Raw genomic sequence first — 57,671 nt, forward strand, 5'->3', positions numbered from 1 at the left:
GCGTGCCGTTGTTCCGTGTCAGTGGAGGCGCATTATAGGGAGTTATTTCAGGCTGACAAGCGGAAATTTAAAATAATCTTCCAAGTGCTTATTTTTTATTCTTTGCGACTACTTTGACGACGGATTGCTGGTTAATTGCGCGATTTCACGGGCAAAAATCGCCACTTGTTCCCAGTCGGTATATACCACTTCTTTACTCGTGTCCGTTTCACCGCCTGACATCTTCATAATGAGCTTAATCATGATGCGGTCGTACCAGCGATAACGAGGGTAACGAAGCGCCCCTGCAATCACTGCGCAACGATCGGGACGCCACGACGAGTTCATCAGAAACTTGCGTGCATAGCTATTTGTCTGCGGCGTCCGCTTTTCCGGCTTACGCGCAACAAGATTCACCGAATAGAACGCACTCGGCATTGCGTTCAATCTTGCAGAATGTGTCTTCACGAACTCCTGAAAAGCAGCATGATAATGACCGTAGCGAATAGACGCCCCAATCACGACGCGATCATAACTTTGCCAGTCCGGCTCCTCAGTACGATGAAGATTAACGACATCCGCCCAGATCCCCAGCTCTTTTAATTCAGAGGCCAGATACGAGGCAATCTCGCGCGTTTGTCCATCCCGGGTAGAGAAGAGAATGAGTGTTTTCACGTGTTACTCCATTATTCACGCCAGAAAGTGGGGGTAAACAGCACCAGCAAAGTGAAGACTTCCAGACGACCAAACAACATATTGGCGATCAGGATCCATTTCGCAACCGGGTTCATGCTGGCAAAGTTGTCTGCAACGACGCCCAGTCCTGGTCCCAGGTTGTTGAGCGTTGCGACAACAGAAGCAAACGCAGAGAAGTCATCCACACCGGTGGCAATAATAGCCAGCATGCTGACGATAAAGACCAACGCATAAGCAGAGAAGAAACCCCAGACGGCTTCCAGGATACGTTCCGGCAGCGCACGGTTCCCCAACTTTATGCTGTACACCGCGTTCGGGTGAACCAGTCGCTTCAGTTCGCGATTCCCCTGCTTAAACAGCAACAGAATGCGGATCACCTTCAGGCCACCACCGGTTGATCCCGCACAACCGCCGATAAAGGCAGAACACAACAGGAGAACAGGCAGAAAGAGCGGCCAGCGCGCAATGCTGTCCGTTGTAAACCCAGCAGTTGTCGCCATCGACACCACCTGGAAAAAAGCCTGATTCAGGGTCGTTAGCGCCGAGGCGTAAGTATTGTGGATCCATAAAACCAGGGTGCAGATGACCACCAGCGTCAACTGTACGCCAATAAACATCCGGAACTCTGGGTCACGCCAGTAAACCTTCAGGCTGCGCCCGCTTAATAAAGAGAAGTGCAGGCCGTAGTTACAACCGGAGATCAGTAAGAAGATAGCAATAATGGTATTGATAGCAGGGCTGTCAAAATACCCCACGCTGGCATCATGCGTTGAAAAACCGCCAATGGCGATGGTGGCAAAGCTGTGCCCAATGGCATCAAAGGCGGGCATACCCGCAAACCACAGCGCCAGCGCGCACGCCACAGTCAGTAACACATAAATCAGCCACAGAGTTTTTGCTGTTTCGGCAATGCGCGGGCGCATTTTGTTATCTTTCAACGGCCCTGGCATTTCTGCCCGATAAAGCTGCATCCCCCCAACGCCGAGGATAGGAAGAATGGCCACCGCCAGGACGATGATCCCCATACCGCCAAACCATTGCAGCATCTGACGATAAAAAAGAATGGCATGTGGCAGCGAATCAAGCCCCACCAGCGTGGTCGCGCCGGTTGTCGTCAACCCGGAAAAGGATTCAAAAAACGCATCAGTAATTGTGAGGTTCGGTTGCTCAGAGAAGATAAACGGTAGCGCACCCACGCTACCCAGTACGGTCCAGAACAGAACCACGATGAGAAACCCTTCGCGGGATTTCAGCTCGCCTTTCTCCCGGCGGTTTGGCCACCACAGTAAAGAACCAATTGCCAACGCAACAAAGAAAGTTTGGGTAAATGCCCGACCCGCCCCATCACGGTAGATCAACGCAACCAACCCTGGGAGAATCATTGTCCCCGAAAATAAGATGACCAGTAGTCCAACGATTCGGGTAATGGCGCGAAAATGCATCTCTGCCGCTTCCTTTGTTCTAAAAATGAGGTGGGGATTATTCTTCAATCGCTAATAATTGCAATGAACCACGGCTAAAATCTGCCAGTTTTGCTGTAAATTCATCCACTTTTGCATAAGGAAGCGCCACCCGTAACAGAACATATGCCTGATAATCGCTGGTAACGATCTTACCGGAAAACTGTCCCAGCAATGCTTCAATCCCGGTCAACTGACCATATTCACACTGCAAAGTATATTCGGTTAATGGCGTCTTGCGTTGCGTGGTTAACTGTCGCAGCGCCTGATTCACTCCGCCGCCGTAAGCCTTCACCAGCCCACCAGTGCCCAGCAGAATACCGCCATAGTAGCGAACCACCACGGCGGTTATCTCACCTATACCACTGCCCATTAATTGGGCGAGCATCGGTTTCCCTGCCGTGCCCGCCGGTTCGCCGTCATCCGAGAAACCCAGTTGCTGCGAGTCGTCCGGCGCACCCGCCACCCACGCCACACAGTGGTGGCGAGCAGCCGGGTGCTCCGCTCTGACGGATTCCACAAACGCTTTCGCCGCTTCTACGCCGTCCGTATGGGCCAGCAGCGTAATAAAGCGGCTCTTTTTGATCTCTTCAACAACAGTGACCGGCGATGCAGGGATTAACCAACTGTCCATTACGCTAGTTTCAAATCACGCGTCATGTTTTCAACGTTGTTTTCGTGGATCACCACGTTATCTTCAATACGAATACCGCCAAAAGGTTTCAGCGCTTCGATTTTCTGCCAGTTGAAGTGTTTGCTGAATTGACCTTCGCGCCACGGAGCCAATAGTGACTCGATGAAATAAATCCCCGGCTCAATGGTTAATACCATTCCCGGTTCGAGCACACGGGTGCAACGCAAATAAGGGTATTTCGACGGCGCAGCGAGATGCGTTCCAGTATCATCCTGCATAAAACCGGCCACATCATGTACCTGCAGACCCAGCGGATGACCAATACCGTGTGGCATAAACGGCCCGGTAAGATTGTTTTCCACCATCGCCTCTTCGCTCATATCGGTCACAAGCTGATGTTTACGCAGCAACTTCGCGATGCGCTGATGGAACTGAATGTGATAATCCACATAGCTGACGCCTGCTTTCATCGTAGCAATCAGCGCCAGCTGTTCGTCATTCACATCTTTAACCAGCTGAGCGTAGTCATTATCGCTGTTGGCAGACCAGGTACGGGTCAGATCAGCCGCATAACCGTTGTACTCCGCGCCGGCATCTAACAGGAAGCTGCGAATTTCAGACGGTGCCTGATGATCCAGCTTTGTGTAATGCAGGACTGAGGCATGTTCGTTGAGCGCGACAATGTTGCTGTACGGTACATCTATGTCACGATGCCCGGTCGCCGTCAGATAAGCCAGGTTGATGTCAAACTCGCTCATGCCGGATCGGAAGGCTTCTTCTGCAGCACGGTGACCACTCACCGCCATTTTCTGCGCTTCACGCATGCAGGCCAGTTCATAATCCGTTTTATAGGAACGGTAATAATGCAGGTAGTCGATCACCCCTTTCGGGTTGATGTTGCTGGCAGCAATATCCAGCTGCAGCGCGCGCTCCGGAACCGGACCGATATAGCCAATATTGCCGCGTGCGGCTGGCAACTGGCTACCAATGCCGTCGGCTTTTGGCAGCGCAATGATTTCAACGTCTTCAGTCCAGAAGGAGGTCGGTAACGGTTCAACGTTGTGCCAGTAATCAACCGGCAGATAGAACCACAGTTTTGGCTTGTTTACGCCATCGACCAGCAACCAGCAATTGGGCACCTGAGTCACCGGCACCCAGGCTTTAAACTGCGGATTGACCTTGAAGGGATACGGATGATCGTCGAGGAAGACGTTGACCAGCTCACCGGAGTGAATAAGTAACGCATCCAGCTTAAAACGCGCCAGTGCATCACGAGTCCGTTCTTGCAAGGTAACAATATGATTTTTATAGAGTGCGGCCAGTGATTCCATTTTTTTCCCTTCTGTTTTTGACCTCAAGTCTCCGCATCTTAGCACATCACATTGTGGCTGCGTGATTTCTGCCGAGCGTGATCGAATCGTCATTTTTTTAATCAGTCATTTGCATTTTATTAACACAAAATACACACTCGCTTAATCTGGTATGACCAGATCACCTTGCGGATTCAGGAGACTGACATGCTTTACAAAGGCGACACCCTGTACCTTGACTGGCTGGAAAATGGCATTGCCGAACTGGTGTTCGATGCTCCAGGCTCGGTCAACAAACTCGACACGGCAACCGTCGCCAGCCTCGGCCAGGCGCTTGACGTGCTGGAAAAGCAAACAGATTTAAAAGGGCTGCTGCTACGTTCCAATAAAGCGGCCTTTATTGTCGGTGCAGATATCACCGAATTCCTTTCACTGTTTCTCGTTCCCGAAGAGCAGTTAAGCCAGTGGCTGCATTTTGCCAACAGCGTCTTTAATCGTCTGGAAGATTTACCCGTTCCCACCCTTTCCGCTGTCAACGGCTATGCGCTGGGCGGCGGCTGCGAATGCGTTCTGGCGACCGATTACCGCCTGGCGACGCCGGACCTGCGTATCGGCCTGCCGGAAACAAAGCTGGGGATCATGCCAGGCTTTGGCGGCTCCGTCCGTATGCCCCGTATGCTGGGCGCGGACAGCGCACTGGAGATCATCGCGGCAGGTAAAGATGTCGGTGCCGAGCAGGCGCTGAAAATCGGTCTGGTCGATGGCGTGGTGAAGCCAGAGAAATTGATTGATGGCGCACTGGCGGTGCTACATCAGGCGATCAACGGTGACCTTGACTGGAAAGCCAAACGTCAGCCGAAGCTCGAGCCGCTGAAACTCAGCAAAATTGAAGCTGCAATGAGTTTTACCATCGCCAAAGGGATGGTCGCGCAAACCGCAGGTAAACATTACCCGGCGCCGATCACGGCGGTGAAGACCATTGAAGCCGCTGCCCGTTTTGGTCGTGAAGAAGCGTTGAAACTGGAAAACCAAAGTTTTGTCCCGCTGGCACACACCAAAGAAGCCCGCGCACTGGTCGGCATATTCCTCAACGATCAGTTCGTTAAGGCCAAAGCGAAGACGCTCACCAAAGACGTTGAAACGCCGAAGCAGGCTGCCGTACTGGGTGCCGGAATCATGGGTGGGGGTATCGCTTATCAGTCCGCCTGGAAAGGCGTACCGGTGATCATGAAAGATATCAGCGACAAATCGCTCGCCCTCGGTATGACCGAAGCCGCCAAGTTGCTGAACAAACAGCTTGAGCGCAGTAAGATCGACGGTCTGAAAATGGCGGGCGTGATTTCCACCATTCATCCAACGCTGGATTATGTCGGTTTTGAGCGCGTCGACGTGGTGGTGGAAGCGGTCGTTGAGAACCCGAAAGTGAAAAAAGCCGTACTGGCGGAGACGGAAGATAAGGTTCGTCCGGACACCGTACTGGCGTCGAATACGTCCACTATTCCCATTAGCGAACTGGCAAGCGTCCTGAAGCGCCCGGAAAACTTCTGCGGCATGCACTTCTTTAACCCGGTTCACCGGATGCCGCTGGTTGAGATCATTCGCGGCGAGAAAAGTTCAGATGAAACCATCGCCAAAGTGGTGGCCTGGGCCAGCAAGATGGGCAAGACACCGATTGTGGTGAACGACTGCCCTGGCTTCTTTGTTAACCGCGTACTGTTCCCGTATTTCGCAGGCTTCAGCCAGCTACTGCGTGACGGCGCAGATTTCCGCAAAGTCGACAAAGTGATGGAGAAACAGTTTGGTTGGCCAATGGGCCCGGCCTATCTGCTGGATGTCGTGGGCATTGATACCGCACACCACGCGCAGGCAGTGATGGCAGCAGGCTTCCCACAGCGTATGCAGAAAGACTATCGCGACGCGATCGACGCGCTGTTTGAAACTAACCGTTTCGGTCAGAAGAATGGCCTGGGCTTCTGGCGCTATACAGAAGACAGCAAAGGCAAGCCGAAGAAAGAAGAAGACGCCACCGTGGACAACTTGCTGGCTGACGTCAGCAAAGCGAAGCGTGATTTCAGCGACGAAGAGATTATCGCCCGCATGATGATCCCGATGGTCAACGAAGTGGTGCGTTGCCTGGAAGAAGGCATCATTGCCAGTCCGGCAGAAGCCGATATGGCGCTGGTTTACGGTCTGGGCTTCCCTCCGTTCCACGGCGGCGCATTCCGCTGGCTGGACACGCTCGGCAGTGCAAAATATCTCGATATGGCGCAACAGTATCAGCATCTCGGTCCGATGTATGAAGTGCCGGAAGGTCTGCGTAACAAAGCGCGTCATAACGAACCGTACTATCCCCCGGTTGAGCCTGCCCGTCCGGTTGGCGACCTGAAAACGGCTTAAGGAGTCACAATGGAACAGGTTGTAATTGTTGATGCGATCCGTACCCCAATGGGCCGTTCGAAAGGTGGCGCGTTTCGTAACGTGCGGGCGGAAGATCTCTCCGCACACTTAATGCGTAGTCTGCTGGCGCGTAACCCCGCGCTGGAACCCGCTGCCCTTGACGATATTTATTGGGGTTGTGTACAGCAGACGCTGGAACAGGGCTTCAACATTGCCCGTAACGCAGCGCTGTTAGCGGAAGTCCCGCACTCTGTCCCTGCGGTCACCGTCAACCGTCTGTGTGGTTCATCAATGCAGGCGCTCCATGACGCCGCACGCATGATCATGACCGGCGATGCGCAGGCGTGTCTGATCGGCGGTGTGGAGCACATGGGCCATGTGCCAATGAGTCACGGCGTCGATTTCCACCCTGGCTTAAGCCGCAATGTGGCAAAAGCCGCGGGCATGATGGGATTAACGGCAGAAATGCTCTCCCGCATGCACGGTATCAGCCGTGAAATGCAGGATGCTTTCGCTGCGCGTTCACACGCCCGTGCCTGGGCGGCCACGCAGTTCGGCGCGTTTAAAAACGAAATCATCCCGACCAGCGGTCATGATGCCGACGGCGTGCTAAAGCAGTTTAACTACGATGAAGTGATCCGCCCGGAAACCACCGTCGAAGCGTTGTCCACGCTGCGACCGGCGTTTGATCCGGTTAGCGGTACGGTCACCGCAGGCACGTCTTCGGCCCTCTCCGATGGCGCTGCCGCCATGCTGGTGATGAGCGAAAGCCGTGCACGTGAACTGGGCCTGAAACCGCGCGTGCGCATTCGCTCAATGGCCGTCGTGGGTTGTGACCCTTCAATCATGGGCTATGGTCCTGTACCAGCCTCAAAACTGGCGCTGAAAAAAGCAGGGCTATCGACCAGTGATATCGGTTTGTTTGAGATGAACGAAGCGTTCGCCGCACAGATCCTGCCGTGCATTAAAGATCTGGGGCTGATGGAGCAGATCGACGAGAAGATCAACCTGAATGGCGGCGCGATCGCTCTGGGTCATCCGCTCGGTTGTTCTGGCGCGCGTATCAGCACCACCCTGATAAACCTGATGGAACGCAAAGACGTGCAGTTTGGTCTGGCGACGATGTGTATCGGATTGGGTCAGGGTATCGCGACGGTGTTTGAGCGGGTTTAATCGGGCAAAAAGCCGGGGGAGCTTCGCTTGCCCGGCCTACAACAGTGTTATCTCAACGCCATTGGTGCCAATGGCGAAGAAAGAAAGTTTAGTTGCCGTTCTTCCCGCCTGTCAGGGGCGGGTTTTTTATTGCGTTAAATAAAGGCGAAGGCATCACCAAACAGACGGTCTTCCCGCGCGCTGCGTTCGTTGCAGAACAGGTCGCGAGCGATTTTCGCCATCTCGAAACGTCCGGCGATGTAGATATCATGTCCGGCCAGCGTACCATGATCCTGTAAGACCGCAGTTAATACCGTTCCCGTACGGCCACGCCACCCCGCTTCTGGTTGCTCAACCACCGGTTCAATACGCAGATTGGGATGATTGATCGAAAGCGCTTCCAGCTCAGAGAGATCGTAAAGATGCTTTTCTTCCCGACCGCCCCAATAAATAGTGACATCGCGTTGTGGATTACGCGCCAGCGCAGTAAGCAGAATTGAACGCACGTAAGAGAATCCGGTTCCCCCGGCGATCAGGATCAGCGGACGCTCTTCATCATCACGTAGCCAGGCTTCGCCGTGCGGCATATCCACCACGATTTCGCTGTCTTTCAGGATGCGGTCCATCACTGCCATGGCATACAGATTGAGTTCCGAGGCACCAATGTGCAACTCAATAAACCCTTGCTCATCCGGCGTGGATGCCATAGAAAACGGACGTTTGTCCCGCTCGTCCATCACCACCATCAAATACTGACCAGCGCGAAATGAAAACGCCGCGTCTGGCACTAAACGTACGCGATATACGGTATCGGTGATAGCTTCTACCGAGGTCACTTTACAGCTTAAGGTTGTCATGCGCTCCCTCTGTCGGGTCTATAGGGCAAAACGATCGCGCCTCAGGCGCCTTTACCGTTGTTGAATATGGCCAGCTCATCCCAGATCGCATCGATACGCGCGGTAACGTCAGGATCTTTTTTAATGGGACGCCCCCACTCACGTTGGGTTTCACCAGGCCATTTGTTGGTGGCATCCAGCCCCATTTTTGAACCAAGCCCAGAGATTGGCGAGGCAAAATCCAGATAATCAATTGGCGTATTTTCTACCAGCACGGTGTCCCGGGCCGGGTCCATACGGGTAGTGATCGCCCAAATGACATCATTCCAGTCGCGTGCGTTGACATCATCATCGCAGACGATAACAAATTTGGTGTACATAAACTGGCGTAAAAATGACCACACCCCCATCATGACGCGCTTGGCATGACCGGCGTACTGTTTTTTAATTGTCACCACGGCCAGTCGATAAGAGCAGCCTTCCGGCGGCAGATAAAAATCGACGATTTCCGGAAACTGCTTTTGCAAAATGGGAACGAAGACTTCGTTTAGCGCCACACCCAGCACTGCGGGTTCGTCGGGTGGCCGGCCGGTGTATGTCGAATGATAGATAGCATCATCACGCTGCGTCACGTGCGTCACGGTAAAGACCGGGAAGCTATCCACTTCGTTGTAGTAGCCAGTATGGTCGCCATAAGGACCTTCCGGCGCCAGTTCACCCGGCTCGATATAGCCTTCCAGCACGATTTCCGCACTGGCAGGGACTTCAAGATCGTTGGAAATACATTTGACGACTTCTGTCTTTGTGCCACGTAACAGACCTGCAAACGCATATTCCGAAAGGGTATCAGGCACCGGCGTTACCGCACCGAGAATCGTCGCCGGATCGGCGCCCAGCGCCACCGCCACGGGGAAACGTTCGCCCGGATGCGCAGCGCACCACTCCTGAAAATCTAACGCGCCGCCGCGATGAGACAGCCAACGCATGATCAGTTTGTTCTTACCAATCAATTGCTGACGATAGATACCGAGATTCTGCCGCTCTTTGTGCGGACCACGCGTCACCGTAAGACCCCAGGTGATGAGCGGAGCAGCATCTTCCGGCCAACAGGTCATGATGGGAATGCGGTTTAAATCCACCTCTGAACCAGAGAACACTTTCTGCTGGCAGGGCGCGCCGCGCAGACGCTTTGTTGGCATATTGAGGACTTGTTTGAACTGCGGAAGTTTATCAAACAGATCGCGAAACCCTTTCGGCGGTTCCGGCTCTTTTAAAAACGCCAATAGCTTACCCACTTCCCGCAGAGCAGAAACATCCTCCTGCCCCATCCCCATAGCAACACGCTTCGGCGTACCAAAAAGGTTACACAGCACCGGCATTGAATAACCTTTGGGATTTTCAAACAACAGGGCAGGCCCACCGGCACGCAACGTGCGGTCAGCAATTTCGGTGATTTCCAGATGAGGATCGACCTCAAGCGAGATGCGTTTGAGCTCGCCCCGCTGTTCAAGCAGCGTCAGGAAGTCGCGTAAATCGTGATATTTCATGGCGTCCATTATGGCCTCTTCGTAAGCGCCTCATTATACGGCGTTCATCATCGTGATGCTGTATTTTTGTTAAATTAGCGTGAACTTCGGCGAAGCAAGCAAACCCGGGGATTATAATTAACTTAGCGCATAGCTTTTGCTATGCTTGCGCCCTGAATAAGGAAATAAGAGTCATTATGCAATCCTGGTATTTACTGTACTGCAAACGCGGGCAACTTCAGCGTGCCCAGGAACACCTCGAAAGACAGGCGGTGAATTGCCTGACGCCGATGATCACCCTGGAAAAAATAGTACGCGGTAAACGTACCACAGTCAGTGAACCTCTTTTCCCTAATTATCTGTTCGTCGAGTTTGATCCGGAAGTGATTCATACCACGACGGTCAACGCCACGCGCGGCGTCAGTCATTTCGTACGGTTTGGCGCACAGCCCGCAACAGTCCCCTCCAGCGTGATTCATCAGCTCTCTATCTGCAAACCTCACGATATTGTCGACCCAGAAACGCCTTATCCAGGCGACAGCGTGCTCATCACAGAAGGGGCATTTGAGGGACTGAGGGCTATCTTTACCGAACCCGATGGCGAAGCACGTTCAATGCTGCTGCTTAACCTGTTGAATAAAGAGGTAAAGCAGAGCGTGAAAAATACCGGATTTCGTAAGATTTAAAACGCGATCCCAAACAGCGCTCTGACGTTATCGTCTGTTATTGCTGCCAGGTGTTGCGGGTCGTCCCCACGCCACGTCGCGATACGCTCAAGAATATGCGGCAACCAGGCAGGTTCATTGCGTCTTGATGCAGGTTTGGGAGAGATGTCCCGGGGCAGAAGATACGGCGCATCCGTCTCAATCAGCAGTTTTTCTGCTGGAATAAAGGGTAACAACTCGCGCAGCTCAAGTCCTCTACGTTCATCGCAAACCCACCCCGTGATGCCGATATAAAGCCCTCTGTCCACACACTCCTGCATCTCCTGGCGAGAGCCGGTAAAACAATGCAGTACAGCGCCAGGTAGTTTATCCAGCCAGGGTTCCAGTAGCGTCAAAAAACGAGTATGCGCATCGCGGCAGTGCATGAAAACAGGTATCTGCAATTCTGCGGCAATATGCAACTGCGCCAGAAATGCCCGCTCCTGCTCTTGCGGCGTGGAGAAATTGCGATTGAAATCCAGACCGCATTCGCCAATTGCCACGACTTCTGGCAGACCTGCCAGCGCGACTATCGCCTCTTCGGTTGATGCTTGCCAGTGGCTACTATCATGCGGATGAACGCCAGCCGTCGACCAGCAACGCGTATATTGCCGCGCCAGCGCTTGCGCCTGCTGGCTTTCGTGCAGATTGGTCCCTGTCAGAAGCATGCCGTCCACACCTGCAGCAAAGCTACGCGACACGACCTCGTCTCTGTCTTTCGCAAACTGCGAGCTGGTTAAATTTACCCCGATGTCAAACATGCTGTCTCCAATACGACAACCGCCCTGACGGGCGGTTGTGTTTATTCTTCGGGTTTCTCTGCTTTCTCAGCGTTTTCAGCTTTCTCGTTCTCAGCCTCGTTATCTTCATCTCGCGTTTGTCGTTTACCCACATAGAAACGAGAGAAGAAGACGCCAACTTCAAACAAGCAATACATCGGTATCGCTAACAGTGTTTGCGAGAAGACATCAGGCGGGGTCAGCAACATCCCCACCACGAACGCGCCGACTAACACATAAGGGCGCTTCTTGCGTAAATCGTCGGGGGTCGTTACCCCCATCCAGCAAAGCAGCACAATGGCGACCGGAACCTCAAAGGAGATGCCAAATGCCATAAACAGCGCCATCACAAAGCTGAGATAACTGGCGATATCAGTAGAAACCTGTACGCCTTGCGGTGCGGTGTTAGCCAGAAAACCAAACGCCAGCGGGAAGACCACAAAGTAGGCGAACGCCATACCGATGTAGAACAGCAGTGAACTGGATACCAGCAGCGGCATGACAAGACGGCGTTCGTGCTTATACAGTGCAGGAGCAATAAACGCCCACACCTGATACAGGATCACTGGCGCTGACAAAATCAACGACACCATGAAGGTGAGTTTGATCGGGGTGAAAAACGGCGAGGCCACATCTGTGGCGATCATCGTCGCCCCCTGAGGCAACTGTTTGATCAGCGGCGCAGCAACCAGATGATAAATGTCGTTGGCAAAGTAAACCAACGCCAGAAAAATCAGGATAACCGCAATAATGCAGTTCAAAAGGCGCTTACGCAGCTCAATCAGATGCGTAATAAGGGGTTGAGTATCATCTACAGCCATGTTTACGGTTTATCACTCGGCGAAGGGGAGGATTCGAGAACAGGCGCGGCGGATTTCTTTTCTACGTCCGTCACATTTGCGGAAACGGTCTCCGTCGGCGCAGGCGTTGCAGCAGCCGTTTCCGGTTTCTGTTCCGGTGAACTGGCCTGTGTTTCAGCGGTGGCAGGGGTGACGCCCTCGTGCTGCGCTTCGTTTCCTTTCACCACCGGATTGTGGATGGTGTGTACTTCGTCACTCGACTTTTCAGGATCGTTAGCACTGTAGGAACGCTTCATTGACTCCGCAGCCTGACGAAGTTCATCCATTGATGCCTTCAGTTCAGGGGTCAAGGTATCCAGGCTCGCCTTTTCAACCTTCTTCAGGCTGTCCTGAAACTCCTGGAGCTTAAGCTCCTGGGTCAGTTCGTTCTGAACTGTGGTTGCAAGGGATCGCAATGCGCGAACCCAGCCCGCTACCGTTTTTACCGCTATAGGTAAGCGTTGAGGCCCCAGAACGATGAGGCCAATGACAAACACCAATAGCAGTTCGCTAAAACCGATATCAAACACGAATTATACCTGCTCTTTATCGTGGCTCTTGGCGTCTTCTTTTTTAGGCTCGCTTTGCTTATCAGCGATAGATTTAGCAGTAAAATCAGCGTCCTGACTGGTTTTATCCTGCTTCGTATCATCATCGCCCATGGCTTTTTTGAAACCCTTAATTGACGCGCCGAGATCGGAACCGATGGAGCCGAGCTTTTTGGTGCCAAATAGCAGTACAACGATGACGGCAATGATCAACAACTGCCAAATACTGATACCACCCATACATGTTCCTCTGTGATAGATGATGAATTATTAAGGTCGCATTATACGTTACACGACCTGCCTTGAGCGATGAAAAAATCAGCGCGTTTTACGCCAGCCGATAATCCAGGCAACCAGACCACCCGCCATTAACCAGCCTGGCATCAACCCCCATTCAGGACGGTTGATGAGCAGGAATGTCCCACTTAACAATAAGGTGGCACCAATCCCCAGTAAATAACGTGATTGTCCCTGGCGTACATGATTCGCCTGAAGCTCGCGCGCAATCTTATCAACACTGTGTTGTAAATATTTGCCCTGGCGCAAACTGTCATACACCAGTTCAGGTAATTCTGGCATTTTTTCGACCCAGAACGGGGCTTTTTCCTTAAATGCCTTCACCAGTGCAGGAATACCGACCTGATCTTTAATCCAGGATTCGAGGAATGGCTTGGCGGTTTTCCACAGATCGAGTTGCGGATAAAGCTGCCGCCCAACACCTTCAACATACAGCAAGGTCTTCTGCAGCAATACCAACTGGGGCTGAACTTCCATATTAAACCGGCGCGCAGTATTAAACAGATTCAGCAACACATGACCAAAGGAGATTTCCGCCAGCGGTTTTTCAAAGATTGGCTCACAGACAGTACGAATGGCAAACTCAAACTCTTCGACATTGGTGTCTGGTGGAACCCAACCGGAATCAACATGCAGTTCCGCGACTTTACGGTAATCACGATTAAAGAACGCGATGAAGTTCTCTGCCAGGTAGCGCTTATCTTCTTTATTTAGCGAGCCGACGATCCCACAATCAATACCAATGTATTTGGGATTTTCAGGATGCTCATAGCTAACAAAAATATTCCCCGGGTGCATATCTGCATGGAAAAAACTGTCGCGAAAGACCTGGGTAAAAAAGACCTGCACCCCACGTTCAGCCAGAAGCTTCATGTTGGTACCGTTCTTCTCCAGCGTCACCACATCCGAGACAGGAATGCCGTAAATCCGCTCCATAACCATCATATTTTGGCTACAGTAATCGGAATAGACTTCCGGGATGTAAAGCATCGGACTGCCTTCAAAATTACGACGCAGTTGGATGGCGTTGGCAGATTCACGCAACAAATTAAGTTCATCAATCAGCGTTTTTTCATACTCGCGCACCACTTCGGTCGGACGCAGACGGCGGCCATCCGGCAATAAGCGTGGCACCCAGCGAGCAAGTCGGTAGATCAACTTCATGTCCGCTTTGATAACCGGCAGAATGTCCGGGCGGATCACTTTAATCACCACCTCTTTGCCATTCGATTTCAGCCGAGCGGTATGCACCTGAGCAACCGACGCAGAGGCCAATGGCTGTATATCAAAATCATCAAACCAGGCATCGACAGGCAATCCTCCCATCGCTTCCTCAATTTGTGCTTTGGCAAGATTTCCATCAAACGGGGCAACCCGGTCCTGCAGTAACGCAAGCTGATCGGCGATATGAGGAGGGAAAAGATCACGGCGAGTGGAGAGCATTTGACCAAACTTGATCCACACTGGCCCTAATTCCTGCAAAGCCAGTCTTAGTCGCTCTCCCAGCGGTTTGTCTTCGTGCTTATTCGGCATCCAGAACAATGTGTAACGCCATAACCGAAGCGGCAGCGTAATACGCATTTTGGGGATGAGTTCATCAAGGCCGTAACTTAAAAAGGTGCGAACGATGAAATAAAGGCGCCGTACTTCACCTGGCGTCATTTGGCCTCCAGTTTTTCCAGCCGTTTAGCCAGCGCGTCGACTGCACGCTCCACGGCGGCAGTTTCTTCCGCAAACCAGGCAACTTCAAGCGCGCCAGGCGCCAGGCGCCACTCTTCAGTGATCGCTTCAGCGACATAGCGTTGCTGGCGTTGAACCCCGTGACACAGAAATTTCGCCCCACCGCGCAACGCTTTACTGATCCCTTCCGCAGCGATGTCGCCGGTGTAGGGAGCCAGCAGTTCCGCAGGGTCTAACTCAGCCAGATCGGCCAGCGCAACAAAATTCTGCACCACCTGAATATCGCCCTGGACTTCAAGTTCACCACTGCGAATAAGCGTAGCCAGTTGCTGCCGGTCGCGTAATTTTGGCAATACGCTGGCATGCGTTATCACCGTACAATCGGCCTCACCTTCCCATGCCCCCAGTACATCGACCTGGCGTTCACTGAACACCAATATTAATGGCGTCGAAAATCCGTTCAGCTCTACACGCAGTACCTTGCTTTGCAAGCGCGCTCGCGCCGACTTTAATGCAGTCGAACGGTACAGAAAGGTGTTGAGCAAACTTTCGATTCCTGCGGTCACTAAGGGTTTAAAAGGCATCCCCGATCTCCTGTCAGAACTTGTAACCACGATGCAGAGCAACAACACCGGCCGTCAGGTTGTAATAGTCGACGCTTTCAAATCCGGCGTCCTGCATCATCACTTTTAGGGTGTCCTGATCGGGATGCATACGGATGGACTCAGCAAGATAACGGTAACTTTCCGCATCACTCGCGACCATCGAACCAATTCGCGGCAGGATGTGGAATGAATACGCATCATAGGCTTTGCTCAGCGGTTCAATGATGGGTTTGGAGAACTCCAGCACCAACAAACGACCGCCCGGCTTCAATACGCGATACATCGAACGCAATGCTTTATCTTTATCCGTTACGTTACGTAGCCCGAACGAAATGGTAATGCAGTCAAAGGTATTGTCCGGGAATGGCAATGCTTCCGCATTCGCCTGTACGTACTCAACGTTACCAATGACGCCGATATTACGCAGCTTCTCACGCCCCATTTTGAGCATTGAGTCGTTAATATCCGCCAGGATGACTTTACCTGTCTCACCCACCATCCGTGAAAACTTCGCGGTCAGGTCGCCCGTACCGCCCGCCAGATCCAGAACGGTCTGCCCACGTCGAACGCCGCTACAATCAATGGTGAAGCGCTTCCACAAACGATGAATGCCAAATGACATTAAGTCATTCATGACGTCGTATTTTGACGCCACAGAATGAAAAACGTGGGCCACCATGTCAGCTTTCTGCTCTTTAGCGACGGTCTGAAAGCCAAAGTGCGTCGTTTCTTGTGAATCTTCCACCATCTCAGTGCCTGCTCATCAATAAAATGTTCGAGAAGTGTAACAGATTGGGGCAATTTGCCCTACCCTTCTACTGGGTTCAACTACCCCGAATGGGCTAGCGTGATTGCTGCTTTGCACCCTCATCATCAGGGTAAGCGGCGTCCTGTGCCTGCTCAGGAACAGAGCGTAAACGGTACTCTTCATCCTGCGTCGTGGCTTGCTCAACCAAATCCGGATTGATTTCGCGTTTAATTTCCACTCCCAACCCGCGAAAAGCCTCCGCCTGGGCCAGGACGTTTCCACGGCCCGAGGAGAGTTTTTTCATCGCCTGCCGATAGTTGTCCTGCGCCTTATCCAGACTCTGACCAATAGACGACATATCATCGACAAACAGCCGCATTTTGTCATAGAGCTTGCTGGCCCGATCGGCAATTTGCTGGGCATTACGGCTTTGATGTTCATAGCGCCACAAGTTGGCGATTGTGCGTAGCGCCACCAACAGGGTCGTTGGGCTTACCATCATAATATTATTTTTAAGCGCCTCGGTAATCAGTTCGGGCTGTTTGTCCAACGCCAGCAGAAAAGCAGGTTCGACAGGGATAAACATCAGGACATAGTCCAGCGAGCGCAGCCCTGGCAACTGTTGATAGTCTTTACGCCCCAGCAAACGGATATGGTTGCGTACCGAAGCAATGTGTTCCTGCATCGCACTTTCGCGGGTGTAATCATCCTGTGCGTTAAAATAGCGCTCGTAAGCAACCAGCGTCATTTTGGCGTCAATCACGACGTCTTTGCCCTGCGGCAGACGCACAATCACATCCGGTTGCATCCGGGAACGGGCATCGTTCTCAATGCTCACCTGCGTTTCGTATTCATAACCTTCACGCAGACCCGATGCCTCCAGCACGCGCGTCAACACCACTTCTCCCCAGTTACCCTGGGTTTTGTTGTCACCTTTGAGCGCACGCGTCAGGTTGACCGCTTCCTGCGCCATCTGTGCATTCAACTGTTGGAGATTGCGAATTTCGTGCGCCAGAGTGTGACGCTCCCGCGCTTCCTGACCAAAGCTGTCCTGCACCTGACGTCGAAAACCATCTAACTGTTCACGCAGTGGCGTCAGCAATCCATTGAGGCTCTGGCGATTTTGCTCATCGACTCGACGGTTACTTTGCTCAAATATCCGGTTTGCCAGGTTTTCAAACTGCTCGCTCAGACGCTGTTCGCTATTGATCATCTGGCGGATTTTGTCTTCTGCATGCTGCTGTGTTGCTTCCATGCGGGTGGTGACTTCACGCAGGTCAGCTTCCAGAGAGGTATTAATGCTACGCAGACTGCGTAACTCATTGTTGAGAAGCTCGCATTCATCGCGCCAGTGATCGCTCTGAGCAAGCTGCTGTTTTGTCGCGCTTAAATCCGCGACCAGCTCTTCGCGCTCGGCAAATTGTTCGGCTTTCTGTTGCGCATGCTGGTAGCTGGCCATCAACCAGCCAATCGCAATGCCCACCAATGCGATAACCGCATAAACAATGATTGAGATATCCACAACGCCTCCTGCATAAACGACGTAAGCCTGATGGTACAGACTTTACCCGCACAAAATAGAATTGTGCTGTATAAACGTCCAGTTTAAAAGGAATTTCCTGCGAGGGGCTACGCAAAATAAAAAGGCCGAACGCGTCGGCCTTTTACAAGAGAAGAGGGAATTACAGCAGACGACGCGCCGCTTCCACCACAATTTTCACTGCGTGGCTTTCCGTTTGCTTCATCGTTTCTGCATTGGGAATCTCTTGCTGGGTGCGGTTGACGATAACGCCCGCCACCATACCGGCACGCAGACCCTGGCTTGCACACATGGTCAGCAGCGTTGCGGATTCCATTTCATAGTTCATAACACCCATTGACTGCCACTCTTCCATGGAGCCTTTGAAGTTGCGGACTACGCGACCCGAGAAGGTATCGTAACGTTCCTGGCCTGGATAGAAGGTGTCAGAAGACGCCGTAACACCAATATGCGTCGTCGCACCAATGGATTTCGCCGCTTCAACCAGCGCGGTGGTACAGGCAAAATCTGCCACGGCCGGGAACTCCATCGGCGCAAAATGCAGGCTCGCACCATCCAGACGAACAGAAGCGGTGGTGACCAGTACGTCGCCAACGTTAATGTGCGGTTGAATCGCGCCGGTAGTGCCGATACGCAGGAAAGTACGAATGCCCAACTGTGCCAGTTCTTCCACAGCGATAGAGGTAGACGGGCCGCCAATACCGGTAGAGCAAACAATCACTGCTTTGCCATCCAGTTCAGCACGCCACGTAGTGAACTCGCGATGGGATGCCAGCTTAACCGGCTTATCCATCAGCGCAGCGATCTTTTCCACACGCTCCGGATCGCCAGGGACGATGGCAAGCGTAGCCCCTTGTAAATCGTTTTTAGTGAGGCCGAGATGAAAAACATCAGACTTGGACATATACAACTCCTCTGTGAATTGGTTTTGTCAGAAGCAGCAAAAAGACACTCTACCGAAGGACTCAAAACATTTTCGTGACACCTATCACCATGATGTAAATAAATTGCATTGAATTTCCATAAAATAGCGATCCACATCACACAAACCTATCGATATCACTCACCGTTGCACAAAAGATAGACCGTTTCAGGCAATGTGATTTGTTGCATGCTGTCTATATTTAACATTGCGCTAATTTTCTTAAGGGTACGGAGAATACCATGACGAAGACACAACAACCGGGTTTTGCACCTGCAGCTTCACCTCTTGCCTCTACTATTGTTCATACGACGGATGACGCCATCATCGCTGGACTAACGTCGATTCCCTCTCAGGGAGATGATATGCCGGCATATCACGCTCGCCCCAAAAACAGTGAGGGCGCGCTGCCGATTGTCATCGTGGTACAAGAAATTTTTGGCATGCATGAACATATTCGCGACGTTTGCCGCCGCCTGGCGCTGGAAGGGTTTCTGGCTATCGCACCAGAGCTCTATTTCCGCGAAGGCGATCCCAACGATTTTGCCGATATTCCCACCTTACTGAGCGGCCTGGTGGCCAAAGTTCCTGATTCGCAAGTGCTGGCGGACCTGGACCATGTCGCCAGTTGGGCTTCCCGCAACGGCGGTGATGTCCATCGTCTGATGATTACCGGTTTCTGTTGGGGTGGACGTATTACCTGGCTGTATGCTGCGCATAATCCACAGTTAAAGGCTGCGGTGGCGTGGTACGGCAAACTGGTGGGCGACAAAACGCTGAACTCCCCGAAACAACCCGTGGATATTACGACGGATCTGAACGCCCCAGTTCTGGGACTATACGGCGGGCAAGACCCCAGCATTCCCGTTGATTCAGTGGAAACCATGCGTCATGCGCTCCGTGCCGCCAACGCCAAAGCGGAGATTGTCGTCTACCCGGATGCGGGACATGCGTTTAATGCGGATTACCGTCCGAGCTATCACGAAGAATCCGCGAAAGACGGCTGGCAGAGAATGCTGGCGTGGTTTGCGCAGTATGGCGGAAAGAAGTAAACGTAATGACAAAAAACCGGGTGGCTATGCCACCCGGTCTGAGTACTACGCCTGACGCAAATTCTGCGCCGCCTGCACCATGTTCGCCAGCGCGGCGCGGGTTTCCGGCCAGCCGCGGGTTTTGAGGCCGCAGTCCGGGTTGACCCACAGACGCTCCGCCGGGATCCGCTGCTCGGCTTTCTTCAGCAGTGCTTCAATCCACTCCACGCTCGGCACGTTCGGCGAGTGAATGTCATACACGCCCGGCCCGATTTCGTTCGGGTAATCAAACTCTTCGAAGGACTCCAGCAGCTCCATGTCGGAACGCGAGGTTTCAATGGTGATAACGTCAGCGTCCAGCGCCGCAATCGAATCCATGATGTCATTGAACTCGCAGTAACACATGTGAGTGTGGATCTGGGTGTCATCCTTCGCCACAGCGGCGTTGATACGGAAGGCTTCCACGCCCCACTCCAGATACGCCGCCCAGTCGCTGCGACGTAGCGGTAAACCTTCGCGCAGCGCCGGTTCGTCGATCTGGATGATGCCAATCCCTGCGGCTTCCAGATCTGCCACTTCATCACGCAGCGCCAGCGCAATCTGCTTAGCGATGGTTTCACGGGTGACGTCTTCACGCGGGAAGGACCAGCAAAGAATGGTCACCGGGCCGGTCAGCATGCCTTTCACCGGTTTGTCGGTCAGAGACTGGGCGTACTTCGCCCACTCGACGGTGATCGCTTCCGGACGGCTGACGTCGCCAATCACCACCGGCGGCTTCACGCAGCGGGAACCGTAGCTCTGTACCCAACCGTTCTGGGTAAAGACGAACCCGTCGAGGTGCTCGCCAAAATATTCCACCATGTCGTTACGTTCGGCTTCACCGTGTACCAACACGTCGAGGCCTAAGCGTTCCTGCTCAACAATCGCCTGTTTGATGTGTTCCGCAATGCCGGTGCGGTAGTTGTTGGCATCAAGGTTGCCCTTTTTGAAGTCCAGGCGCAGGCCGCGGATTTCCGTGGTTTGCGGGAAGGAGCCAATCGTGGTGGTCGGCCAGGATGGCAGTTTAAAACGAGCGCGTTGAGCTTCAGCACGCACTTCATAGGCATTCGTACGCTGGCTGTCCTGGGCGGTAATCGCCGCCAGACGTTTTTCCACTGCCGCATTATGTACGCGGGTTGAGTGGCGACGCGCCTGAATCGGGGCGCTCCATTCCGCCAGTTTTGCGGTATCGCCGCTGTTCAACGCATCGCGCAGCAGCGCCAGCTCACCGCATTTTTGCAGGGCGAAGGAGAACCAGCTTTTCACTTCCGCATCCAGGCGCGTTTCCACGCTGAGATCGATCGGGCTGTGCAGCAGGGAGCACGACGAGGCCACCCACAGGGAACGTTTGCCAACGATATCTTTAACTTGCGCGTATTTCTCGGTGAGATCGGCACGCCAGACGTTACGACCATTCACCAGCCCGGCAGAGAGCAGCCAGTCAGATGGCAGACGCTTGTGCAGTTCAGCCACGTCATCTTTCCCATGAATCAGGTCAACGTGCAGGCCCTGCACCGGCAGCGCGGTAATGGTGTCGAGGTTCGGCGTCACGCCTTCAAAATAGGTGGTCAGCAGCAGTTTGACTTGCCCGGTGAGCGCATCGTAGGCCGGTTTGAAGGCGTCCAACCACTCTTGTGGTAGCTCCAGCACCAGCGCTGGCTCATCAATTTGTACCCACTCAACGCCGCGTTTTGCCAGTTTAGCCAGCACCTGCTGGTACACCGGCAGAATATCGTTGAGCAGGCTCAGGCGATCAAACTGCTCGCCTTTCACTTTGCCCAGCCACAGGTAGGTGACTGGACCCAGCAGCACGGGTTTAACCTTGTGGCCCAACGCCAGCGCTTCGTCCACTTCATCCAGGATCTGGGTCCAGGTCAGTTTGAACTGCTGGCCTTTCACAAACTCCGGCACCATGTAGTGGTAGTTGGTGTTAAACCATTTGGTCATTTCCGCCGCTGCCGCCGGTTCGCCGGTTGGCGCACGACCGCGACCAATGCGGAACAGGGTGTCGATATCCACCGATCCATCGTTGTTCTGATGACGAGCCGGAACGTTACCCAGCAGCAGGCTGGTGGTCAGAACATGGTCGTACCAAGCGAAATCGCCTACCGGCAGCAGGTCGATACCGGCTTGTTTCTGCTGATCCCAGTGACGGGCACGCAGCTCACGTCCCACTGCCAGCAGTTCGTCACGAGTGGCGTTGCCCGCCCAGTAGCTTTCTTGTGCTTTTTTCAGCTCGCGACGCAGGCCAACGCGAGGGAAACCGAGGGTGTGATTCAATATTGTCATGTCGCTGCCTCTTATGAATTTATTATTTAGCCGTCCAGATGTTTACACATCCATAATGTAAATGTAATGTGTATTCCTCAAGCGCAATTTGTTCATGCCGAAGTGAAGGACTTTCATGATCGAAATTAAACACCTGAAAACGCTACAGGCGTTGCGGAATAGTGGTTCGCTGGCCGCCGCCGCGGCAACGTTGCATCAGACCCAATCCGCCCTGTCTCACCAGTTCAGCGATCTGGAGCAGCGCCTCGGTTTCCGGCTCTTTGTGCGTAAAAGCCAGCCCCTGCGTTTTACGCCACAGGGAGAGATTCTCCTGCAGCTGGCGAACCAGGTGCTGCCGCAGATTAGCCGGGCGCTTCAGGCATGCAACGAACCGCAACAGACCCGGCTACGTATCGCGATTGAATGTCATAGCTGTATTCAGTGGCTGACCCCGGCGCTGGAAAATTTCCACGCGAAATGGCCGCAGGTGGAGATGGATTTCAAATCCGGCGTGACGTTTGACCCACAACCCGCGTTACAGCAGGACGAGCTGGATCTGGTGATGACCTCCGATATCCTGCCGCGCAGTGGACTGCACTATTCACCTATGTTTGATTTTGAAGTGCGTCTGGTATTGGCTCCGGATCATCCGCTGGCCAGCAAAACGCTGATCACGCCGGAAGATCTTGCCAGCGAAACGCTGCTGATCTACCCGGTGCAGCGCAGCCGCCTCGACGTGTGGCGTCACTTCCTGCAGCCAGCGGGCGTCAGCCCGTCGCTGAAAAGCGTCGATAACACGCTACTGCTGATCCAAATGGTCGCGGCCAGAATGGGTATTGCCGCCCTACCGCACTGGGTGGTGGAGAGTTTTGAACGCCAGGGTCTGGTGGTGACCAAAACCCTGGGTGATGGATTGTGGAGTCGCCTCTATGCCGCCGTCCGCGACGGCGAACAACGGCAGGCGGTCACGGAAGCCTTTATTCGTTCAGCGCGGAACCACGCTTGCGATCATCTGCCGTTCGTACGGAGCGCGGAGCGACCCAATAGCGATGTACCCACAGTGAGGCCAGGATCACCGTCGCCCCAATGATAAAGCTTGGCCAGTGGGGCTGTTCTTGCCAGATAGCAAGGTTGACCAGCAGTCCTGCGGGCACATGCACGTTATTCATGATGCCCAGCGTGCCTGCATCCACCTGCGTCGCCCCGTAGTTCCACATAAAGTACCCCAGTCCGGAAGCCACCACGCCCAACCAGACCAGAATGCCCCATTGTAATGGGGTCGTCGGGAGCTTGTTAGGATTCCCCAGCATAAACCAGGCGGCGACAGCCACCAGAAATGCCCCCATGTAGAACCAGGCAAACGCGTTGTGCTGCGGCATCGGGTGGATCTCCATCAATCGCTTGTAACCCACCATGCCAATGGCAAAACTGATATTCGCCAGCTGTACCAGCAACAAACCGGTCCAGAAGTGGTCGCTGACTTTGTCATAACGAATGATAGCGGCTCCAACCACCGCCAACAGCGCGCTCAACACATAGCCCCAGCGCAGTCTGCGCTTACTCAACAGATCGTAGATCAGCGTGATATAAAGCGGTGTGAGGACGGTAAACAGTAAAAATTCAGAGACGGTCAGGTACAGGTAAGCGCGGAAACTGAGCAGGTACATGATGCCTAACTGCATTGCGCCGACCAGCATGTAGAGCACAATGGTCCGCGGCGACTGCCCGCGCGTGCGCAGAAACGGCAGGAATACCAGCGCCGCCAGCCCCACACGCATCAGCACGGAAAAATAGCTGTCGACATGCCCGGCAAGATACTCGCCAATTAAGCTAAACGAAAAGGCCCACAGGATCGTGGTAATGATGAGTAGCGCCACAATGGATGTCTCTTTGAACAAGGAGCATCCATTGTAGCGGAGAGTTCAGTTGACAACTGGTCAACGAAAGAACAGTTACATCAGGATAAAAACAGCTCACGCAGGTAATGCGGCACAGCGTCGTCAGCGTTGGTGCCAATCACGTCCAGTCCCGGATGCAGGTCTTTCAGGCGCTGGTGCGCATTGCCCATAATGCAGCCTTTACCCGCCATGGAGAGCATCTCGGCGTCGTTCATGCCATCGCCGAAGGCAATGCAATCCTTCAGGCTGTAGCCCATTGCTTTGGCGACGGCCTCCAGCGCATGCCCCTTCGAAACGCCTCCGGCCATCACTTCCAGGCACGTCAGCGTCGAGAAACTCACGTTGACACGATCGCCCCAACGCGCGTTTATCGCCTGTTCAAGCGGCAGCAGTATTTCATGAGAATTGCTGGTGAAGAACACTTTGCTGATGCCTTCCGGCTCCAGTAAACCAGGTTCAAACAGCGAGTAATTGAAAACCGCCTCTTTGAAAAAACGCATCTCATCCGGACGATGGCGATTCATGAACCATTCGTCGTTGCGATAAACGTTGGTGATGATATCGGGGTTCGTGTTCACCACGCCAAACAGATCGCTGGCAATGTCGCGATCCAGATTATGCGTAAACACCAGATTTCCTTCGGGATCGTGCACGCGCGCCCCGTTGGAGGTGATCATGTAAGACTGAATCTCAAGGTTATCGCGGATTTGCCCTACGTCGACATGGTGACGCCCGGTCGCAAAAACAAAATTGACGCCACAGGCAGTCAACAGTTTCAGTGTCTCTTTAGCGTAAGGGGATAACGTGTGGTCGGGAGAGAGTAGCGTACCATCTAAATCAGACGCAACAACCTGATACATAAGAAAATTAAACCTCTATGCAAAGCGATTTTCGCTGGATGAATTATGCCTGTTGAAAAATTCAACAATAGCGTTGAGCGCGACTGAGCGCATTGCGTCCTTTTCAAAAAGGATCTCGTGGTACGCGCCTTTGATGACAAGCGGCTGACCTCCTTCTACAGGATGGCCCGCTGCGGCGCGGATTTCACAAAAACGGTCATGCATGCGGTTATCAACCACACGCTCTTCTTCTGCCTGGATGAGCAGCGTAGGCGTCGCATCATCGCCCGCCCCTGCCAATACCTGTTCGCCAGCCTGAATACCTTCACGTACCCAGTGATATGTAGGCCCACCAACCCGCAGTTGCGGTTCGTCGGCATAAAAACGTAAGTTGCGACGGTAGCGTTGTCGGCTGTGGGTTAACGCATTCATGCTAAACGGCAGTGCCCGCCAGCGACCCGTGCCAATCGCGTACCCTTCACGGATGCGTTGATGCCCTTCCGCCCAGTCGAGAATATGGCGCACCATAAACGAGGGCAGACGCATCACAATACCAAACATCGGCGCACAAAGCGCGATGGCATCGCAATGCGCGGGGTGACGTTGCAGAAACAGGGTGGCAATCGCACCGCCCATGGAATGGGCGAGAATGTAGCGTTTTCGCCACGGCCCCGGTTGAACTTCTTGCCGCCAAAAGTCGGTTAAATCATCGACATAATCATTAAAACTCACCACATGTCCACGGTGCGTGTCCGACAATAACCGCCCGGATCGCCCTTGCCCACGATGGTCGATAATGAGCACGTCAAAACCCGTCTGAAACAGGTCATACGCCAGTTCAGCGTACTTTACATAGCTTTCAATGCGGCCGGGGCAAATCACGACCACACGATCATTTTTTTCTGCGCGAAAACGGACAAAGCGTACCGGAACATTGTCCACGCCCGTAAACTCCGCTTCCTCCCGCTGACGCCAGAAATCTGTCAGTGGTCCCATGGAAAAAGCGGCAAACGCGTTTTCTCTTGTTTCCCAGTCTTTTTGCTGCTGAAACATCGGGTATCCAGCCTCGTTAACCACGTAAAATCGTTTTTTTTGTCATGTCTGACACAACACAGCAACAGTAGCGTATTGTGGCATAAAAATAGACAATCCGGGAGTTTCTCATGACCTTTGAATGGTGGTTCGCCTACCTGCTGACATCCATTATTTTGAGTCTTTCACCAGGTTCCGGCGCCATCAATACCATGACCACTTCAATCAACCACGGCTATCGTGGCGCAGCGGCATCCATTGCGGGTCTGCAAACCGGACTCGGCATTCACATCGTTCTGGTGGGGATCGGTCTGGGGACGCTATTTTCACGCTCGGTCATCGCCTTTGAAGTTCTGAAGTGGGCGGGTGCCGCCTATCTTATCTGGCTGGGCATCCAGCAATGGCGCGCTGCGGGCGCTATCGATCTGAACACGATGGCAAACACACAATCACGTGGCCGATTATTCAAACGCGCCGTCTTTGTCAATCTGACCAACCCAAAGAGCATTGTTTTTCTTGCCGCCCTGTTTCCGCAATTTATCCTGCCGCAGGAACCGCAACTGATGCAGTACGTCATCCTCGGCATCACCACCATCGTGGTCGATGTAATTGTGATGATCGGTTACGCGACGCTGGCGCAACGCATCGCGGCGTGGATTAAGGGGCCAAAACAAATGAAGGCGCTGAACAAAGTGTTCGGTTCGTTGTTTATGCTGATCGGCGCGCTATTGGCCTCAGCAAGACATGCCTGAAATGTTGCCGGAAAGCGCGAGCGCTTATCCGGCGTATCACTTAGCGAGAAATAATCAGATGAATGCCGAAACCTGCGAATAACGCGCCGGCAAAACCGTCGATCCATTTCGCCATACGCTGATAACCGCGACGCATTTTCGGCAGGGCAAACAGACTGGCAACAATCGTAAACCACGCCAGCGTCTCCACAATAATCAGCGCGAAAATACCCCAGCGCTCAGTCGTGCCAACATTATCACCGACAAACAGTGAGAACACCGAGCCGAAGTAAATAATCGCTTTCGGGTTCGCCAGGTTGGTCAGCAAGCCTTTCAGAAAGCTACGCCCACCCTGAGCCAACTCCACCTGCGGCGCGGGAGCCGTCGTTTCCTGCTTTTTTAACGCGCCACGGAGCATTTGATACCCCATCCAGCACAGGTACAGACCGCCGCCCACCATGATAATGGTGTGCAGCCAGGCCATTTTCTCAATGATCAGATGCAGCCCAAGCAGCGCCACGCTCGCCCAGACCATCACGCCACAGGTAATGCCCAACACGCCCATCATCGCTTCTTTACGTGAACGACTGACAGCCGTTTGGGAGACAAAGAAAAAGTCTGGTCCAGGACTCATCAGCGCAACAATGTGCACCATGGCCACGGTGAGGAATAGCATCAACATAAAAAATGACTCGCGGGGAAATAGTTCAGTGAGTCACCATCCTGGCACTTTTTTTCCTGGCTGACTACTCTTCGTCGTCGCCATCGACATGCGCGCGGATCAGCGCCATAAACTCTTTGCCAAAACGCTCCAGTTTTCGCATGCCGACACCGTTAACGCTGAGCATTTCACTCGGCGACACCGGCATCTGTTCCGCCATTTCGATAAGCGTTGCATCGTTGAAAACCACATAAGGCGGGATATTCTCTTCATCGGCAATCGCTTTGCGTAATTTACGCAATTTAGCGAACAGCTTGCGATCGTAGTTACCGCCGAAGGATTTCTGCATCACGCGCGGCTTCAACGCGACAATACGCGGCACGGCAAGCTGAAGAGCCACATCGCCGCGCAATACCGGACGCGCCGCTTCGGTTAACTGGAGCGCCGAGTGGTGGGCGATGTTTTGCGTCACCAGCCCAAGATGAATCAGTTGACGGATGACGCTCACCCAATGCTCGTGGCTCTGCTCGCGGCCAATGCCATAGACCGGCAGTTTGTCATGGCCTAATTCACGAATGCGCTGGTTATTCGCGCCGCGAAGCACCTCCACAACATAGCCCATACCAAAACGCTGGTTAACACGATAAATCGTCGACAGCGCTTTGCGCGCATCCATTAATCCGTCGTACTGTTTTGGCGGGTCGAGACAGATATCGCAGTTGCCGCACGCTTCCTGACGCCCTTCGCCAAAATAGTTGAGCAACACCAGGCGACGGCAGGTTTGCGCCTCAGCAAACGCCCCCATCGCATTCAGTTTGTGGCGTTCAATATCCTGCAACTGTCCGGCAGGTTTTTCTTCCAGGCAGCGTCTGAGCCACGCCATATCCGCCGGATCGTAGAACAGCATCGCTTCTGCTGGTAGACCGTCGCGTCCGGCACGGCCAGTTTCCTGATAGTAGGATTCGATATTTCGCGGAATGTCGAAGTGCACCACGAAGCGCACGTTGGGTTTGTTAATCCCCATACCGAACGCCACAGTCGCCACGACGATTTGCAGATCGTCACGCTGGAATTTTTCCTGCACATCAGCGCGAACGTCGTTTTCCAGGCCCGCATGATACGCCGCCGCGCTGATCCCGCGGCTTTGCAAACGTGCGGCGGTGTCTTCCACTTTCGCCCGGCTATTACAGTAAATAATGCCCGACTTACCGCGCTGTTCCTGAACGTAACGCATGAGCTGATCGAGCGGCTTAAACTTCTCCATCAACATGTAGCGAATGTTCGGGCGGTCAAAACTACTGATCTGAATTAACGGATCGTTCAGCCCCAGCAGGCGAACAATGTCCAGCCGCGTGGTTTCATCGGCTGTCGCGGTTAACGCGACGAACGGCAGGGCGGGGAAACGCTGGCGAAGCTGGCCCAGTGCGGCGTATTCCGGGCGGAAATCGTGCCCCCACTGTGAAATACAGTGGGCCTCGTCAACGGCTAGCAACACCGGATTCCAGTGCGCCAGATGCTCAAGGAAGTTATCCAGCATCAGGCGTTCAGGTGCGATATACAGCAGACGGATTTGCCCGGTACGGCAACCCGTCATCACCTCAAGCTGTTGTTCACGGCTCTGGGTTGAGTTCAGACACGCCGCCGCCACGCCGTTGGCTAGCAGTTGATCGACCTGATCTTTCATCAGCGAGATGAGCGGCGAAACCACCACGGTTAACCCGTTCAGAAGCAGCGCCGGGATTTGATAGCACAGGGATTTCCCGCCACCGGTTGGCATCACAACCAGACAGTCGCGACCGGAAATAACGGTGGCGATAATCTCTTCCTGACCTGGGCGAAACTGTTGGTAGCCGAAGGTTTCCTGCAAAACCTGTTTAGCTCCCGACTCCAGATTCAACACTTCCGCCTGCGCCACATTAACCCCATTCACCAGTATAAAAACAGGCGCTATTTTCAGCGCCTGAGAGAGAAACTGCAATGTTTAACTGCTTATCAGAAGATATCGTTCAGCATCACACCCACGCCGACACGCGTCTGATTAAAGTTATAGTCGATCAGGGATTCGCCATATCCGCTGTAAACCTGGGTATAGAGACGCACATGCTTCGTTATCGGATAGCTGAGTCCAAGTTCTGCGCCGCCGTATCCGGTATTCCAGTTGTACTGCCCTTTTGCACTTAACACCGCGTCACCGAGGTGGTAGCCGATTTTAAGCTGGTAATAGCCCATGTATTTGGTGATATCAGGGTTATCATCGGTACTGCCCACAACAAACCACGGCTTCACTTCCACCAGCCAGTTGCCATTATCAGCCATCAGACGGGTATAAATACGGTTCCAGCTACGCGATGTCGGATCTGAACGCCCATTAGAATCGTGGTTATACCCCATCTCTACATCGCGCAAGGTCCAGCCCGCAAGCTGATAATCGGTGGCAAATCCAAGAAATAGCTGCGGTTCGTAGTTCGTTTCGCGGAAAGGCGAGGACTCTTCGCTATTCGACAGTTGCCACCAGGATTTTTGGGTGTAGGACGCCCCCAGCACCGAATTCGCCCCCAGAATGCCGCGCCAGAGAGGGAAAGCCAGACTCAGTTGAAACTTCACTTCATCTTTACGGGCATTATCCGACCAGTTATAGCTACTGATAGCCTCTTTGTTCAGGTCACTGGTACTGGTGTAAATCAGATAGTTGGTATCATAGGGATACAGTGTGAACGGATTGTCATGCTCTAGCAGCATGTTGGCGATAATACTGCCTCGCACCGCCGGTGCATCATGAACGTCTTTCACTGTCGCTTCCTGCGCATACGCGGCCAACGGCAGCATTGCTGCTGGTAATAACCATCCCAGAATCGCCCGCATCGGTATTCTTCTCCTGAACTAAATATTGATGATTTGTATAATTATCTACCAAGCATTCTACATACTTACTCAATTCCTGTTTAGTTATCCTCTCCTAAAGTAGAAAACAACAAACAAGAAGCATAATATCAACATTTCATTAACCATGGAGTGTCCAATCGTATGTCTGCTGTACTTACTGCTGAAGAAGCCCTGAAATTAGTGGGTGAAATGTTTGTCTACCATATGCCGTTTAACCGGGCATTGGGGCTGGAACTGGAGCGCTATGAAAAGGAGTTTGCCCAATTAGCTTTCAGTAATCAGCCGATGATGGTTGGGAACTGGTCACAGAGCATTTTGCATGGCGGGGTGATTGCCTCTGCATTAGATGTTGCTGCCGGGCTGGTTTGCGTGGGGAGTACCCTGACCCGTCACGAAACCATCAGTGAAGATGAACTACGCCAGCGGATGTCACGCATGGGCACCATTGATCTACGCGTCGATTACTTACGTCCAGGCCGTGGTAACCGTTTTACCGCCACCAGCAGTTTACTCCGGGCGGGCAATAAGGTCGCCGTGGCACGCGTGGAGTTACATAACGAGGACCACCTTTATATCGCCAGCGCGACCGCCACTTATATGGTGGGGTAAGTACGTGAAAAAAGGTAAACTGCCGTTCTATTTCTGATATGAGTTTTCCCGATGGATGCTAAGCAAACGCGGCAGGGCGTATTACTCGCTCTTGCTGCTTATTTTATTTGGGGTATCGCACCCGCGTACTTCAAGCTGATCTCTTACGTTCCAGCGGACGAAATCCTGACGCACCGCGTAATTTGGTCATTCTTTTTTATGGTGGCGCTGATCAGCGTCAGTCGTCAGTGGTCGTATTTAAAAACGCTGCTACAAACGCCGAAGAAGATCTTCCTGTTGGCGTTGTCGGCGGTTCTGATCGGTGGAAACTGGCTGCTCTTTATCTGGGCGGTGAATAACCACCACATGCTGGAAGCCAGCCTGGGCTACTTTATCAACCCGCTGGTGAATATCGTGCTGGGGATGATTTTCCTCGGCGAGCGCTTCCGTCGAATGCAGTGGCTGGCCGTCGCGATGGCGGCTTGCGGCGTACTGGTGCAACTCTGGACGTTCGGTTCACTGCCGATTATCGCGCTGGGGCTGGCGTTTAGTTTCGCCTTTTACGGTCTGGTGCGTAAAAAGATTGCGGTGGAAGCGCAAACCGGCATGCTGATTGAAACGCTGTGGCTTTTGCCGGTCGCCGCGATTTATCTGTTTGGCATTGCCGACAGCGCCACCAGCCATATGGATAAAAACCCCATGTCGCTGAACCTGTTGCTGGTAGCCGCAGGGATTGTCGCCACAATACCTCTGCTCTGTTTTACCGCCGCGGCAACGCGTCTGCGCCTCTCCACCCTGGGATTCTTCCAGTATATCGGCCCAACATTGATGTTTATTCTGGCGGTCGTGTTTTACGGTGAAACGCCGGGTGCCGATAAAATGGTGACGTTCGCCTTTATCTGGGCGGCGCTGGCGATTTTCGTGATGGATGCAATTTATACCCAGCGCAGAACGCGCAAAGGGATGTGATTGTACCTGATGGCGCTTCGCTTTAAGGCCTACACAACCTGTAGGCCGGATAAGGCGTTAGCCGCCATCCGGCAGCAAAACGTTAAAGCCAGTTCTTGCGCTTAAAGTACAGATATGGCGCCAGTCCGGCGAGAAGCATAAAGATAATCGCCCCAGGATACCCAAAACTCCACTTCAGCTCCGGCATAAATTCGAAGTTCATCCCGTAACTGGAGGCCACCAGCGTCGGCGGCAGGAACACCACGGAAACCACCGAGAAGATCTTGATGATGCGGTTCTGCTCGATGTTGATAAAGCCCATTGCCGCCTGCATCAGGAAGTTCACTTTCTGGAACAGGGATTCGTTATGCGGCAGCAGGGATTCGATATCGCGCAGGATCTCACGCGCCTGCTCCAGTTGTCCGCCCGGTAAACGCGCTTTACGTACCAGGAAGTTGAGTGCGCGCTGGGTATCCATCAGACACAGGCGAACCTTCCAGCCGATATCTTCCAGTTCCGCCAGCGTGGAGAGTGCTTCGTCATATTCATCGCCCTGATGCCCTTCCATGATCACACGGCTGAGTTTTTCCAGGTCGCTGTAGATGTTTTCAATTTCATCCGCCAGCTGTTCGATTTTGGTTTCAAACAGATCCAACAGCAGCTCATACGCATTGCCATCCACCATCGCCTGGCTGCGGGCGCGCATACGATAAAGACGAAACGCGGGCAGTTCACGTTCACGCAGGGTGAACAAGCGGCCATCACGGATGGTAAATGCCACCGTGGAGTTACCGGCGTGGTCTTCCGCATCTTCAAAGAAGAAAAAGGAGTGGATGTGCAGACCGTCTTCGTCTTCAAAGAAACGGGCGGATGCTTCGATGTCTTCCAGTTCAGGACGTGTTGCCAGGCTCTGACCCAGTTCAGATTGTACGCGCAGGCGCTCGTCGTCATCCGGCTCAACCAAATCGATCCAGACAGCATCAATCAGGGTTTGTGACTCTTCGACTTCCAGCCGGGTTAGTCGGTTTTTTTCCAGTTGAAATGCGCTCAGCATGACCGGGACTCCCAATGCATAAAAATATCGGACGCTCGGTGGGCACACAGAAACAAATTGGGTTTCAGACCATTAAACAGCCTGACTCAACGCGACGGGAAAAGAGAGAAAGTCGCTGACAACCGCGAAGGCTATCAGCAAAAAGGGATAGCCTTAGGAGTTGATCCTGGATGACAGGATAATGAGCCAGCATCTACTGGGTGTGTCCAAGGCGAATGTCCTCTTAGCGTAATCGTGCGCGCATGTTACGCCAGCATAAATTTGACGTCAACACGCAACGGAACGCGAAAAAGTAATAATTCCCCCTAATGCTTTAAGGTTAGCAGAGAGGGATGATTTATCTATGTTTTCAGAACATTAAGCGGCAGAATGCCGGATGGCGGCTTCGCCTTATCCGGCCTACGAATCATAAGGTTAGTGATGTTAGACCGTTTCCAGCCTGGCGTACGCCGCCACTAACCATTTGATTCCCTGCCCCTGAAACGCCACCTGCAGGCGACTGTGTTCACCGCTGCCTTCCAGATTCACAATCGTGCCCTCGCCGAACTTGGCGTGGCGCACGCGCTGGCCGAGTTTGTAACCAGTGTCGTTCTCAGCCATCGGCGTTCCCATCCGCTGATGGCTGACCGGGCGGCTCACCGTCGCGCGCAGACGAACTTCTTCCACGCAGTTTTCCGGTAGTTCACCGATAAAGCGCGACGGGCGATGGTAAACCTCTTTTCCGTACAGACGACGCGTTTCGGCGTAGGTCAGGGTCAGTTTTTGCATCGCTCGGGTAACGCCGACGTAGGCCAGACGACGTTCTTCTTCCAGACGCCCGCCCTCGTCGAGCGACATCTGGCTCGGGAACATCCCCTCTTCCATACCGACGATAAATACCTGCGGGAACTCCAGCCCTTTCGCGGAGTGCAGCGTCATCAGCTGTACCGCGTCCTGCCAGGTATCCGCCTGCCCTTCGCCCGCTTCCAGCGCAGCATGGGAAAGGAACGCCTGTAACGGCATTAAGTCTTCGTCTTCTTCGTTGTAGCTGAACTGCCGCGTTGCCGTCACCAGTTCGTCTAAGTTTTCGATACGCGTCTGACCCTTCTCGCCCTTTTCCTGCTCATACATCATGCGCAGGCCGGAGTCTTTCACCACGCGGTCAGTCTGCACGTGCAGCGGCATATCCGCCGTTTCTTGTGCCAGCGCATCAATCAGTTCCATAAAGCGCTGTAACGCGCTCGCAGCGCGGCCCGCCAGCGCTTTTTCCTGCAACAACTCGCGGCAGGCTTGCCACAGCGTCAGCTGACGATCACGTGAGGTCTGGCGTACTACGTCCAGCGTACGGTCGCCGATGCCGCGCGTTGGCGTATTCACCACACGCTCAAACGCCGCATCATCGTTGCGGTTGGCAATCAGGCGCAGATAAGAGAGCGCGTCTTTGATTTCCTGACGCTCGAAGAAGCGCATACCGCCGTAGATGCGGTACGGCATGCTCGCCTGCAGTAACGCCTCTTCCAGCACACGCGACTGGGCGTTGCTGCGATAGAGAATGGCGCACTGATCCAGCGCGCCGCCGTTGTCCTGCCAGGTTTTTATGCGGTTGACCACAAAGCGCGCTTCGTCGAGTTCGTTAAAGGCGCAGTAGAGCGAGATAGGCTCGCCGTCCGCGCCATCGGTCCACAGCTTCTTACCGAGACGACCGTTGTTGTTCTCAATCAGGGCGTTCGCCGCGCTCAAAATATTGCTGGTTGAACGGTAGTTCTGCTCCAGGCGGATAGTCTCCGCGCCGGGGAAATCGTTGAGGAAGCGCTGGATGTTTTCAACCTGCGCGCCGCGCCAGCCGTAGATTGACTGGTCATCGTCGCCCACGATCATCACTTTGCCGGTATCGCCCGCCAGCAGGCGGATCCACGCATACTGAATGTTGTTGGTATCCTGGAATTCGTCGACCAGAATATTGGTGAAGCGTTCACGGTAGTGCTGAAGAATGTGCGGCTTATTGAGCCACAGTTCGTGAGCGCGCAGCAGCAGTTCGGCGAAATCGACCAGCCCTGCACGGTCGCACGCTTCCTGATAAGCCTGGTAGACCTTCTGCCAGGTCTGCTCAACCGGGTTGCCGTAGCTCTGAATATGGTGTGGGCGCAGCCCTTCGTCTTTCTGGCTGTTGATGTACCACATCGCCTGACGCGGCGGCCACTGCTTCTCGTCGAGATTCATGGCTTTGATCAGGCGCTTCAGCAGACGCAGCTGGTCTTCGCTATCGAGGATTTGGAAATCCTGCGGCAGATTGGCATCCAGGTGGTGCGCGCGCAGCAGACGGTGCGCCAGCCCGTGGAAGGTACCGACCCACATCCCGCCCTGCGTCGTCCCCATCAGTTGCCCGATACGATGACGCATCTCTGCCGCCGCTTTGTTGGTAAAGGTCACCGCCATAATGGAGTACGGCGAGCAGTTTTCCACGCTCATCAGCCAGGCGATGCGGTGTACCAGCACACGCGTCTTACCACTGCCCGCCCCCGCCAGCACCAGCATGTTGGTGCGCGAAGCAGCGACGGCTTCGCGCTGTTTGTCATTAAGGCTGTCGAGCAGGTAAGAAACGTCCATTGATGGCACCGTGTGTAGGGCGGACGGCAAACGCCCTCCGCAAAAACCCTGTTAATTTATACAATACTGCTGGTGATTATATCAGCGAGGTCAGCGATGCCAACCGGGAAATTTCCAGATGCGGTAACAAACGGCTGTCATTGGTCTGCATCAGGTCGGCATTCTCCGGCTTGATCCAGCACGCCTGCATGCCGCAGCGAATGGCGCCAGCGACGTCGGTGGTGAGATCGTCGCCCACATGCAGGATCTCGCCGATCGGGACATTGAGCTTCTCAGCGGCTAAGGCATACATGTCGCTAAACGGCTTCGAACGACCGTCCGGCCCCGCCCGCAGAACAAACTCAAAATAGTCGCCCAGCCCAAACAATTCCGGCTGCGCATTGCCGTTGGTAATCGCCACCAGCGGCCATTTTTTTGCCAGTTGCGTAAGCGTGTCGTGTGTCTCCTGCGGGACGTCGATCCGACTACGCCACTTTGCGAAATTCATCATCGCGGCGTTGGCGCCTGCCGTCGCCTCTTCTGCTGATAATCCCGCATTCAACATGGCACGTTCTACGGCACGATACCGCCACTCAGTGACGTCATGGTAAATGTCCGGCTCCGCTTCGCGTATTGCCTGGCGTAAACGCTGCAGGTCAGCGTTTTGTAATGTGCGCAGCGCAGGGTGATAGTTTTGCACAAAGGCGAGCGCTTCCTGCTCCGTGCGCAGAATAACCTGACGGTTATCATAAAGGGTGTCGTCCAGGTCAAAAGTGAGCGCAGAGATGCGCCCCAACGGCCGGTAAAAACGCATTATTTCCCCCGTTTGGCGCGTGGATGCGCCGCATCGTACACCGAGGCCAGGTGTTGAAAATCAAGATGAGTATAGATTTGGGTGGTCGAGAGATTGGCGTGCCCCAGTAACTCCTGCACACCGCGCAGATCGCCGCTCGACTCCAGCATATGGGTGGCAAATGAGTGGCGCAGTTTATGTGGATGCACATGGCTATTCAGCCCCTGCTTGATGCCCCACTCGGCAAACCGTTTTTGCACGTTACGCGCTGAAATCCGTTTTCCCAGTTTTGAGAGAAACAGCGCGTCGTCGTCACCGCCAAACAGGCCACGCAGATCCAGCCAGTGTTCAATCCACGCTACCGCATTACGTCCGATGGGCAGGCGTCGCTCTTTGCTGCCTTTCCCCATCACCCACACTTCGCCAGTGTCGAGATCGAGATGTTTGATATCCAGCCCAACCAATTCTGACAAACGTAGCCCCGCGCCGTACATCACCTCCAGCATTGCGCGGTCACGCACGGCAAGCGGGTCATTGAGGTCGATATTCAGCAGGCGATTCACATCGTCAACGTCGATATTTTTCGGCAGATGGCGCGGCGCTTTGGGTGCGGAGATCCCTTTCGCCGGGTTGGCCGGCAACTCGCCCTGGCTCACCAGCCAGTCGAAGAAACTGCGCAATGCAGAGAGGCGCAGCGCCAGACTGGCAGGACCAAGCCCTTTGCGACGACTGCGCACCGCAAAACTGCGTACTCTCGCAGCATCACATTGTTGCCAGCTCTGCATTCCGGTTTCCCCGGCTAACGCGATAATGGCATCAAGCTGACGCTGATAATTCAGGAGCGTTATTGGGCTAAGCTGCCGCTCCACGCCCAGATAACGCAAAAAGCGGGCAACGTCCTGAGAAAGCGGCAAATCCGTCATATGCGTTCAATCCAACGCTCAAGCAACTCCGGCAACATCAGCGCTATTTCATGCAGCAACTGCGTCCCTTGCCCCTGCTGATAATGATGAGCATCACGACTGCTGAACAACATGACGCCGAGATCGCCCTCGCGCCCCAACATTGACATCGCTACCGAGCCTATCGCTTTGGCTTCCGGCAGCACCACCAGCAGTTCCGGGCCGTTGAGCGAGCCAAGATAGTGCTGCTCGTGCCCCAGACGTTGAATACGCAGCGGTTCAAAGGCCTGACGGCTTAATGCCAGATGCGTGAAACTCGACGGCGCGCCGAGTCGCCAGCGATCGGGGAATAAGCGGATTGTTGCCCCTGCGAGCCCCAGATCGCGCGCCCAGCGATGAAAACGTATCAGCAGCTCATCCAGACTGCTGGCTGACGCCAGTCGCCCCTGGAGATGCAACAGGCGATTAAACAGGCTTTCGTTGGCGTTAGCCTGCTCCATCAGCAGCGTCATGTTCTCTTCGAGTTCGTTGATATGGTTGCGCGCGCGCACCATATGCCATTCAACTAAAGAGATGGTTCCACGCACCGGGTGCGGGACACGCATCGCTTCAACAGCGCGCGCATTGCGGATAAAAAACTCAGGGTGACGCTGTAAATACTCGACGACCGCACGGTCATCCAGTTCCATGAGTGTTTCCTGTAGTTCTTCCCCTGGTTGCTTCATAGATGAATAAATCCGTCGTAGACATGTGCCGCCGGGCCAGTCATATATAACGGATGGCCCGGACCTTTCCAGGCGATATCAAGGCGACCGCCGGGTAATTCCACGCGTACTTCTTCTGCCAGCAAACCCTGCTGAATGCCGACTGCTACGGCAGCGCACGCACCACTGCCGCAGGCCTGGGTTTCTCCTGCCCCACGCTCATAAACGCGTAACCGGATATGCTCGCGTTTGACCACTTGCATAAACCCGATATTGGCGCGCTCAGGAAAGCGTTCATGATTTTCCAGAACCGGTCCCAACGTTTCTACGGCGGCCGTATCAACATCATCAACCTGAATCACGCAATGCGGGTTCCCCATCGAAACGACGCCGCACAATACTGTTTGTTCAGCGACCCGCATAATATAGGTCTTTTCCGCTTTGTTGGCGCGAAAAGGCACCTGCGCCGGTTCAAAGTTGGGCTCGCCCATGTTGACCCGCACCAGGTCGTCGTCGGTGACGCTCAGAACCATGCGGCCATTGGCCGTGCTGACGCAAATATCGCGCTTGTTCGTCAACCCTTTCAGGCGAACAAACCGGGCAAAACAGCGGGCACCGTTACCGCACTGCGAGACTTCACTCCCATCCGCATTAAAGATGCGGTAATGAAAATCCAGCTCGGGATCGTAAGGCGGCTCGACAACCAACAGTTGATCGAACCCGACCCCCAGATGTCTGTCCGACAGACGGCGGATCAACTCCGGCGAGAAAAAGACATTCTGCGTTACCGCGTCGACGACCATAAAATCGTTGCCAAGGCCATGCATTTTAGAGAATTGCATCATTCGCTCCATTCACGCGGGTACAGAAGTTTACCGTCAGTAATTCACCTGAGTAGGGCCGTCACCTGTTGCACGATCATTGCGTTCTGGCATGGTGGATTGCGTTTGCGGTTCAACCTTATGCGTCGGAGGCGGTGCATTTTTGTCCTCTGGCGGAAAATAGAGCGGGCCTTTAAGGCCGCAGCCCGTCAGGCTGAACAGAGTAAGAAGTACAGCGAGTGCCTGAAACACGTTTTTCATTATGGATTGCCTGTAAGTTCATGCTTTCTGTTTTCTATCATCGCAGGAGAAGACGTAAAAGCAAGAGTTTGCCTGCAAACTGCAACGTGTTTTGTTTCGCGTTATACTGCGAACATCACGAAAAATGGGATAAAAAAATGAACGACAGTGAATTTCATCGCCTTGCAGACACCCTGTGGATGACCATTGAAGAGCGTCTGGACGACTGGGACGGCGACAGCGATATCGACTGCGAAATCAACGGTGGCGTGCTGACCATTACCTTTGAAAACGGCAGTAAAATAATCATCAACCGCCAGGAGCCGTTGCATCAGGTGTGGCTGGCGACCAAACAGGGTGGCTACCATTTTGATCTGAAAGGCGACGAATGGATCTGCGACCGCAGCGGCGAGACCTTCTGGGCGCTGCTTGAGCAAGCGGCAACGCAGCAAGCGGGTGAAGCGGTTAGCTTCCGTTAAGTTTTTTGCCGGATAGGGTCTTCGCCTTATCCGGCACAAGCATCAAGAGAAATACTGCTGTAACAGCGGTGTATCGTTGTCCTGACTGGCCGGGGGCACCGTACCAATCGACTGAGTGCGGAATGGGATCACCTGCGCACGACCCTCGGTATTCACGATCTGGTAGAACTGTGGCAAGTTAAAGTTGATGAAACTGGAACCATACGTAAAGCGATCGTGGGAAGACGAGTAAAAGCGGCTAACGTCGCGCACCAGCTCCTCCTTGCTACCTTCGCAATGATGGTACACTTCCGCCCGGTTACTTTCGTCCAGAATGTAGATATTAAAGCCTTTTTCATCGCCGGTTTCTTCAAAGAAGAACTGAATAATGCCTTCACTGGCGAAACCATCCACCACCGACGGTAATTTCACATGGTTTGTCTCAACCTGCACAGAAAGCCCATGCAGCTTGTTATGTGAAATGGCGCCATAGAACTCGATGGCGTTTTCCAGCTTCTGCACTGAAACGTTCAGACGTTCAAAGAACAGTCCCCAGGTCTGGCCCGCAACGCGTAGCGCTTTGAAGCGCCCCGTTTCCTGCCGCGTGCTGGAGAGACGCAGTTCAATACACTCAGAAACCAGTTGCTGTACGCGGGTGCGAATCAGTCCTCGCAAATGCTGGCTGTAGCAGAAGACTTCCACGCTGTCCGGCGGGGCGGCATCCTGGTGCATTTTGCCCAGAATCGTTTTCAGCGCTTCAATCATCGCCTGTTCGCCGTTGAAATGCAGCGTACGCACTTCGTTCCATGAGTTGCGATACAACAGGTCCACGCTGCCCACCAGGCAATTTTGTTCTTCGCCAAAGCTGAAAATATCCAGCTTGCGGAAATCAAAATGCACGACCTGATTACGGAACGCCGCTGTCGGGTCATATTCAAGGTTGACGATAATCGCCAGGTGGCGAATTTCACACGGACTGTAGAGCGCTTTTGGGGTTGGCGCAGGCAAACGCAGAGGGAAATGGTGCGACACGTCAGCCACCATCTCCTGCAACTTCGGCAGATCAACAATGCCGTTGCCTTTAATAAACAGGTGCGTACGTGAGGTCAGCAGGCCGTTAAACCACGCCCAGGCCACCAGCTTGTTCAGGTAACGGTTATATTCCAGCGGTTGATGGCTGATGATGGAATCCATGTTCGGCGCGCGGTTGTAGAGATACCAGCCTGAACGGTTGGCACGACCCGGCGGCACATGGATAAACGTCAGATTCGGCTCGGAGAGATCCGGCGAAATCTGCGGGTTCACCAGCGTCACTTTACCCGGCAGCGCCTCAAATGCGGCATACAGTTTACGGGTCAATACCCCGATATCCTGTGGACTGGCGCTAACGCTGAGGTTGTTACGGCGCGCAAAGCGGATCAGGTTACGATAGCTCTGCATCATGGCATCGAGCAGTTCGTTGTGCGCTTCGCGGACTTGATCGATCTTCCAGTTAGCGCGGTTGTCGAGCATGGCCAGACGTGCTTCGTCCCATCCCCACTCTTTGACTAACTGACTTAAGACTTCACGGCGCCAGCCAACACAGGCGCGTTCACGGCTCAGTTTCTCGCAAACTTTCAGGTAGAAACATCGACGCACCAGATCCAGGCGCGTTGGGTCTTCAATCGCCGTGAGATATTCGGTAACGCGTTCCAGCATCATGCAGTAGGGATCAAGACCAAAGGAAACGATCTCGCCATCGTGCAGACGCTGTTTGATGTCTTTCGCCAACAGGCGAGGATCCGGGTATTCCCAGGAATACGCTTCCAGCAGCAGCGTTTTCAGCACCGCTTTGTACGGTGAATCAATGCTTTTGTAGAGCTGCCAAAGGCTGGCGCCAAAGTACTCTTCCGCTGAAAGTGAGCTCAGTCCGCCCAGATCCAGCCATTCGTTTGGCGTCAACACCCCCTGTGCGTAGAGCGTCATCACGTAATCGTCGTAATGTTCTTCTTCGTCGCACGGCACCATATTCCACAGAATACGCTTACCGGCCAGACGCACAGCGGTGCGATAAAATTCGTCGAGCAGCAGGATATGCTGCGTGGAGCCACAGTCTTCACCACCGAGACTGCCGCTTTCATTGTGGCGGAAACGGTTTTCATCGATCAGGAAGAAGCTGACTTCAACGCCCAGCGAGGCGGCCCAGCTTTCCAGAAGGCTACATTTGCGTTGCAGCAGCTGGCGCTCTTCGCTATCGAGCCAGGATTGGTGGCAGACCCAGATGTCCAGGTCAGAAGAACAGCTTTGCCCTACTGAAGACGTACTGCCCATTGAGTAAACGCCGGTAATCGGCAATTCACCTTTCGGCGGGTTCTGCACGGACATGCCACGGTGCAGTTCCAGTTCATTCAGATAGTGACGTTGAGTTTCATCAGGCGAGTAGAAACAGATGCCTCTGGGAACGTTACCATCCAGGTAACCCGGCATCAGCGGATGGTGATAATGCAATAATGTCGGCAGCAGACTGTATACCTGCTGAAAAGCAGGTCCCATGGCAGCAAGCGCGCGGTCCACACGCAGTTGATTTATGGCATCCAGTCTCTGTTTCAAAGTCTCAATATAGAGGTACAAGACGTATCGCCTGATGTTGCTACCCGTCATGTTTCTGTTTGTCGCCACCGTTACGCGGTTTCGCAAACGTCATCATTCGGGATATACCGTATGTCAAAAATAGCCGTTACCTTTTTTCGGTCTCCTCTTTGAGGCACAGACGAAAAAATGGTCTAAAACGTGATCAATTTAACACCTTGCTCATTGACCGTAAAGAAAGTTGCACTACTTACCAGTGTAGCACCGTTCGCTTCGTGTAAATTCTGTAATAAGGCAAGGCGCTTTCTCGTCACGCTTCACTGTCATTGACGACACAACGCCGACTCTCTCACTCACCTTTGACCGTAACACTGACATCCCACTTGTAAGGATGTTAGGATGGTCCACGGACGATAATGACGGTAACAAGCATGTTAGACAATGTTTTAAGAATTGCCACACGCCAAAGCCCCCTTGCGCTCTGGCAGGCACATTTTGTCAAAGACGCCTTGCTGGCGAATCATCCTGGACTGGTTGTTGAACTGGTGCCAATGGTGACGCGTGGCGACGTAATTCTTGATACTCCTTTGGCGAAAGTGGGCGGAAAAGGCTTGTTCGTCAAAGAGCTGGAAGTCGCGCTATTGGAAAAACGCGCGGACATCGCGGTGCATTCCATGAAAGATGTACCGGTTGAATTCCCGCAAGGTCTTGGACTGGTCACTATTTGCGAACGCGAAGACCCGCGCGATGCGTTTGTCTCAAATACCTATCATCATCTGGATGAACTGCCGGCGGGTAGCATCGTAGGCACCTCCAGTCTGCGTCGCCAGTGCCAACTGGCTGAACGCCGTCCGGATCTCATTATCCGCTCGTTGCGCGGCAATGTCGGAACGCGCCTCAGCAAACTGGATAACGGTGACTATGACGCCATTATTCTGGCCGTTGCCGGGTTAAAACGCCTGGGTCTGGAGTCACGTATCCGCACCGCCATGCCGCCAGAAATTTCGCTTCCTGCGGTCGGGCAAGGCGCGGTTGGCATTGAGTGTCGACTGGATGATACCCGTACCCGTGAACTGCTGGCACCGCTGAATCATGATGAAACCGCCGTGCGTGTCAAAGCCGAGCGCGCCATGAACACCCGCCTTGAGGGTGGCTGTCAGGTGCCCATTGGCAGCTATGCTGAAATCATCGACGGTGAAATCTGGCTACGTGCATTAGTGGGTGCCCCTGATGGTTCGCAGATGATTCGCGGCGAACGACGCGGCTCGCCTCAGGATGCCGAACTGATGGGCATCTCCCTGGCGGAAGAATTGCTGGAGAACGGAGCCCGCGCCATTCTGACAGAGGTCTACAACGGAGAAGCCCCCGCATGAGTATTCTGGTCACCCGCCCGTCTCCCTCAGGGGAAGAGTTAGTGAGCCGTCTGCGCACACTGGGGCAGGTGGCCTGGAGCTTTCCGCTCATTGAGTTCACGCCAGGTCGTGAGCTCAATACACTTGCCGATCGCCTGGCCACGCTGACTCAGAACGATCTCGTCTTCGCCCTTTCCCAACATGCTGTCGCTTTCGCCCATGCCCAACTTCAGCAGCAAGGGCAAAACTGGCCAACTCTCCCGCAGTATTTTGCTATTGGCCGCACCACGGCGCTGGCGCTGCATACGGTGAGCGGGTGCAATATTCGTTATCCTCTGGATCGGGAAATTAGCGAAGTCTTGCTACAATTACCTGAATTACAAAATATTGCAGGTAAGCAGGCACTTATTTTACGTGGCAATGGCGGACGTGAACTGTTAGGAGACACCCTAATGGAACGCGGGGCTGATGTCATTTTTTGTGAATGTTATCAACGCAGTGCAAAACAATACCACGGTGCAGAAGAGGCCATGCGCTGGCACTCTCGTGGTGTCACAACGGTGGTTGTCACCAGTGGCGAGATGTTGCAACAGCTCTGGTCAATGACACCACAATGGTATCGGGAACACTGGTTACTACGCTGTCGGCTGCTGGTCGTCAGCGAGCGTCTGGCGCACCTCGCCCGGGAATTGGGCTGGCAAGATATTAAGGTCGCTGATAACGCCGACAACGATGCGCTACTGCGCGCATTACAATAACTCTCATAATGGGATGCCATAATGACGGAACAAGAAAAATCCTCCGCCGCGGTTGAAGAGACCAGGGAGGCCGTGGAAACCACATCACAGCCAGTCAACACAGAGAAAAAGAGCAAAAATAGCACCTCGCTGATCCTGAGCGCGGTAGCCATCGCCATTGCCCTTGCGGCAGGTGTTGGACTTTATGGCTGGGGAAAACAGCAGGCGACGACGCAGACAGCCACCAGCGATGCGTTAGCTAACCAGCTGACAGCATTGCAAAAAGCGCAGGAAGCCCAAAAAACAGAACTCGAAAGCATTATTAAAAAACAGGCAACACTGTTGGATGAGGCGAGCCGTCAGCAAACGACACTGGCGAAACAACTCGCCGACGTACAGCAGAAAGTCGCCACCATCTCTGGAAGCGATGCCAAAACCTGGCTGCTGGCACAGGCTGATTTTCTGGTGAAGCTCGCCGGACGTAAGCTGTGGAGCGATCAGGATGTCACCACCGCCGCAGCGCTGTTAAAGAGCGCGGACGCCAGCCTTGCGGATATGAACGATCCGAGCCTCATCACTGCTCGCCGGGCCATTACCGATGATATCGCCAGCCTGTCATCCGTCTCGCAGGTGGACTACGACGGTATTATCCTCAAGGTCAACCAACTCTCTAACCAGATCGATAATCTGCGTCTGGCTGACAACGACAACGATGATTCACCGATGGATTCCGACAGCAGCGAACTTTCGAGCTCTATCAGCGAATGGCGCGTTAACCTGCAAAAAAGCTGGCAGAACTTTATGGACAGCTTCATCACCATTCGTCGCCGCGATGAGACTGCCGTGCCGCTGCTGGCGCCAAATCAGGATGTTTACCTGCGTGAAAATATCCGTTCACGCCTGTTAGTCGCGGCGCAAGCCGTTCCGCGCCACCAGGAAGAAACCTACCGCCAGGCGCTGGATAACGTTTCCACCTGGGTTCGCGCGTACTACGACACCGAAGATGCGACGACCAAAGCGTTCCTTGATGAAGTGGACAAACTGAGCCAGCAGAGCATCACCATGGATGTGCCGGAAACGCTGAAAAGCCAGGAAATTCTTGAGAAGCTGATGCAAACTCGCGTGCGTAATTTGTTGGCGCAATCAACAACGTCTACACCTGCGCCTACATCTACATCCGCACCTGCACCTGCACCTGCACCTGCACCTGCACCACAAGCTGACACTCCGTCCGCTGCGCCGCAAGGAGAATAATGATGCTAAAAGTATTATTGCTCTTTGTATTGTTGATCGCCGGTATCGTGGTGGGTCCGATGCTCGCGGGTCATCAGGGATATGTGCTGATCCAGACCGACAATTACAACATTGAAACCAGCGTCACTGGCCTGGTGATTATTCTGATCGTCATGATGGTTGCTCTGTTTGCGATCGAATGGCTGCTACGCCGCATTTTCCGCACAGGCGCACACACGCGCGGCTGGTTTGTTGGTCGTAAACGCCGCCGTGCGCGCAAGCAAACAGAGCAGGCGCTCCTCAAACTGGCAGAAGGCGATTATCAGCAGGTTGAGAAGCTGATGTCGAAAAATGCCGATCATGCTGAACAGCCGGTGGTGAACTACCTTCTGGCCGCCGAAGCGGCACAACAGCGTGGTGATGAAGCGCGTGCGAATCAACACCTCGAGCGCGCTGCCGAGATCGCAGGCAACGACACCATCCCGGTGGAAATCGCCCGCGTACGTCTGCAACTGGCACGTAATGAGGACCACGCAGCGCGCCATGGCGTAGACAAACTGCTGGAAGTGACGCCACGCCACCCGGAAGTATTACGTCTGGCAGAGCAAGCCTATATCCATACCGGCGCATGGGGATCGTTGCTGGAGATTATCCCGTCGATGGCGAAAGCCAAAGTCGGTGATGAAGAGCACCGAGCCCTGCTGGAACAGCAGGCGTGGATTGGTCTGATGGATAAGGCGCGCGCCGATCAGGGCAGTGAAGGGTTACGAGACTGGTGGAAAAATCAAAGCCGTAAAACCCGCCATCAGGTTCCCCTGCAGGTTGCCATGGCAGAGCATCTGATCGAGTGTGACGATCACGATACCGCGCAGCAGATCATCATCGATGGCCTGAAACGCCAGTACGACGATCGTCTGGTATTACCGATCCCGCGTCTGAAAACCAACAATCCGGAGCTGGTGGAAAAAGTACTCCGTCAACAGATTAAAAATGTTGGCGATCGTCCGCTACTGTGGAGCACGCTGGGTCAGTCACTGATGAAACATGGCGAGTGGCAAGAGGCCGCCCTGGCCTTCCGTGCTGCGCTCAAACAACGCCCGGATGCCTATGACTACGCCTGGCTTGCCGATGTGCTGGACAGACTCCATCAACCGGAAGACGCTGCGGCTATGCGTCGCGATGGCCTGATGTTGACGTTGCAGAATAACCCTCCGCAGTAACACCCTCATGCCCGGTGGCGAGCAGCTTGCCGGGCATGCCATTCTACGGTAACCCCCATAAAAAAACGCCCACTCCATCAGGAGCAGGCGTTAAACAGGTCTGTATGACAACATAAATGGGTGCTTCACTCAACGTTATGCCCATGGTGTTTGATGAGGCGAAAGCGACATCTGTCTGTGGACGATAAGCACCGTAAACGGCTCTGCATCATTCCTGAGTTTATGAGGCACTAAGGCGAGCATAAGAGATGGAATGAGCATCTACCCGTATATTATTGCACAATGCGTGCCATGATTGAACTGCAAAAAGCAGGGATTCAGACGATTCGGGGAACCGCGCCCAGAGCGGGTCTGCGACGGCTGGCTTCCTTCCCCTTCTTCACCACGAAGCGCCGTTTGTCTCTGTATAACGACAATTCTCCGCGAATATAAAGAAACTCTGTAAAAACATAAAATTACTTGTCGCCAGACAGCGACAATCTTACGCGATGACGTCGCCAGGTAGTGACATATCGTATGTGGATGAATTCGGAGATATAACAAAAGAAGGGAACAACAGAAAACAAAAAACCCCGCCGAAGCGGGGTTCAAAATTGGTCGGCGAGAGAGGATTCGAACCTCCGACCCACTGGTCCCAAACCAGTTGCGCTACCAAGCTGCGCTACTCGCCGATGTACTGCTTTTTTGAATTTTTAGTTCAATTCTTTAAGTCGTGGTGCGAGGGGGGGGACTTGAACCCCCACGTCCGTAAGAACACTAACACCTGAAGCTAGCGCGTCTACCAATTCCGCCACCTTCGCATTGTCACAACTTATCAAATAATGGGGTGGCTAATGGGATTCGAACCCACGACAACTGGAATCACAATCCAGGGCTCTACCAACTGAGCTATAGCCACCACTGCAAATCTTTTACGCGGTCTTTAAAACCACCGCAGCTCCAGCACCGGGTAAATGGTGCGCCCGACAGGATTCGAACCTGAGACCTCTGCCTCCGGAGGGCAGCGCTCTATCCAGCTGAGCTACGGGCGCTTAGCGCCGTTGCGGGGTCGGATAATACGGACTTCCCCCCCCGCTGTCTAGTGTCTTTTTAAAGAAAATTATCGTTTGCTCATGCTTTGTGCGTTTTGTCGCTTATTTCTCCACTTTCTGAATATCAACACCCCGATTCAGGCCAAAAACCTTGTAGACGAGGGTAATGACAAGCAGAAAGAGGATGCCGACAAACAGCGACATACGCGTATCATCATTAAAGTACATGCCAATTAAAACGCAAACCAGGAACGCCATCGTCAAATAATTCGCCCAGGGGAACATAATCGAGCGGAAGGGATGGCTGGCGATCGCCTCTTTATGGGCCTGACGGAAGCGCAACTGGCTAATCAGGATCACAAACCACGGCACCATGCCCGGTAAGACGCTCGCACTGTAGACATAGACAAAGACACGCTGAGGATTTGGGATGATGTAGTTGAGGCAAGAGCCAATCAGCAAAATCACGATAGAGAGCGCCACACCGGCAACCGGCACGCCGTGACGAGACACTTTGGCCATCGCTGTCGGAAGCTGACGGTTCTTCGCCAGCGCGTACAGCATACGCCCACAGCTATACATTCCACTGTTACAACCGGAAAGCGCCGCCGTCAGCACCACAAAGTTAATAATACCTGCCGCTGTGGTAATCCCGATTTTGGCAAAGGTCAGAACGAATGGGCTACCGTTGCTGCCAATCTCGTTCCACGGGAAGATGGTCACAATAACGAAAATCGCGCCCACGTAGAAAATCAGGATACGCCACAACACTTTGCCCACCGCGCTACGCAGCGTAACCTGCGGGTTTTTCGCTTCACCGGCGGTAATGCCGATCAGCTCAACGCCCTGGTAGGACGCCACCACAATGCACAATGCCGTGAGAAAGCCTTTCCAGCCACCAGCAAAGAAACCGCCGTGCTCCGTCAGGTTGCCAAAACCAATGGCCTGACCGCCGTTACCAAAGCCGAAGAAAATCACTCCCAGACCGACCACTATCATCACAATAATGGTGGTGACTTTAATCATCGCAAACCAGAACTCAATTTCGCCATACAGACGTACGGCGGCGAGATTCGCGAGCGCAACCAGCCCTACGGCGATCAACGCGGGTATCCATTGCGCCATTTCTGGAAACCAGAATTGCACATAGACCCCAATAGCGGTGATCTCCGAGATCCCCACCGCCATCCACATAAACCAGTAAGACCACGCCGTGAGATACCCGAAGAAAGGGCTCATGTAGCGGTGAGCGTAAACAGCAAATGAACCGGCGACCGGCTCAAGGAACAGCATTTCGCCCATTGAACGCATGATGAAAAAAACAAAAAGCCCAGCGACAATGTACGCCAGCAGGACTGACGGTCCGGCCCATTTCAGTGTACTGGCGGCGCCCATAAACAGGCCGACGCCAATCGTGCCCCCGAGAGCAATCAATTCGATATGACGAGCTTCCAGCCCACGCTGTAGCTCCGGTTTATTCTCTGCCATAGTTCCTCTGGTTGTGTTTGCCTTTTTCCCGGGATGACCGGTTATTGTAATGAGTACCTTTTTCCATCACAGAGCCTGTGCGCCGGGCGGTTAACGGCTGACGCAATAAACACCACGGCACTGCAATGATGGGGGCGAATAGTTTCTTAAATTTTCCAAAATGGCAAACGAAGCATTAAAAAAATGAATGTGCTGAGCAATAAAGCAGCAACTATTGTGCGGCGGGGTAGTGCATTACGCAGAATGCACTACCCGAAAGGATCAAGAGGGAGATTCAGAGGTCGCCGGTATAGTGCCAGCGGAGGTAACGCAGTAAACGTAACTGTCGGGTAATACGACTCGGCTGTGATAATAAGCGGTACAGCCATTCCAGCCCCAGTTTTTGCCATACTTTTGGCGCGCGCTTAACGTGTCCGGTAAAAACGTCATACGTGCCCCCCACGCCCATGTATAAGGCATGTGGATGAATAAGACGGCAATCACGCATCAGGATTTCCTGTTTTGGCGACCCCATCGCGACCGTCACAATCTTCGCGCCGCTGGCGTGAATCCGCTCAAACAGCGCCTGACGGTCTTCAGGCTTAAAATATCCATCCTGGCTGCCGACGATATTCACACTCCATTGCGCGCGTAATTTTGCTTGCGTTTGCGCCAGCACATCCGGCTTGCCGCCAACCAGAAAAACAGGCGTGCCTTCCTTTCCTGCCCGCGCCATCAACGCTTCCCAGAGATCGGCCCCCGCAACACGCGAGATGCGGGCCTGAGGGAATTTTTTGCGCACCGAGCGCACAACGCTAATACCGTCCGCATATTTGAACTCAGCGGCGTTAATCAACGCCCGGACTTCGGGGTTATCTTCCGCTGTCAGCATCTTCTCAGCGTTAATCGCGACCAGTGTTCCCTGCCTGATCTGGCCTTCTGCAAACAGGTAATTGAGCGCATGCTGCATATCACGCCATCCAATCAACTGTAATCCACGCAGCGCGTAGACGGGTGCAGTCGTGTTATCTGTCATCTTTACCCTTCAACCTGTGTCTGCGGCAGCGAGGATTTTCGTTTTTGAATGAGCCCGGCATAGTCAAAAAGCCAGAACAACAGTTTCGCCACCAACAGACAAACACCAAAAATCACGAGGAAAAAAACCACCCGTGAGACAAACGAATCCAGACCTTCTCGCGCCAGGACAATCATATTGAAGATGGCGCCAAAGCAAAAACTGTGCAGAATCGCCGTCTTATAACGATTGGTCTCCCGATTCCCCAATTCATACAGCCAGTCAAACCACTTGATAATCAGGCCAACCACAATAGCCCCGAGCGGAATAAACAACGCCCCTCCCATCACCACCAGCGAACCGATAAGGGTCGGTGAAATGGCAAGGCCCGAATGGTTGTTGAGCACTTCCCAGGTAAAATAATTCGCGGAGTTGAGCACAATACCAGGCCGTCCAGGCCAGAGCCAGGACGGGATAAAGACGTAAAAGTCACGGACGATCGGCGCCAGCCCCTGAAATTCGATATTGCTATAGTTCTGCAATAACAGCGCCAGGTTCTCCCACGGAGAGAAGGTGTCCCGGGTCAGATACAAGAAGGTGTAAAACGCTTCATCGCCGCTGACGTTCATCCCGTAGCGCTTCAGCGCCAGCCAGAACATGCCGACAATCCCCAGCACTCCCGCCGCGGCCAGCATCCACAGTGAAATCCAGCCGCGAATAATGCCAATGAACAGGAAGATGGCAAACGCGATGATAATGTTCGCACGCGTGCCGCCGACAATCATGTAGGTAAGCAAACCGAACGCGACCGTGCTGACCAAAAAGAACAGCCACGCTTTGCTGTCCTGGCGTAAAAAATAAATCACCAGCATCGCCGGAATAAAGAAGTAGAAGAAGCGTTTCAATGCCACACCAGAGACTTCACTGGAGAATATCTGACTGTATGAATTGAGCCTGAACAGCAGAAATCCGTTGTGCATGAAGAAGATCCCCACGCTCACCAACGCAATCCCCATCAGCAAGACCCAGGTAAGATGCGTCTCGACCCGGTTCATGGTAAACAGCGGCTTACGCGGTGTATCGGAAACCCGCTTACGTAAACGGGTCTTATACGTCACGTAATACACCGCGTAGAAACAGGTCGCAGACAACAGCGCCTGCAGCAGAATTTCCGGCGGCGCAACGCCAACGTCAAAACGAAACACCAGAACGCTGGTCAGTGGGAATCCAAAAAAGAACGTCAGCAGAAACAACAAGGTGAAAAACACATTGAAGTTAAAACGGACGCGACGGAATTCAAACCAGGCCAGCGTCCCAATAAACAGGGTGGAGAGCAGCCAGACCACCAGCAGACCGCTGAATTGCATCAAACTCATACAACGTCTCCTGCGGCAATCTGTAACGCGTTATGCCAGGGTTGCAGATAGTTCGGGCTAAAGAAGGCAATGCCGTTCTTATCGACGGACGCCAACTGGCGCTGCGCTTCACGAACGACGGGTTCATTGAGAAGATCGGTCGTGAACAGCACCGGGAGATGCTGCTCCGCCATATCCTGCCAGAACGGGTTCTCGCGGTTAAGTACGCACGGAATGCCGGCCTGAATCAGAAGGCACAACGTCCCAATCCCCTGCTGTCGCGCAAAAATAAAATAGCCCAAATCGCACTGACGAAGCAGCGCAAGATACGCATCAAACGCCAGCTTTTCGCTGAGGATCTGTAAATTTTCAGTGCTAAACAGCGTCAGTCCCGCCTGGCGAACCTCTTCGATGTAGGCTTCGTTATTCGCCGGATACCCCATCGGGACGATCACATTCACTGTATCGCCAAACTGCTGGTGCACAGCGCGTAACGCAGCAATGTGTTCGTTGCTCCGATCGCCGGAATTCCCCACCAGAATCGTCATTTTCCCTTCGCGCTGGCGTCCGTTTGCCATGTTATTCAGCGAAGGGTCCATGCGCGTCGGGAAATAGAGCAATTCCCCACGCACACGCGGATGCCGCTGGGCGAAATAGCTGAGGTCGCCGCGTGTGGCAAACACACAGCCCACACGACCCTGCGCCATACGGCGAATCGGGTAAAACAGTTTGAATTTCAGCCCGTTGGAGACTTCATACAGATCTGCCCCCCAAATGTGCCAGTAAAACTGTTCCGGCTTAATACCGCCGCTCAACAGTGCCAGCCACAGACCGGTATTGAACTGACCGTGGAAGAAGAAGCGCTGTTGGCGATTGGCTTTCGCAAGGGCAATCACCGCATCTGCCAGCGTTTTTTTACCAGCATAGAAACGCAATGAGAGCGCCGGACAGCTTTCACTGTATCCCGCATCCTTGCCTGCAACCATAAAGACGCGCGCATGCTCGCTCGTGGCAGCCAGCGCGTCATTGAAAAACCGCAACACGGTTTGATTATGGTGAGGGATATCCGATCCCAGTACGTGAATCAGTACAGTCATGCCCGCCTACGCCAGAGTAAAAATACGCCACAACAAAGGGAAAAATAGACGATATAGGTTGCCATATACGCCTGTGCAGCTCCCAGCGCGCCATGCGCGGGGATCAACCAGTGGGCAAACGCCGTCAACAAAATGAACTGGCTGATTTCAGCCAGAATATAAAACCGCAGCGATGCTTTGGCGATCACCAGATAGCCAAAAACATAGGCACCAACTTTCAATACATCACCGACGAGCTGCCAGGCGAATAAATCGCGCATCGCCGTGAATTTGGCGGAAAACAGCAGCCAAATGGCAAAATCGCGCAGCAACCAGACGGTAAAACTCGCTACCGCGACCGCTGGTAAAACAAACCGGAGCGACTTCACAACTTCACGCGTAACATCGCGCTTTTCCGTCAGACGCGACAATGTCGGCAGCAGATAAACGCTAAACGAGGCGGTAATAAATTGCAGATACGCATCTGAGATACTGCTGACACCTTGCCAGATCCCAACGTCATCCCAGCTGTAGTGCGCCGCCAGCAGATTTCGCATCATCACGTACGCCACCGGTATCGTGATGGAGGTGATCAGCGCCATCAGTGTAAATTTACACAGTTGCCCAGCAAGGACACTATTCCAGGACGGTTTAAGATAGCGCAGAGGGAGTGTTCCACGCTTAAACAACAGCACTGCAGCCGGCACAACGACCAACGCGGGCACCAGCGCCATCCCCAACAATGCCCCTTCGTAACCGCCGACGCGGTAGCAGATATACCAGGCCACTACACCCAACACACTACCCACGATCAACGACAGTGCATTACCCGCCGCGTCACGAAAGCCTTTCATCAGCGCCAACAGCAGATTTGCCCAGGCAATCCCCATTTGCACCAGTGCGACCAGACGCACCAACCCCTGATAGTGAGTATGGCCAAACAGTCCCTGGCTGATGGGGGCCGCCGCCAGCAAAAAAATCAGCGCCAGCAGGGTCGAGAACCCCAAAACCATCGCCGAGGAGGTGCCGACCACGTTCCGCAATTGCGCCGGATTGTCGTGATTCTGGGCAACGTATTTGGTGACGCCGTTAAAGATACCTGCGCCAGCCAAAACGCCCAGTACGGTTACCATCTGGCGAAAGTTACCCGCCTGGCCGACACCTGCGGGACCAAACGCCACAGCCAGCAGTTTCACCACCAGTAGCCCCGCGCCAATTTTTACCAGCGTGCTGGCCGCCGTCCACAGGGACGCTTTTGCGAGCGACATTTCAGGAGAAGTAGTTGAGCAAGGTCGTGATCACCGTGCGCTGATTGGCGGGTGACAGATTGTAAAACAGTGGCAGGCGCAGTAAACGCTCGCTCTCTTTGGTGGTGTAGCGATCTTCACCGATAAACTCACCAAATTTGTCGCCTGCCGGGCAGGCATGCAGCGGAATATAGTGGAAGACAGCCATAATTTCGGCTTCTTTCATGAAGTTAATCAATGCGCTACGATCATCAATATCCCGCAGTTTGATGTAGAACATATGGGCGTTTTGCGCACAATCATCAGGAACTGAAGGTAAGGTAATGCGTCCGGCGCGCGCCAGCGGAGCGAGGGCGTCATAATACGTCTGCCACAGCGTCAGACGCTGTTGATTGATGCGATCTGCCGCTTCCAGCTGCGCCCACAGATACGCCGCCTGAAGATCGGACATCAGATAGCTGGAACCAATATCCCGCCAGGTGTATTTGTCCACCTGACCACGGAAGAACTGGCTACGGTTAGTGCCTTTTTCGCGGATAATTTCCGCACGTTCGATTAACGATCGGTCATTAATCAGCGTCGCACCGCCTTCACCACCGGCTGTGTAGTTTTTGGTTTCATGGAAGCTGAAGCAGCCAATATGCCCAATCGTGCCTAACGCGCGACCTTTATAGGTGGACATGACGCCCTGCGCGGCATCTTCGACCACAAACAGGTTGTACTTTGCCGCCAGCGCCATAATGACGTCCATCTCACAGGCAACGCCTGCGTAATGGACCGGAACAATGGCTCGCGTCTTCTCAGAAATAGCGGCTTCGATGAGCGTCTCATCGATGTTCATGGTGTCCGGGCGGATATCGACAAAGACGATTTTTGCCCCGCGCAATACGAAAGCATTCGCTGTCGACACAAAAGTGTAGCTCGGCATGATGACTTCATCGCCGGGCTGAATGTCCAGCAGCAGCGCCGCCATCTCAAGCGAGGCGGTGCAGGACGGCGTCAGCAGCACTTTTGCGCTGCCAAAGCGTTGCTCCAGCCACTGCTGACAGCGGCGTGTAAAGCCGCCGTCGCCACAAAGTTTGCCGCTGCCCATGGCCGACTGCATGTATTCGAGTTCGGTTCCCACCACCGGCGGTGCGTTAAATGGAATCATTTTGTCACCTGTATAACCAGTACGCGGTGCTTTCTATGTTGGCACCACTTTGTATGTAACGTTTAAGCGCGGCGGTGTTGCCCATCTGGGTCGCCACCCGCAATGTTGTCTTTCCGCGAGATTGCGCCCAGCTGAGCGCGGCCTGCATTAATTCAGCGCCCGCGCCACGCCCCGCCAACAAGCCAATTCGCGCATCAGCGTCATTCAGTTCACGCAGCGAAACATAACCGCGAATCTCGCCCCCCGTAGCCCGGAGAACCAGACACTGGTGGTCAAACGTGCCCAGCACGGCGTTCTCGATCCATTGTGCGTAGAAGCGGGCGCTGGCATCCGGCGCATACCACGGCGCGCGAAAACGGCTTTGCGAGAACGCTTCGCTGGCTAACTCACGTAACGCCGGAATATCGCCTCGTTGCGCCACTTCCGCACCGCCATCATTGCTAACATTTGCGACCGACAGTGCTAAATCGACTTCACCTTCGACCAGCGAGAACCCCAGCGCTTGTAAGGCATCCAACTCATCCGCGCACGACGCTGAAATTTTTGCCTGTACCCGTGACCAGGGCTGTAATGCCTCCGGCGTCAAAAGCGGCGCGTCGGGGCTAATACGCACAATGGCGCTGCTCACGCCAAAGAACGTATTTTCCCAGCTCAGCGGTTCAATACTGGCGCGGACGAGCACGGAGCAACTCCAGTAAATATTGGCCGTAACCTGTTTTCGCCAGCGAACTGGCGGCACGCTTCACGCCTTCGTCATCCAGCCAGCCGTTACGCCATGCGATCTCTTCCAGGCAGGCTATCTTAAAGCCCTGCCGTTTTTCCACCGTCTGCACAAAGGTGCTCGCTTCAATCAGGCTGTCGTGCGTTCCGGTATCCAGCCAGGCAAAACCACGCCCCAGCAGCTCAACCGTCAGATTGCCCGCCTCCAGATACATCTGGTTGATGGAGGTAATCTCCAGTTCGCCGCGTTCTGAAGGTTTTACCTGTTTCGCATACTCAACCACCTTGTGGTCGTAGAAATAAAGCCCGGTTACCGCCCAGTTGGATTTCGGCTGCTTCGGTTTCTCTTCCAGCGAGACAGCGCGGAAATTGTCGTCAAACTCGACCACGCCAAAACGCTCAGGATCCATCACCTGGTAGCCAAATACCGTCGCCCCTTCCGTGCGCGCGGCAACGTGGCGCAGCTTCGGACTAAACCCCTGACCAAAAAAGATATTATCACCAAGGACCAGGCAGGAAGGTTCACCGTTCAGAAAGGATTCACCGATGATAAACGCCTGCGCCAGGCCGTCAGGGCTGGGTTGTTCGGCATACTGCAATACAATGCCAAACTCTGAACCATCGCCCAGTAAGCGCTGAAAATACCCTTTGTCTTCCGGCGTGGTGATGATCAGGATTTCGCGGATCCCCGCCAGCATCAGTACCGAGAGCGGGTAGTAGATCATCGGTTTGTCGTAGATCGGCAATAGCTGTTTTGACACACCGCGCGTGATTGGGTGCAACCGGGTGCCTGAACCGCCTGCCAGAATGATACCTTTCATGTATGCCTCCGCCGCAAGTTAGCCCTTCAGACCTAAACGTTCGCCCTGATAGCTGCCGTCCTGAACCTGTTTCCACCAGGTTTCATTAGCCAGATACCACTGCACTGTTTTCCGCATCCCGCTTTCAAACGTTTCCTGCGGCATCCAGCCAAGTTCGCGGGCAATTTTCGACGCATCAATGGCATAGCGCAGGTCGTGCCCCGGGCGGTCAGTGACAAACACGATCAGGTCGCGATAGTGCGCCACGCCGTGCGGTTTATTCGGTGCCAGCTCTTCCAGCAACGCGCAAAGGGTTTCCACCACGTCGAGATTCTTACGCTCGTTATGACCACCAATATTATAGGTTTCTCCCACTTTTCCCGTGGTCACCACGCAATAAAGCGCACGAGCGTGATCTTCCACAAAAAGCCAGTCGCGGATTTGCTGTCCATTGCCATACACCGGCAGCGGTTTTCCCGCCAGCGCGTTGAGGATCATCAGCGGAATCAGTTTTTCCGGGAAGTGGTAAGGACCGTAGTTATTGGAACAGTTGGTAATCAGCGTTGGCAGGCCATAGGTGCGCAACCAGGCGCGTACCAGATGGTCACTGCTGGCTTTAGAGGCTGAATAAGGGCTGCTGGGTGCATACGGGGTGGTTTCGGTGAAGAAATCATCCGCGGAGTGCAGATCGCCGTAGACTTCATCAGTGGAGATATGATGGAAGCGGAACGCCGATTTTTTCTCATCGGTCAGTGCGTTCCAGTAAGCTCTTGCCGCTTCCAATAGCGTATAAGTCCCAACGATGTTGGTTTCAATAAACGCCGCCGGGCCATCAATGGAGCGGTCTACGTGGCTTTCGGCCGCCAGATGCATAACGTAATCCGGCTGATACTGTTGGAACACTTGTTCAAGCGAGGCCCGATCACAAATATCTACTTTCTCAAACGCAAAGCGGTCATTTTGAGCCACGGGAGCCAGCGACATGAGGTTTCCTGCGTAGGTGAGTTTATCGACCACCACCACCGCATCAGAGGTATTGTTGATAATATGTCGCACGACAGCAGAGCCGATAAATCCGGCGCCTCCAGTGACCAGGATCCGTTTCATTAACGCCAGACTCCTTTGGTATCCACCACATATGGCTGGTGAACCGCATCACCGTTAATCGCTTTAAAGTCGTTATGATCAACCAACATCACCAGCACATCGGCGTCAGCCAGCGCGTTTTCCAGCGTGGCTAAAACACAATGGCCATCCAGTTTTTTCGGCAACTGGTGAATATTCGGCTCCACCACCAGTGTTTCACCGGAGTGCCACTGGGCAATGTTTAACGCAATGCCCATCGCCGGGCTTTCGCGCAGGTCATCAATGTTGGGTTTAAATGCGAGACCAAAGCAGGCAATCTTCACTTCGCTGGCACGTTTGTTCGTTGCGGTCAGACAATCCGCCACGGCCGCTTTTACCTGATCAACCACCCAATGTGGTTTACCATCGTTCACTTCGCGGGCGGTACGGATAAGACGCGCCTGCTGTGGGTTCTGCGCCACGATAAACCACGGATCGACGGCAATGCAGTGACCGCCGACGCCG

54 protein-coding genes and 4 tRNA genes (1 of these 58 running past the window's edge) are annotated in these 57,671 nt (G+C 53.7%); 13 read left to right on the top strand and 45 right to left on the bottom strand.

The window, feature by feature from the left end; genetic code table 11:
* Positions 1–108 precede the first annotated feature (108 nt).
* The 4 genes from hemG to pepQ are packed head-to-tail and all read right to left on the bottom strand — an operon-like array spanning position 109 to position 4,100.
* Complete coding sequence (hemG, locus tag AC07UY_RS19840) at positions 109–654, bottom strand: menaquinone-dependent protoporphyrinogen IX dehydrogenase (protein ID WP_494701807.1); 546 nt, start codon at positions 652–654, stop codon at positions 109–111.
* Between the two features lie 11 nt (positions 655–665).
* On the bottom strand, positions 666–2,117 hold the full coding sequence (trkH, locus tag AC07UY_RS19845; protein ID WP_203359433.1) for a Trk system potassium transporter TrkH: 1,452 nt from the start codon (positions 2,115–2,117) through the stop codon (positions 666–668).
* Positions 2,118–2,154: 37 nt separating this feature from the next.
* Positions 2,155–2,769, bottom strand: a complete 615-nt coding sequence (locus AC07UY_RS19850; protein ID WP_494661400.1) for an IMPACT family protein — start codon at positions 2,767–2,769, stop codon at positions 2,155–2,157.
* Positions 2,769–4,100 (bottom strand): Xaa-Pro dipeptidase, encoded by a 1,332-nt coding sequence (gene pepQ / locus AC07UY_RS19855; RefSeq protein WP_192613931.1) that lies wholly within the window; start codon positions 4,098–4,100, stop codon positions 2,769–2,771. The genes AC07UY_RS19850 and pepQ overlap by 1 nt, the downstream gene beginning before the upstream one ends.
* 186 nt (positions 4,101–4,286) lie before the next feature.
* Here pepQ and fadB point away from each other — a divergent pair, with 186 nt between their 5' ends.
* On the top strand, positions 4,287–6,476 hold the full coding sequence (gene fadB / locus AC07UY_RS19860) for a fatty acid oxidation complex subunit alpha FadB (protein ID WP_494701808.1): 2,190 nt from the start codon (positions 4,287–4,289) through the stop codon (positions 6,474–6,476).
* Positions 6,477–6,485: 9 nt separating this feature from the next.
* A complete protein-coding gene (fadA, locus tag AC07UY_RS19865) occupies positions 6,486–7,649 on the top strand; it encodes an acetyl-CoA C-acyltransferase FadA (RefSeq protein ID WP_494701809.1) in 1,164 nt (387 codons plus the stop codon).
* 134 nt (positions 7,650–7,783) lie between these two features.
* Here the strand turns inward: fadA and fre are convergent, their stop codons facing one another.
* Complete coding sequence (gene fre / locus AC07UY_RS19870; protein WP_494661397.1) at positions 7,784–8,485, bottom strand: NAD(P)H-flavin reductase; 702 nt, start codon at positions 8,483–8,485, stop codon at positions 7,784–7,786.
* Positions 8,486–8,526: 41 nt separating this feature from the next.
* The gene (ubiD, locus tag AC07UY_RS19875) at positions 8,527–10,020 is read right to left on the bottom strand and encodes a 4-hydroxy-3-polyprenylbenzoate decarboxylase (RefSeq protein WP_494661396.1); all 1,494 of its coding nucleotides are present in this window, start codon (positions 10,018–10,020) and stop codon (positions 8,527–8,529) included.
* Between the two features lie 167 nt (positions 10,021–10,187).
* Between ubiD and rfaH the strand changes: the two genes are divergently transcribed.
* Positions 10,188–10,676, top strand: coding sequence for a transcription/translation regulatory transformer protein RfaH (gene rfaH / locus AC07UY_RS19880; protein ID WP_494661395.1), 489 nt, complete (start codon positions 10,188–10,190; stop codon positions 10,674–10,676).
* Here rfaH and tatD read toward each other — a convergent pair.
* The 9 genes from tatD to udp all read right to left on the bottom strand — a co-directional run bounded on the left by tatD (position 10,673) and on the right by udp (position 18,634).
* Positions 10,673–11,455, bottom strand: coding sequence for a 3'-5' ssDNA/RNA exonuclease TatD (gene tatD / locus AC07UY_RS19885; RefSeq protein WP_494701810.1), 783 nt, complete (start codon positions 11,453–11,455; stop codon positions 10,673–10,675). The genes rfaH and tatD overlap by 4 nt on opposite strands.
* A 41-nt stretch (positions 11,456–11,496) precedes the next feature.
* Positions 11,497–12,294: a Sec-independent protein translocase subunit TatC gene (gene tatC / locus AC07UY_RS19890; protein ID WP_192613938.1), complete on the bottom strand. Its 798-nt coding sequence runs from the start codon at positions 12,292–12,294 to the stop codon at positions 11,497–11,499.
* Positions 12,295–12,296: 2 nt separating this feature from the next.
* Positions 12,297–12,842 carry a Sec-independent protein translocase protein TatB gene (gene tatB / locus AC07UY_RS19895; protein ID WP_203359442.1) on the bottom strand — a complete coding sequence of 182 codons (546 nt, stop codon included), beginning with the start codon at positions 12,840–12,842 and terminating at the stop codon, positions 12,297–12,299.
* Positions 12,843–12,845: 3 nt separating this feature from the next.
* Positions 12,846–13,100 carry a Sec-independent protein translocase subunit TatA gene (gene tatA, locus AC07UY_RS19900; protein ID WP_162380358.1) on the bottom strand — a complete coding sequence of 85 codons (255 nt, stop codon included), beginning with the start codon at positions 13,098–13,100 and terminating at the stop codon, positions 12,846–12,848.
* A 78-nt stretch (positions 13,101–13,178) separates the two neighbouring features.
* The gene (ubiB, locus tag AC07UY_RS19905) at positions 13,179–14,819 is read right to left on the bottom strand and encodes a ubiquinone biosynthesis regulatory protein kinase UbiB (protein ID WP_494661393.1); all 1,641 of its coding nucleotides are present in this window, start codon (positions 14,817–14,819) and stop codon (positions 13,179–13,181) included.
* Positions 14,816–15,421, bottom strand: coding sequence for a ubiquinone biosynthesis protein UbiJ (gene ubiJ, locus AC07UY_RS19910; protein WP_494661392.1), 606 nt, complete (start codon positions 15,419–15,421; stop codon positions 14,816–14,818). Before ubiJ ends, ubiB begins: the two co-directional genes overlap by 4 nt.
* 13 nt (positions 15,422–15,434) lie before the next feature.
* Positions 15,435–16,190 carry a bifunctional demethylmenaquinone methyltransferase/2-methoxy-6-polyprenyl-1,4-benzoquinol methylase UbiE gene (ubiE, locus tag AC07UY_RS19915; RefSeq protein ID WP_276293353.1) on the bottom strand — a complete coding sequence of 252 codons (756 nt, stop codon included), beginning with the start codon at positions 16,188–16,190 and terminating at the stop codon, positions 15,435–15,437.
* Positions 16,191–16,284: 94 nt separating this feature from the next.
* The gene (rmuC, locus tag AC07UY_RS19920; protein ID WP_494701811.1) at positions 16,285–17,712 is read right to left on the bottom strand and encodes a DNA recombination protein RmuC; all 1,428 of its coding nucleotides are present in this window, start codon (positions 17,710–17,712) and stop codon (positions 16,285–16,287) included.
* Between the two features lie 160 nt (positions 17,713–17,872).
* Positions 17,873–18,634, bottom strand: a complete 762-nt coding sequence (gene udp / locus AC07UY_RS19925; RefSeq protein ID WP_192613944.1) for a uridine phosphorylase — start codon at positions 18,632–18,634, stop codon at positions 17,873–17,875.
* A gap of 260 nt (positions 18,635–18,894) precedes the next feature.
* Between udp and AC07UY_RS19930 the strand changes: the two genes are divergently transcribed.
* Positions 18,895–19,704: a dienelactone hydrolase family protein gene (locus tag AC07UY_RS19930; RefSeq protein WP_494661390.1), complete on the top strand. Its 810-nt coding sequence runs from the start codon at positions 18,895–18,897 to the stop codon at positions 19,702–19,704.
* 45 nt (positions 19,705–19,749) lie between these two features.
* Here AC07UY_RS19930 and metE read toward each other — a convergent pair whose 3' ends face one another.
* A complete protein-coding gene (gene metE / locus AC07UY_RS19935) occupies positions 19,750–22,011 on the bottom strand; it encodes a 5-methyltetrahydropteroyltriglutamate--homocysteine S-methyltransferase (RefSeq protein ID WP_494701812.1) in 2,262 nt (753 codons plus the stop codon).
* Between the two features lie 115 nt (positions 22,012–22,126).
* Between metE and metR the strand changes: the two genes are divergently transcribed.
* Entirely contained in the window at positions 22,127–23,080 is a 954-nt protein-coding gene (gene metR / locus AC07UY_RS19940; RefSeq protein ID WP_490469147.1) for an HTH-type transcriptional regulator MetR, read from the top strand.
* Here metR and AC07UY_RS19945 read toward each other — a convergent pair.
* The 3 genes from AC07UY_RS19945 to pldB form a co-directional block, all read right to left on the bottom strand.
* Positions 22,968–23,867: a carboxylate/amino acid/amine transporter gene (locus tag AC07UY_RS19945; RefSeq protein WP_276295260.1), complete on the bottom strand. Its 900-nt coding sequence runs from the start codon at positions 23,865–23,867 to the stop codon at positions 22,968–22,970. The genes metR and AC07UY_RS19945 overlap by 113 nt on opposite strands.
* An 80-nt stretch (positions 23,868–23,947) precedes the next feature.
* A complete protein-coding gene (yigL, locus tag AC07UY_RS19950; RefSeq protein WP_494661387.1) occupies positions 23,948–24,748 on the bottom strand; it encodes a sugar/pyridoxal phosphate phosphatase YigL in 801 nt (266 codons plus the stop codon).
* A 15-nt stretch (positions 24,749–24,763) separates the two neighbouring features.
* Entirely contained in the window at positions 24,764–25,780 is a 1,017-nt protein-coding gene (gene pldB / locus AC07UY_RS19955; RefSeq protein WP_494661386.1) for a lysophospholipase L2, read from the bottom strand.
* 110 nt (positions 25,781–25,890) lie between these two features.
* Here pldB and rhtB point away from each other — a divergent pair, with 110 nt between their 5' ends.
* Positions 25,891–26,511: a homoserine/homoserine lactone efflux protein gene (gene rhtB, locus AC07UY_RS19960; RefSeq protein ID WP_494701813.1), complete on the top strand. Its 621-nt coding sequence runs from the start codon at positions 25,891–25,893 to the stop codon at positions 26,509–26,511.
* Positions 26,512–26,551: 40 nt separating this feature from the next.
* Here the strand turns inward: rhtB and rhtC are convergent, their stop codons facing one another.
* The 3 genes from rhtC to pldA all read right to left on the bottom strand — a co-directional run bounded on the left by rhtC (position 26,552) and on the right by pldA (position 30,013).
* Positions 26,552–27,172: a threonine export protein RhtC gene (rhtC, locus tag AC07UY_RS19965; RefSeq protein WP_203359453.1), complete on the bottom strand. Its 621-nt coding sequence runs from the start codon at positions 27,170–27,172 to the stop codon at positions 26,552–26,554.
* Positions 27,173–27,236: 64 nt separating this feature from the next.
* A complete protein-coding gene (gene recQ / locus AC07UY_RS19970) occupies positions 27,237–29,066 on the bottom strand; it encodes an ATP-dependent DNA helicase RecQ (RefSeq protein ID WP_494701830.1) in 1,830 nt (609 codons plus the stop codon).
* A gap of 77 nt (positions 29,067–29,143) precedes the next feature.
* Positions 29,144–30,013 carry a phospholipase A gene (gene pldA / locus AC07UY_RS19975; protein WP_203359454.1) on the bottom strand — a complete coding sequence of 290 codons (870 nt, stop codon included), beginning with the start codon at positions 30,011–30,013 and terminating at the stop codon, positions 29,144–29,146.
* Between the two features lie 162 nt (positions 30,014–30,175).
* Here pldA and yigI point away from each other — a divergent pair, with 162 nt between their 5' ends.
* Entirely contained in the window at positions 30,176–30,643 is a 468-nt protein-coding gene (gene yigI / locus AC07UY_RS19980) for an acyl-CoA thioesterase YigI (protein WP_192613959.1), read from the top strand.
* A gap of 51 nt (positions 30,644–30,694) precedes the next feature.
* Positions 30,695–31,591: an EamA family transporter RarD gene (gene rarD / locus AC07UY_RS19985; protein ID WP_494701814.1), complete on the top strand. Its 897-nt coding sequence runs from the start codon at positions 30,695–30,697 to the stop codon at positions 31,589–31,591.
* Positions 31,592–31,673: 82 nt separating this feature from the next.
* On the opposite strand, the gene corA is transcribed toward rarD, so the two are convergent.
* The 8 genes from corA to lptM form a co-directional block, all read right to left on the bottom strand.
* A complete protein-coding gene (gene corA, locus AC07UY_RS19990; RefSeq protein ID WP_192613961.1) occupies positions 31,674–32,624 on the bottom strand; it encodes a magnesium/cobalt transporter CorA in 951 nt (316 codons plus the stop codon).
* Positions 32,625–32,777: 153 nt separating this feature from the next.
* Positions 32,778–32,834, bottom strand: coding sequence for a YsgD/CorL family protein (ysgD, locus tag AC07UY_RS19995; RefSeq protein WP_238340021.1), 57 nt, complete (start codon positions 32,832–32,834; stop codon positions 32,778–32,780).
* A 213-nt stretch (positions 32,835–33,047) separates the two neighbouring features.
* Positions 33,048–35,210: a DNA helicase II gene (gene uvrD, locus AC07UY_RS20000; RefSeq protein ID WP_192613962.1), complete on the bottom strand. Its 2,163-nt coding sequence runs from the start codon at positions 35,208–35,210 to the stop codon at positions 33,048–33,050.
* A 76-nt stretch (positions 35,211–35,286) separates the two neighbouring features.
* Positions 35,287–36,003, bottom strand: coding sequence for a 5-amino-6-(5-phospho-D-ribitylamino)uracil phosphatase YigB (yigB, locus tag AC07UY_RS20005; RefSeq protein WP_494701815.1), 717 nt, complete (start codon positions 36,001–36,003; stop codon positions 35,287–35,289).
* Positions 36,003–36,905: a tyrosine recombinase XerC gene (xerC, locus tag AC07UY_RS20010; RefSeq protein WP_276293367.1), complete on the bottom strand. Its 903-nt coding sequence runs from the start codon at positions 36,903–36,905 to the stop codon at positions 36,003–36,005. The genes yigB and xerC overlap by 1 nt, the downstream gene beginning before the upstream one ends.
* On the bottom strand, positions 36,902–37,609 hold the full coding sequence (locus AC07UY_RS20015) for a DUF484 domain-containing protein (protein WP_494701816.1): 708 nt from the start codon (positions 37,607–37,609) through the stop codon (positions 36,902–36,904). Before AC07UY_RS20015 ends, xerC begins: the two co-directional genes overlap by 4 nt.
* Positions 37,606–38,430, bottom strand: a complete 825-nt coding sequence (dapF, locus tag AC07UY_RS20020) for a diaminopimelate epimerase (protein ID WP_203361351.1) — start codon at positions 38,428–38,430, stop codon at positions 37,606–37,608. Before dapF ends, AC07UY_RS20015 begins: the two co-directional genes overlap by 4 nt.
* Before the next feature lie 36 nt (positions 38,431–38,466).
* Positions 38,467–38,670 (bottom strand): LPS translocon maturation chaperone LptM, encoded by a 204-nt coding sequence (gene lptM / locus AC07UY_RS20025; RefSeq protein ID WP_192613966.1) that lies wholly within the window; start codon positions 38,668–38,670, stop codon positions 38,467–38,469.
* 137 nt (positions 38,671–38,807) lie between these two features.
* Here lptM and cyaY point away from each other — a divergent pair, with 137 nt between their 5' ends.
* Positions 38,808–39,128, top strand: a complete 321-nt coding sequence (gene cyaY, locus AC07UY_RS20030; RefSeq protein WP_192613967.1) for an iron donor protein CyaY — start codon at positions 38,808–38,810, stop codon at positions 39,126–39,128.
* A 42-nt stretch (positions 39,129–39,170) separates the two neighbouring features.
* Here cyaY and cyaA read toward each other — a convergent pair whose 3' ends face one another.
* On the bottom strand, positions 39,171–41,717 hold the full coding sequence (gene cyaA, locus AC07UY_RS20035; RefSeq protein ID WP_494701817.1) for a class I adenylate cyclase: 2,547 nt from the start codon (positions 41,715–41,717) through the stop codon (positions 39,171–39,173).
* A 389-nt stretch (positions 41,718–42,106) separates the two neighbouring features.
* On the opposite strand from cyaA, the gene hemC reads away from it, so the two are divergent.
* From hemC to hemY, 4 genes are read left to right on the top strand one after another with little or no spacing between them, the layout of a single operon-like run.
* Positions 42,107–43,048, top strand: a complete 942-nt coding sequence (gene hemC, locus AC07UY_RS20040; RefSeq protein ID WP_494701818.1) for a hydroxymethylbilane synthase — start codon at positions 42,107–42,109, stop codon at positions 43,046–43,048.
* Positions 43,045–43,785, top strand: a complete 741-nt coding sequence (hemD, locus tag AC07UY_RS20045) for a uroporphyrinogen-III synthase (protein WP_494701819.1) — start codon at positions 43,045–43,047, stop codon at positions 43,783–43,785. Before hemC ends, hemD begins: the two co-directional genes overlap by 4 nt.
* A gap of 21 nt (positions 43,786–43,806) precedes the next feature.
* Positions 43,807–45,018, top strand: coding sequence for a uroporphyrinogen-III C-methyltransferase (gene hemX / locus AC07UY_RS20050; protein ID WP_494701820.1), 1,212 nt, complete (start codon positions 43,807–43,809; stop codon positions 45,016–45,018).
* Between the two features lie 2 nt (positions 45,019–45,020).
* Positions 45,021–46,217 carry a protoheme IX biogenesis protein HemY gene (gene hemY / locus AC07UY_RS20055; RefSeq protein WP_494701831.1) on the top strand — a complete coding sequence of 399 codons (1,197 nt, stop codon included), beginning with the start codon at positions 45,021–45,023 and terminating at the stop codon, positions 46,215–46,217.
* A gap of 594 nt (positions 46,218–46,811) precedes the next feature.
* Here the strand turns inward: hemY and AC07UY_RS20060 are convergent.
* From AC07UY_RS20060 to wecC, 14 genes are all read right to left on the bottom strand, one after another.
* A tRNA-Pro gene (locus AC07UY_RS20060) sits at positions 46,812–46,888 on the bottom strand.
* Between the two features lie 42 nt (positions 46,889–46,930).
* Positions 46,931–47,017 (bottom strand) — tRNA-Leu (locus tag AC07UY_RS20065).
* A gap of 22 nt (positions 47,018–47,039) precedes the next feature.
* Positions 47,040–47,115 (bottom strand) — tRNA-His (locus AC07UY_RS20070).
* Positions 47,116–47,171: 56 nt separating this feature from the next.
* Positions 47,172–47,248 (bottom strand) — tRNA-Arg (locus tag AC07UY_RS20075).
* A gap of 102 nt (positions 47,249–47,350) precedes the next feature.
* Positions 47,351–48,736 (bottom strand): bifunctional threonine/serine APC transporter ThrP, encoded by a 1,386-nt coding sequence (gene thrP / locus AC07UY_RS20080; protein WP_494701821.1) that lies wholly within the window; start codon positions 48,734–48,736, stop codon positions 47,351–47,353.
* A gap of 274 nt (positions 48,737–49,010) precedes the next feature.
* Entirely contained in the window at positions 49,011–49,751 is a 741-nt protein-coding gene (gene wecG / locus AC07UY_RS20085) for a lipopolysaccharide N-acetylmannosaminouronosyltransferase (RefSeq protein ID WP_494661378.1), read from the bottom strand.
* Positions 49,752–49,753: 2 nt separating this feature from the next.
* Entirely contained in the window at positions 49,754–51,106 is a 1,353-nt protein-coding gene (wzyE, locus tag AC07UY_RS20090) for an ECA oligosaccharide polymerase (RefSeq protein WP_203359466.1), read from the bottom strand.
* Positions 51,103–52,182, bottom strand: a complete 1,080-nt coding sequence (locus tag AC07UY_RS20095; protein WP_494701822.1) for a TDP-N-acetylfucosamine:lipid II N-acetylfucosaminyltransferase — start codon at positions 52,180–52,182, stop codon at positions 51,103–51,105. Before AC07UY_RS20095 ends, wzyE begins: the two co-directional genes overlap by 4 nt.
* Positions 52,179–53,429, bottom strand: a complete 1,251-nt coding sequence (gene wzxE, locus AC07UY_RS20100) for a lipid III flippase WzxE (RefSeq protein WP_494661375.1) — start codon at positions 53,427–53,429, stop codon at positions 52,179–52,181. Before wzxE ends, AC07UY_RS20095 begins: the two co-directional genes overlap by 4 nt.
* A 1-nt stretch (position 53,430) precedes the next feature.
* Positions 53,431–54,561, bottom strand: coding sequence for a dTDP-4-amino-4,6-dideoxygalactose transaminase (gene rffA / locus AC07UY_RS20105; RefSeq protein ID WP_494661374.1), 1,131 nt, complete (start codon positions 54,559–54,561; stop codon positions 53,431–53,433).
* Between the two features lie 4 nt (positions 54,562–54,565).
* Entirely contained in the window at positions 54,566–55,243 is a 678-nt protein-coding gene (rffC, locus tag AC07UY_RS20110) for a dTDP-4-amino-4,6-dideoxy-D-galactose acyltransferase (RefSeq protein WP_494661373.1), read from the bottom strand.
* Positions 55,221–56,102 (bottom strand): glucose-1-phosphate thymidylyltransferase RfbA, encoded by an 882-nt coding sequence (gene rfbA, locus AC07UY_RS20115; protein WP_494661372.1) that lies wholly within the window; start codon positions 56,100–56,102, stop codon positions 55,221–55,223. Before rfbA ends, rffC begins: the two co-directional genes overlap by 23 nt.
* An 18-nt stretch (positions 56,103–56,120) precedes the next feature.
* On the bottom strand, positions 56,121–57,188 hold the full coding sequence (gene rffG / locus AC07UY_RS20120) for a dTDP-glucose 4,6-dehydratase (protein WP_494661371.1): 1,068 nt from the start codon (positions 57,186–57,188) through the stop codon (positions 56,121–56,123).
* A protein-coding gene (wecC, locus tag AC07UY_RS20125) for a UDP-N-acetyl-D-mannosamine dehydrogenase (RefSeq protein ID WP_494701823.1) crosses the window boundary here: on the bottom strand, positions 57,188–57,671 show its final stretch. It continues 779 nt past the right edge of the window; the window shows 484 of its 1,263 coding nt (coding positions 780–1,263); its start codon lies off the right edge, out of view; it ends in the stop codon at positions 57,188–57,190. Before wecC ends, rffG begins: the two co-directional genes overlap by 1 nt.

This window comes from Citrobacter sp. GW821-FHT02E08 (assembly GCF_059421685.1).

What these genes read in the sequence shown, in the direction of transcription:
- uvrD (WP_192613962.1), bottom strand. Translation starts at nt 35,210, where the DNA reads ATGGACGTTTCTTACCTGCTCGACAGCCTTAATGACAAACAGCGCGAA.
- AC07UY_RS19850 (WP_494661400.1), bottom strand. Translation starts at nt 2,769, where the DNA reads ATGGACAGTTGGTTAATCCCTGCATCGCCGGTCACTGTTGTTGAAGAG.
- hemY (WP_494701831.1), top strand. Translation starts at nt 45,021, where the DNA reads ATGCTAAAAGTATTATTGCTCTTTGTATTGTTGATCGCCGGTATCGTG.
- pldB (WP_494661386.1), bottom strand. Translation starts at nt 25,780, where the DNA reads ATGTTTCAGCAGCAAAAAGACTGGGAAACAAGAGAAAACGCGTTTGCC.
- hemX (WP_494701820.1), top strand. Translation starts at nt 43,807, where the DNA reads ATGACGGAACAAGAAAAATCCTCCGCCGCGGTTGAAGAGACCAGGGAG.
- wecG (WP_494661378.1), bottom strand. Translation starts at nt 49,751, where the DNA reads ATGACAGATAACACGACTGCACCCGTCTACGCGCTGCGTGGATTACAG.
- trkH (WP_203359433.1), bottom strand. Translation starts at nt 2,117, where the DNA reads ATGCATTTTCGCGCCATTACCCGAATCGTTGGACTACTGGTCATCTTA.
- AC07UY_RS19930 (WP_494661390.1), top strand. Translation starts at nt 18,895, where the DNA reads ATGACGAAGACACAACAACCGGGTTTTGCACCTGCAGCTTCACCTCTT.
- hemC (WP_494701818.1), top strand. Translation starts at nt 42,107, where the DNA reads ATGTTAGACAATGTTTTAAGAATTGCCACACGCCAAAGCCCCCTTGCG.
- yigB (WP_494701815.1), bottom strand. Translation starts at nt 36,003, where the DNA reads ATGCGTTTTTACCGGCCGTTGGGGCGCATCTCTGCGCTCACTTTTGAC.
- rfbA (WP_494661372.1), bottom strand. Translation starts at nt 56,102, where the DNA reads ATGAAAGGTATCATTCTGGCAGGCGGTTCAGGCACCCGGTTGCACCCA.
- xerC (WP_276293367.1), bottom strand. Translation starts at nt 36,905, where the DNA reads ATGACGGATTTGCCGCTTTCTCAGGACGTTGCCCGCTTTTTGCGTTAT.
- tatA (WP_162380358.1), bottom strand. Translation starts at nt 13,100, where the DNA reads ATGGGTGGTATCAGTATTTGGCAGTTGTTGATCATTGCCGTCATCGTT.
- metR (WP_490469147.1), top strand. Translation starts at nt 22,127, where the DNA reads ATGATCGAAATTAAACACCTGAAAACGCTACAGGCGTTGCGGAATAGT.
- ubiB (WP_494661393.1), bottom strand. Translation starts at nt 14,819, where the DNA reads ATGACGCCAGGTGAAGTACGGCGCCTTTATTTCATCGTTCGCACCTTT.
- wzxE (WP_494661375.1), bottom strand. Translation starts at nt 53,429, where the DNA reads ATGTCGCTCGCAAAAGCGTCCCTGTGGACGGCGGCCAGCACGCTGGTA.
- ubiD (WP_494661396.1), bottom strand. Translation starts at nt 10,020, where the DNA reads ATGGACGCCATGAAATATCACGATTTACGCGACTTCCTGACGCTGCTT.
- ubiJ (WP_494661392.1), bottom strand. Translation starts at nt 15,421, where the DNA reads ATGCCTTTTAAACCCTTAGTGACCGCAGGAATCGAAAGTTTGCTCAAC.
- lptM (WP_192613966.1), bottom strand. Translation starts at nt 38,670, where the DNA reads ATGAAAAACGTGTTTCAGGCACTCGCTGTACTTCTTACTCTGTTCAGC.
- thrP (WP_494701821.1), bottom strand. Translation starts at nt 48,736, where the DNA reads ATGGCAGAGAATAAACCGGAGCTACAGCGTGGGCTGGAAGCTCGTCAT.
- rarD (WP_494701814.1), top strand. Translation starts at nt 30,695, where the DNA reads ATGGATGCTAAGCAAACGCGGCAGGGCGTATTACTCGCTCTTGCTGCT.
- rhtC (WP_203359453.1), bottom strand. Translation starts at nt 27,172, where the DNA reads ATGTTGATGCTATTCCTCACCGTGGCCATGGTGCACATTGTTGCGCTG.
- fre (WP_494661397.1), bottom strand. Translation starts at nt 8,485, where the DNA reads ATGACAACCTTAAGCTGTAAAGTGACCTCGGTAGAAGCTATCACCGAT.
- dapF (WP_203361351.1), bottom strand. Translation starts at nt 38,430, where the DNA reads ATGCAATTCTCTAAAATGCATGGCCTTGGCAACGATTTTATGGTCGTC.
- fadB (WP_494701808.1), top strand. Translation starts at nt 4,287, where the DNA reads ATGCTTTACAAAGGCGACACCCTGTACCTTGACTGGCTGGAAAATGGC.
- rfaH (WP_494661395.1), top strand. Translation starts at nt 10,188, where the DNA reads ATGCAATCCTGGTATTTACTGTACTGCAAACGCGGGCAACTTCAGCGT.
- pepQ (WP_192613931.1), bottom strand. Translation starts at nt 4,100, where the DNA reads ATGGAATCACTGGCCGCACTCTATAAAAATCATATTGTTACCTTGCAA.
- yigI (WP_192613959.1), top strand. Translation starts at nt 30,176, where the DNA reads ATGTCTGCTGTACTTACTGCTGAAGAAGCCCTGAAATTAGTGGGTGAA.
- rffG (WP_494661371.1), bottom strand. Translation starts at nt 57,188, where the DNA reads ATGAAACGGATCCTGGTCACTGGAGGCGCCGGATTTATCGGCTCTGCT.
- wzyE (WP_203359466.1), bottom strand. Translation starts at nt 51,106, where the DNA reads ATGAGTTTGATGCAATTCAGCGGTCTGCTGGTGGTCTGGCTGCTCTCC.
- hemD (WP_494701819.1), top strand. Translation starts at nt 43,045, where the DNA reads ATGAGTATTCTGGTCACCCGCCCGTCTCCCTCAGGGGAAGAGTTAGTG.
- metE (WP_494701812.1), bottom strand. Translation starts at nt 22,011, where the DNA reads ATGACAATATTGAATCACACCCTCGGTTTCCCTCGCGTTGGCCTGCGT.
- corA (WP_192613961.1), bottom strand. Translation starts at nt 32,624, where the DNA reads ATGCTGAGCGCATTTCAACTGGAAAAAAACCGACTAACCCGGCTGGAA.
- tatD (WP_494701810.1), bottom strand. Translation starts at nt 11,455, where the DNA reads ATGTTTGACATCGGGGTAAATTTAACCAGCTCGCAGTTTGCGAAAGAC.
- AC07UY_RS20015 (WP_494701816.1), bottom strand. Translation starts at nt 37,609, where the DNA reads ATGAAGCAACCAGGGGAAGAACTACAGGAAACACTCATGGAACTGGAT.
- rhtB (WP_494701813.1), top strand. Translation starts at nt 25,891, where the DNA reads ATGACCTTTGAATGGTGGTTCGCCTACCTGCTGACATCCATTATTTTG.
- udp (WP_192613944.1), bottom strand. Translation starts at nt 18,634, where the DNA reads ATGTCCAAGTCTGATGTTTTTCATCTCGGCCTCACTAAAAACGATTTA.
- tatC (WP_192613938.1), bottom strand. Translation starts at nt 12,294, where the DNA reads ATGGCTGTAGATGATACTCAACCCCTTATTACGCATCTGATTGAGCTG.
- pldA (WP_203359454.1), bottom strand. Translation starts at nt 30,013, where the DNA reads ATGCGGGCGATTCTGGGATGGTTATTACCAGCAGCAATGCTGCCGTTG.
- rffA (WP_494661374.1), bottom strand. Translation starts at nt 54,561, where the DNA reads ATGATTCCATTTAACGCACCGCCGGTGGTGGGAACCGAACTCGAATAC.
- yigL (WP_494661387.1), bottom strand. Translation starts at nt 24,748, where the DNA reads ATGTATCAGGTTGTTGCGTCTGATTTAGATGGTACGCTACTCTCTCCC.
- AC07UY_RS20095 (WP_494701822.1), bottom strand. Translation starts at nt 52,182, where the DNA reads ATGACTGTACTGATTCACGTACTGGGATCGGATATCCCTCACCATAAT.
- fadA (WP_494701809.1), top strand. Translation starts at nt 6,486, where the DNA reads ATGGAACAGGTTGTAATTGTTGATGCGATCCGTACCCCAATGGGCCGT.
- cyaY (WP_192613967.1), top strand. Translation starts at nt 38,808, where the DNA reads ATGAACGACAGTGAATTTCATCGCCTTGCAGACACCCTGTGGATGACC.
- ubiE (WP_276293353.1), bottom strand. Translation starts at nt 16,190, where the DNA reads ATGGTGGAAGATTCACAAGAAACGACGCACTTTGGCTTTCAGACCGTC.